Here is a 57,671-nt window from a genome sequence, read left to right as displayed (position 1 = left end):
TACGCCGTATTTATGCCGCCCATTTGAGCTGGGCGCCGATATAGTGGTTCACTCACTTACAAAGTATATAAACGGGCACGGTACTGCTATTGGCGGCATGATTGTCGACTCAGGAAAATTTGATTGGAAAGCGAATGCTACACGTTTTGCAATGATGAACGAGCCCGATCCGTCGTATCACAATGTGGTTTATACCGAAGCCTTTGCTGAAGCTGCATTTATTGGTCGCTGCAGAGTAGTGCCACTTAGAAATACTGGCGCAGCGCTTGCCCCTAAAAACGCATCTGACATTTTAATCGGCCTTGAAACCTTAGGCTTAAGAATGGATCGCCACTGCGAAAATGCACAGCAGTTGGCTGAGTATTTAGAAAATCATCCAAAAGTGCTTTGGGTTAATTACGCAGGGCTTAAATCAAGCCCGTATAACGAAATGAGCAAAAAAATTACCAGTGGTAAAGCATCCGGTATTTTAAGCTTTGGTATTGCGGGTGGTTTAGAAGCAGGTACTCGTTTTATTGATGCGCTAAACATGATTTTACGCTTAGTTAATATTGGCGATGCCAAGTCGCTTGCGTGTCATCCTGCGTCAACCACACACCGCCAATTAAACGATGAAGAATTAGCAAATGCAGGCGTAAGCCGCGATTTAATTAGGTTGTCAGTCGGTATTGAAAACATTGTAGATATAATGGCAGATGTAAGCCAAGCGCTCGATAAAGCTTAAAATTACATTAATTAGAAATGCTTGTTCAGCTTTACTGTAAATACAGTATCGTTTGCTAAAAAGGTTTAGGTTTTCTAAACCTTTTTAGCCATTCATTTAGCAACAGTTTAAATACAGGCGGTAGGCTAAATATTTATTACTTTAACCCAAATAAAAAGGGCTAAAAGTAGTGGTTTTTCACAATAGTTGGTATGTTACAAGTAACATTTTATTTAATTGTGTGTGATGAAAAAAAACAAACGTTCTTCTCTTCAAGATATTGCCGATGCGGTTGGTGTAACCAAAATGACGGTGAGTCGTTATTTACGTAATCCCGAAAAAGTATCAGGGTCTACTCGCACTAAAATTAGTGCAGCTATTGATACGCTAGGCTACATTGCAAATAAAGCCCCTGATTTACTCTCTAATGCTAAAAGCTACTCTATTGGTGTACTCGTTCCATCGTTAACGAACCACGTATTTTCTCAAGTTATAAAAGGCATTGAAGATGTGACTGGACCTGCAGGGTATCAAACAATGTTGGCCCATTATGGTTACAACCCTGAAATTGAAGAAAAACGGGTTGAGTATTTATTGTCGTACCACGTTGATGGTTTAATTTTATCAGAAACCACACACACAGACAGAACGCTAAAAATGATTGAGATGTCAGGCGTACCTGTGATTGAAATAATGGATACTCATCACTCTCCTATGCAGCAAGCGGTTGGTTTTGATAACGTTAAAGCAGCTTTTGATATGACGACAGCGCTTTTAAATAAAGGCTATCGCAATATTGTTTATATAGGTGCAAGGCTCGATGTACGAACACGCCTAAAATTTCAAGGTTATTCAGATGCTATGTTAGCTAAAGGCTTTATGCCTAAAAGTGTGATGACTGATCAAGCTTCATCTTACAGTTTAGGCGCTGAACTTTTACAAAAAGCGCGTACTGACTACCCAAATACTGACTGTTTGTTTTGTACTAATGATGATTTAGCAATTGGGGCTATTTTTGAGTGCCAGCGAAACAATATTTTAGTGCCTAGCCAAATGGGGGTTGTGGGTTTTCATGGTCATGATATTGGCCAAGCAATGGTGCCTCAATTAGCAAGTGTTATCACCCCTCGTTATCAGATAGGTAATGTTGCGGGAAGAGAGCTGCTGAGCCGGATTAATTCCGATTTGGATACTAGCATGAATTATAAGCAAGTAATTGATACTGGTTATATAGTTCATCTAGGTGAAAGTGTTTAAATACTCTAATTATATGAGCCTAATTACCTGAGCCTAAATAACAAAAGGCTCAGGTGATTTTTATGTGTGCGTTGATAACTCTACAGACTATAATTTTACAAAAACAGAGAAATAATCATAGCGACAAGTGCGCCAACAGACCCAATAATGGTTTCCATTACCGTCCACGTTTTAAGAGTTTGCATTTCGCTCAAACCGAGATAGCGACTCGCTAACCAAAATCCTGAGTCGTTTACATGAGAGAGCACAATAGAGCCCCCACCAATAGCGATGGTAACAGCTGCAAGCTGCGCTCCATCAAGGCCTAAAGGCTGAAGCATTGGAATAATTAAGCCACACGCTGTAAGCATAGCTACTGTCGCAGAGCCTTGAATGACCCGCACAGCGGCTGATAATACAAAAGCGAGTATTACAATCGGTAAGCCTGAGCCAGCTAAGTAATTACCCAGTGCCGTACCTACTCCTGAATCAACTAATACTTGTTTAAATACCCCACCGGCACCAGTGACAAGAATAATAATTCCCGCAGGTTGTAAGGCACTACCACAAATTTCCATGATTCTAGCATTAGGGACACCGCGCCTTGCGCCGAGCAAATAAAATGCCATTAGGCAGGCAACTAAAATTGCAGTAAATGGATGACCTATAAAGGCTAACCAATTATATAAATCAGAGTCTTTTTCAACAAAGCGACTACCAATAGTATTTAAACTAATCATAATTAATGGTAAAGCAATCAAACCTAATGCTAATCCAAAACTAGGCGTCCCTTTACCAACTCTTTGGTTATCGTCGATTTGTTCGTGCTGTGGGAGTTCTACATGAATAGATTTAGAAATAATAGAGCCCCAAATTGGACCTCCTATAATCATTGCCGGTATGGCAGCAATAAGGCCAAATAAAATCATATAACCATAGTCAGCGCCTAATTGAGAGGCAACCAAAATCGGCCCTGGCGCAGGAATAAGAAACGCCTGACAAGACGCTATTCCAGCAAGTAGCCCAATACCAATTTTAACAACGCTGCCACCGCCTTTTCTTACCACAGCAAAAACAATACCGATTAAAAGTACAACGGCTACATCAAAAAACAGGGGGAGGGCACAAATAAAGCCCGTAAAGGTAAGCGCCCAATTAGCGTTTTTTTCTCCAAAACGGTGTAAAAGTGTGTGGGCAATACGATCCAGCGCGCCGGTTTCTTCCATTACTTTGCCAAACATGGCGCCTAAAGCGACCACCACCGCTACAAAGCCTAGCGTTCCAGCCATTCCCTTTTGAATTGTACCGGCAATTATTTCAGGGCTCATTCCTGAGAGTAATCCTGCAATCATAGAAACAAGGATTAAAGAGACGACAGCATGTAGTCGTACTTTCATTACTAAGAAAAGCAATAAAAATATGGAGCCTGCCGCTGTTAGTATTAAAGATAGATCTGACATTTTTCCCTACTTATATTCAGTGTGAATTATGATGTTTAGTGTGTGTTTAACTTCACTTTCGTATTTGTTACGGGTAACATGTTACCCGTAACTCAATATAATATATACATTGAAAATAATTAATTATTAAATTAAGGCGAGGGTAAATACATGAGTAACACAAATATAGGTCGTGTTTATATTGTAATGGGGGTTTCAAGCACAGGAAAGTCAAGTGTGGGTGATGCATTAGCAAAGCGCATTGGCGCTAAATTTATCGACGGAGACGACTTACATCCCAAGGCTAATATATTAAAAATGTCATCTGGGCAGCCTTTAAACGATGCTGATCGTGTGCCTTGGCTAGAAAGAATACGTGATGCTGCATTTAGCATTGAAAAGAAAAATGAAGTCGCGGTAATAGTCTGCTCTGCATTAAAAAAGAAATACCGAGAACAAATATGTGACGGAAATATAGGTATTACCTTTTTACATCTTTATGGTGATTTTGAGCTGGTTAAAAGCCGTATGCAGGACAGAAAAGGGCATTTTATGCCTGTTGATTTACTCAAAAGCCAATTTGAAGCGCTAGAAGTACCAAAAGAAGATGAGCCCAATGTTATAAATATAGATATTAATAACTCATTCGAGCTAGTAGTCGAAAGCTGTATTAGCGCAACTAAAATGAATAGCCACAACAAGTAAAAAGCTTTTAGTTAATCAGTTAACTGTTACTTTTAACATTTAGGGGCTTTATTTGTTATGAGTTAGCATCTGCTCGTGGTGTTTCTAAAATCGCTTTTTTTTCATCTTCAGATAATATTATCCAATCAAAAATTTCTTCGTTGGTACGCCCACACCCGGTGCAGTAACCGCTGCGCCTTTCGCATATTCCTAGGCAATCAGTTTTAAATTTAGATGGTTTTTTGTTTTGATTTAATTGGCGCATTATTAAAGCCCTAACGGTGGTGCAATTTCAAAGCGAGTATTGAACCCATTACCTTCTTGATTGGTAGAGAGTGTAATGACAGGGGTTTTAGTATCAAGTACAAAGGTGCTGTAAATTGAACTTGCTGTTTCTTTTTGGCTTTCAAACCAACCTGTTGTGGTTAAGCATTGGCGTAATTGCTTAGCCAGTTTTTGATGAGACTTTACGGTTTGCGTTTGTGTATTAACGGGTGTTTGGCATTGGTAGCTTGCTTGCTCTGACTTATTTAAAGTAATCGTACAGCTTGCTCCAACAATATGAGTATTAGTACGCCATTGATTAGTAAACTGGTTATTTACTTTATCTGTTTTGATTGAATTAAAACCAGACTCATAACCATTTATTAGGTTATTTATGGTGCTGCATTCATCGGGTGTTACTGTGGTTTTTACAGACTGATTCGTTGTAGTAGTGGCTGCTGTAGTTGTAGTCTGATTAGTTTTGCTGGTACAGCCCGCTAAAATAAACGCGACAAATAAAATAAATGCGACGAAGGAAGGAATAATATAGTTTTTCATAGTTCACAGTAACCGATTAATTGAGCCTCGCACTATACCATACATAATTTACTCAATTAAAAGCGAAAAACAAAAAGGCCCATAAAATATGAGCCTTTTGTAATTTTCTGTAACAGGTGCTATTTATGGCGACCTTGCAAGCATTTAACTACATCTTCAAGGGCTAAGCCTTGGCGTTGTAGCAATACGGTAAGGTGATAAATTAAATCAGCAGACTCGTTAGTTAGCTCATCGTTATCGTGTTTCATAGCGGCAAGGGCAACTTCTACGCCTTCTTCACCTACTTTTTGACAACTACGGCTTAAGTCTTTTGCAAATAATGAGGCTGTGTAGCTTTTTTCAGGGTCGTCGTTTTTACGCGCAACAATCACATCTTCTAATTGTGCTAAAAAGCTTAAACTTGGTTTTGCATCATCACCAAAACAACTTTGTGTGCCTAAGTGGCACGTTGGGCCTTCTGGGTTGGCAAGTACTAAAATTGAATCGTAGTCACAATCTGTATGCACAGATACTACGTTTAAGTAGTTTTCTGATGACTCGCCTTTAGTCCACAAACGCGATTTTGAACGCGAGTAAAACGTTACTTTATTACTCTCAAGCGTCACTTTTAATGCTTCGCTGTTCATAAAGCCTTGCATTAAAATAACACCCGAGCGGGCATCTTGAATAATAGCAGGGATCATTTCACTTTTAGCGAAATCGACTTGATCTTGGTTTTGTTGTGTTACTTGCATAATCTTGCTGCCACTTGGTTATCTGTTAAAAATTGTTTAAGTTCGCCAATGTTAATCACATTTTTATGAAAAACGCTGGCGGCTAATGCACCATCTACTTTGCTTTGTTTAAATACATCAACAAAATCTTGCATAGAGCCCGCACCGCCTGAGGCGATTAAAGGAATGTGACATAGCTCGCGAATTTTACTGAGTTGCTCGTTGTCGTAACCGTTACGAACGCCATCTTGGTTCATGCAGTTTAATACAATTTCGCCTGCACCTAAGTCCTGTACGCGTTTAACCCATTCTTGAGTTTTATAACGCGTACGGCTTGATGCATTAGGGTCGCCAGTTAATTGATAAACTAAATACTCGCCAGTAGTCTCGTCAAAAAAGCTGTCTATGCCGACTACTACACATTGCTTACCAAACTCATCGTGTAATTCTTTAATAAGTTCAGGGCGCGCAATAGCAGGGCTGTTAATGCTTATTTTGTCTGCACCGCGCTCAAGTACACGCGCTGCATCAGCAACAGATTTAATACCGCCAGCTACACAAAATGGAATATCAATATTGCGTGCAATACTCTCTACCCAATTTACATCAAGAAGGCGTTTTTCAACGCTTGCACTGATCTCGTAAAAAACCAGTTCATCGGCGCCAGCTTCGCTGTAGGCTTTAGCCATTGTTAAAATATCTCCAACAACTTCATGACCTTTAAACTTAACGCCTTTAACTACTTGGCCGTCTTTAACGTCTAAACATGGAATTATGCGTTTTGATAACATGCCAGTGCCTCCTCAACGCTAAATGCGCCATCAAGCAGTGACTTACCTAATATAACGCCGCCCACACCTAGCTCTTTAAGCTTTTTAATATCATCCAGTGAGCTTACGCCACCTGAGGCTTGCACTTTAATTGTGCTGTTGTGGCGAGTTAGGTCTTCGTAAAGCTCAAACGATGGGCCCGTCATGGTGCCATCTTTACTGATGTCCGTGCATAAGAAGTCGATAACGCCTAAGCTCACATAAAAATCAACCAGCTCAAGTAAACCAAATTCAGATTCACTTAACCAACCGTGCGTAGCAGGTGCCCAGCCAGTGGCTGTTTTATTTACATCAAGGGCAATAACAAAGTGCTCTGCGCCAAATTGTTCAATCCAGGCTTTTACTTGTTCGCGTTTTTCTACTGCCATTGAACCAATAACAACTTGGTTTGCGCCGGCTTTTAGCCAATCACTTACATCTTGCTCTGAGCGAATACCGCCGCCCACTTGGTACGGTACGTTAAGCGCTTTGGTTGCAGCTTGAATATGTTTCCACTGTTTTTTACTTGGATCGCGTGCACCTTCTAAATCAACAAGGTGCAGTTTTCCTGCGCCGCTGTCGGCGTATTCTTTTAAGCGCGCGCCAAGTTCGAAAGGGTAAAACTGTGCTGTATCGTATTTACCTTGGTACAAGCGCACAATTTGATTTTGTAATACGTCTAATGCTGGAATAATCACAAATAATCTCTTTTTTGTTAGTTAATAGGCAGCTTATAACTGCCAATCAACAAAATTTTGTAATAAACGTGCGCCAACTTTTGCGCTGCGCTCTGGGTGAAATTGCATGCCCGCGTAATTGTCTTTAGCAACAATGGCTGAAAAGGTTTGACCGTATTCGCCGCTAACTAGTGTGGCGTCGTTTACGGTGTGCGCAAAGCTGTGAACAAAATACACTTGCTCATCGAGCGTTAGCCCTTTAGTTAACGCATGCTCTTTGTTAACGCTTAAGTTATTCCAACCCATATGCGGCGACGTCAAATTACCTACATCAAGCGCTTTTACTTGCCCTGGTATTTTACCTAGGCACTGTACGTTACCTTCTTCGGTGCTTTCGCACAGTAACTGCATACCTAAACAAATACCCATAAGCGGGCGCTGGTATTCATTTATAGCTTGTTGCCAGCCGTTATCTACTAGGCGTTTCATAGCAACTGACGCATGACCTACACCTGGCAATATAGCGCGCTCAAAACCCGTTAATTGCTCTGGTGAAGTAATTACTGTTGGTGTTTGCCCTAAGCGTTCAAATGCAAAACGTACTGAATTTATATTGGCACAACCGGTATTAATTATGGCAATCATAAACATCCCTTAGAGCTGGCTGTTTGTTGGGTTGTGTCTTGTGCTACTGCCATGCGAAGTGCACGTGAAAACGCTTTAAATAAGCCTTCTACTTGGTGATGACAGTTACCGTCGCTTACCGATAAAATAAGGCTAATGGCGGCGTTATCACTTAAGCTTTTGAAAAAGTGCTCAACCATTTGCACGTCTAAGTCGCCTGCTTTTTCGCGGCTAAAGTTAGCGTTTAATACAAATGATGCACGACCCGATAAATCAATTTGTGCTTCGGCTTTACATTCATCCATAGGAAGAGCAAAACCATAGCGCGCAATTTGCGATTTAGTACCGAGGGCTTGTTTAAGTGCGACACCTAAGGCAATACCAATGTCTTCAACAAGGTGGTGCTCGTCTATGTGTAAATCGCCTTTGGCTTTAATGTTTAAACCAATGTTTGCGTGCGTGCGAATTTGATCAAGCATGTGATCAAAAAAGCCAAGTCCGGTGTCTATGCTGCCATTTTTAGTTTGATCTAAGTTTATGGCTACATCAATTTGGGTTTCTTTAGTGTTGCGTGTAACACGACCTTCGCGGTTTGCAGTGGTCAATTTAGTTACTATTGCACTCCAATCGCCGTCGTATAAAATACCTTCACAACATAAGTTTTGAGCAAGGCCAATATCAGTTTCGCGGTCGCCAATAACAAAAGAGCGTGCTAAATCTACTTTGCCTGAGCGCATAAGCTCGGTAAGTAAGCCTGTTTTAGGTTTACGGCAATCGCAGTTTTGCTCGTTAAAGTGAGGGCAAATTAATACTTCGTCAAAGTTAATACCTTGGCTTTGCATTATGTCCATCATTTTGTCTTGTGCAATATCAAAGTCAGCAGTAGGGAAGCTGTCTGTGCCTAAACCATCTTGGTTTGAAACCATCACTAAACGGTAACCTGCGGCTTGTAATTGTAATAACGCAGGAATAACGCCAGGTAAAAATGCTAGCTTTTCAAGGCTATCTACCTGTTTGTCGGTAATTGGCTCTTCAATGATAGTGCCGTCGCGGTCGATAAATAAATAGGGGTTACTCATGATACTTCGTTTCCTGCTAAAGATGCTGCGGTAGCTGGCGTTTGTAGGCCATCTAACCAAATTTTTACTTGTTCAAGTTCTTGTTCACTGCCAATTGAAATTCGTAGCCAGTCGTCTTCACCGTATAGCGTAAAAGCGCGCATAACCAAACCTTGCTCAAGTGCAATTTTAAAGTAGTTTTTATCGGCTAATTTTAAAGTAACAAAGTTACCTTCACCAGTGAGAATTTTTAATGCAGCAGGGGAGGCGTTTAGCCAATCCACTAATTTAGCTTTTAAGCTATTTAAAATAGTGACCTGGCGGCGCATTGATGTAATTGCATCGGGTGCAATTGCTTGCGCTGCAATACTTGCTACTACGCCCGATACCGGATACGGCGCGATGACTTTACGAATTGGCGTAAGTACACTTGCTTGTGCAAGGGTAAAGCCGGTTCTAAGTCCTGCTAGCGCAAAGGCTTTAGATAACGTACGCAGAACCACTACATTACTAAACTCATTAATAAGCTTAGTCGCGCTTTGCTCTGGGCAAAACTCTATATAGGCTTCATCAACAATTACTAGTGCTTTACCCGCAAGTGCTGTAGCAATCGCTTTTACTTTATCAAGTGGTGTTAGGCTGCCCGTTGGATTATTTGGGTTACAAATAAATACTAGTTTTGAGCTGCCAACAGCTGCGACTATTTCGTCAGCACTGCCACTTAATAATAATTCTTGGGTAAGCGCGTTAATACCAACGTTGTGTGTATCGGCGGTAACTTTGTACATACCGTAGGTTGGTAAAAATAGCGCAATACTATCTTTAGCTGGCTCACAGTATGTGCGCACTAAAAGCTCAATGCCTTCATCTGCGCCGCGCGTCATTAATACATTTCCGCTTTCAAGCTCTGTATAAGCGGCGTAACGGTCAATAACCAGTTGCGGTTGTGGATCAGGATAGCGATTTAAATCTTCAATACTCAGTTCAAGGTTTTTAGCATAAGGGCTTTCGTTAGCATTTAGCCACGTAGTACCGGTTAGCTTTTCACTTTTTGCAGAGCTGTATGCAGCAAGGGCTGCAATATTTTTAGGTAATAAGCTAGACGCTTGTGCGCTCTCATTGCTCATTTTTAATTGCCTCTAAACGAATTGAAACCGCATTAGCGTGGGCATCAAGGCCTTCTGCATCTGCAAGTGGTAAAATAGCTTTCGAAAGCTGCGTTAAACCACTTTTGGTAATTGTTTGCACTGTGTATGTACGAAAAAAATCAAGTAAGTTTAAGCTAGAATATGTTGCACTGTAACCATATGTTGGTAACACGTGGTTAGTACCTGATGCGTAATCGCCTGCAGATTCTGGCGTGTAGTCACCTACAAATACTGAGCCTGCATTTTTAACCTTATCTAGGTATGGTGTTGCATCGCCTAGTTGTAAAATTAAGTGCTCTGGCCCGTATTGCGCCGATACATCAAATGCTTGCTCAATTGAATCAACTAAAATAAGCGATGAATTAGCGAGCGCTTGCTCGGCTGTTTCTTTGCGACTCAAATTAGCCAACTGGCGTGTAAGTGCCTGCTGAGTTTGTTCTATTATACTTTCGCTGTTACATAATAAAATAACTTGCGAGTCTGCACCGTGCTCTGCTTGTGAGAGTAAATCGGCGGCTATAAATTCTGGGTTTGCACGTTCATCTGCAATAACAAGTACTTCAGACGGACCTGCTGGCATATCAATTGCCATACCTGGAATAGTTTGCGCAACGAGCTGTTTAGCCATTGTTACAAAGCTATTACCTGGGCCAAATATTTTGTTCACTTTAGGAACCGATTCGGTGCCATAAGCCATTGCTGCAATTGCGCCTGCGCCACCACTTTCTATTAAAGTAGTAATGCCACATAACTTAGCTGCATATAAAATAGCAGGGTTAATCGCTTTATCACCTTGTACCGGTGTAGCAAGTACAACAGTTTTTGCGCCGCTTAACTGCGCTAATACACCTTGCATAATAACTGACGATGGCAGTGGAGCACTGCCACCGGGTACATAAATACCGACTGCTTCGATGGCTTGATATTTCAGTTCACATACAACGCCTGGTTGGGTCGATAATTTAATATCTTTTGGCAATTGCGCTTCGTGAAAACGTTTAACGTTTGCATAAGCGGTATCAATTGCGTATTTAAGCTCTGCACTTAGTGCTTGCTCTGATGCGTTAATTTCATCAAGCGGAACACATAAGCGAGGGTTAGATCTATTATCAAACTCTTTAGCCATGCTAAGTAAGGCTTCATCGCCTTGCTCTTTTACGTTAGCTAAAATAGTTTTGCATATAGCTTCAACCTTGGCGCTGGCAGAAACTGCAGGGCGCATTAGCGCCGCTGCTTGTACTTGTGAAGATTCCTCATTCCAACGAAGCATGGCACTTACTCCATCATTTTTTCAATTGGCATAACTAAAATAGAGTTAGCGCCTAGGGCTTTTAATTGCTCCATTGTTTCCCAAAATAATGTTTCGCTGCTTACCATGTGAAGTGCTACGTATTCATCGTTACCAGCAAGGGCAAGTAGAGTAGGTTGACCAGAACCAGGTAAAATTTCACAAATTTCATCAAGTTTGTTTTTTGGTGCGTGTAGCATGATGTATTTGCTTTCTTTAGCTTGTCTAACACCACGTAGGCGCGGCATAAGCTTATTGATTAGTGCTAGTTTGTCTGCATCTTGAAGATCTTTATTTTGAATTAAACACGCGTTTGATTCTAAAATTGTTTCGCCTTGAATTAAGCCGTTAGCTTCAAGTGTTGCGCCAGTAGATACTAAATCACAAATTGCATCAGATAAACCCGCACGCGGTGCTACTTCAACAGAACCCGTAAGCATTACTGTACTTGCGTTAATGCCTTCGCGCTTTAACCACTGAGTTAAAATTTCTGGGTAGGTAGTCGCAATACGTTTGCCTTCAAACCAGCTCTTATCGCGAGCGCCAAGCTCTTGTGGCCATGCAAGTGCAAGACGACAGTAACCAAAGTCTAGTTTTGAAAGTTTGGTTACTTCACTTGGAACACCTTGTCGTTCACGTTCTGCTTGAACTTCTACTAGTACGTTTTCGCCAACTATGCCTAAGTCACATACACCGTCCATTACTAAACCCGGAATATCGTCATCGCGCACACGTAGTACGTCAATTGGCATATTAGTTGAATGTGCAATTAAGCGTTGTTCACGAAGGTTAAGTTTAACACCTAACTGTTTTAGCAGATCTTGACAATCTTTAGATAGGCGGCCACCTTTTTGGATGGCGATACGTAGACGATTACTGTTGTTCATTATTCATTTTCCTTTAATTTAAAAACTAAAAACCCCGAGGGGAACCTCAGGGCGAAAATGAATCAATGTTATTTGAATCGCCAGAGGTTCCTTTTAGGAATAACCTCTCAGCGAAAGACCTGACAGGTTATTCCGGTGAATGGTGGTGATGATGTACTGTTGTCAGGTTTAAGCGCATTTTTTATCCTATGTAACTGCCCGTTGTTTTGTTAACGTGCAGTTGTTATCTGTTTAAATAAATTTCGCATTCATAAAAACATAAACAGCTATATTATGGCAAGTTTTTTTTAGCTTAATTAAAGCATATGTTATAACTGTCGATAATATTAAGATAATAAGCGCAATTTTAGCGAATAATTGTTTGTTTATTATTCAAATTAAGCATTTTGACAATCAAACAGTTAAAATAAGGAAGTACGTATGGATATTATGATTCCTTATTTAGGAAGAATAACTAGGCTAGAAGTTGAATCAAAAAGTGCTTTTCATATTGCGGGTGTGCAAAGTGGCGCTGCGGCTGAAAAAGTTGAACTAGAGAATAAAAAAAGGCGTGAGTTACAAAAAAAGAAAAAGCTCAATATGCTTGATGATCAAAATAATAAAAAAAAGTCTAACTTAGATGATGACGAAAACCCCCATTTAGATACATGGGCTTGATAATACCAACTTTACTAAATACATAAGCAATCAACTTAAAAAGGCCCTTGCGGGCCTTTTTACTATGTATTTTGCTTATGCCAATTAGCTTAAATACTTAAGCAGATTGGCATTACTCTTGGCTTTTACTTTTGAATATATAAAAGCTAAATATAGCGAATACACAAACTTGAGCCGCAATACCTTGCCATGTCGATTTTATACCAAGCCATGCAATATCAAAGCTCATTGGTAGTGACGCAATACCTATTATATCGGCCTCTTGTAGTGCAATAACGGCTTTGCCCATAAGCACAAATGAGAGTGCAAATAATAGGTAAGTGGTAATTGCAAAAAACTTAGCAACCGGTAATTTAATTGAGTATTTAATTAATACCCACGTAATAATAGCCAGTATTGCTACACCGATGGCAAAACCCGATGCAATAGATGAATATTGAGCCGGCGAGCTTTGTGTTAATAATGACTGGTAAAATAGTACGGTTTCGAATACTTCACGGTATACGGCAATAAAAGAAAGCCCTGCTAACCCCCATAATGTACCCGACTCAAGACGCTTATCTATATTGTCTTTTATGTATTTTTGCCATTGTTGCGCACTGGTTTTACTGTGCATCCATACGCCAACATACAGTAAAATAACAGCGGCAAATAATGCACCTGCACCTTCCATAACTTCGCGACTTGCACCACTTATTTCTATTAATGTTTGCGCAGCAGCCCATGTTAAGCCACCTGCAATAAGTGCGGTTATCCAGCCAACATGTACATATTTAAGCGCATCTTGACGTTTAGTTTTAATAAGTACGGTCATAAGGGCAATAATAACGAGGAGTGCTTCTAAGCCTTCGCGTAGCAATATAACTAAACTTGCTGAGAGGAGTGCACCATCAGTTAGTTTGGTTTCGTTTAGCATGCTATCTGCTTTCGCGAGTTGAGCTAGCGCCGCACTTACTTTTTCGCCAACGATGGCAGTATCTTTCTCGTTTTTGAAGGTTTGACGCAGGTTCATCAGTTGTACTTCGATGTTTTTACGCAAAGCTTCGTCGTAAGCATTTAAGTTATTTTCAACAAGTTCAAAGCCATCTAAGTATGCGCTAATTGCTAAGTCACTCGCTTGAGAGTAATTACCTTTAGCATGCGCGGCTTGCGCTGCAAGTAACTGCGTTCGAGTAACCGTTATCGGATTTTTTTTACCGGTAAATAATTGCTCTGGATTACCACGTAACCATTTAACGTAGTGTGCTTGCGCTTCACTTTGACCTGCCGATAATTGTGCAGGGTTTAGGTTTACAATTTGCGAAGCGGTAACATTTTGATCTACATTTTGCGGTTTTTTAACGTCTTTAAATGCCAAGCTACCTACATAAAAAGCTAAAGACCAACGTTGTTGTTCGTTAAATTGAGTAAACGCAACCATTGGCGTGTCGTTAATACCGTTACTTACAGCGTCAAACAAACCCATTAATGAGCGGTTAGTTGCGCGTTCTTCATCGGTAAAGTTGGTAGGCTCTGGTGATAAGTTTTTTGCAAGCGGGCCGTCGCCTTGACCACTTGGGCCGTGACACATTGAACAGTTAGCAGCAAAAAGCGCTTTGGTTTGCTCAACAGGTAGTAGTGACGTAGGTAACGATAGCTGCGGCATAAAGACAAGAAGTGACTCACGAAGCGCAGAGCTTGCTGCGCGTACATCGGCAACGCTTGCTTTATTGGCAATCGCTGAATGCAAGGCTTTAGCTTGTACCTTTACTGTGTCGAACTCATTTGTTTGGCTTGATAGCTGTCCAGCTTGCTCAATAATAACGTGCGCAAATTCAGTCATTTCTTGATATTCGTCGGGGTCGAGTATTTCACCATTCCCAACAGCTGCTACGTAATCAACACCTACGTACTCTGCAAGCTGTGCAATTTGCTTTATTTTTATTTGTTGATCGGGTGAGGCAGAAACGCTAAAGCTTGCCGTCATCATGATCAAAAGTGCAAAAATGAAATTAAGCTGACGCTTGCTTACAGACACAAAGTTAATAAACATGTGAGAATTATTTATGGACATTGAAAAGCCCTGCAGAGGAAAAGCCAAAATTATAATTGTTTTCATTTGCATTTCAAGCAGATTAATTTAAACAAAGCAGATAAATAAAAAGGATAACAATTTATATAACTTTAAAGTGTTTTTGTAACACGAGAGTAACAGTAACCAAGTGATTTTTATAATAACTTGGTTACTGAATGTGTTGCGGACAAAGTATTTATTACTTGGCTTGCTCAGCTGACTTAATGCTGCTTTGAATAAGCGGCGAAATAGTTAAGCCTTGTACAATAATAGAAAATATAACCACAACGTAAGTAACAATAACAATTAAGTTATGTAAGTCAGAGTCGCCTACAAAAACTTGCTCGCGTGGTATAGCTGCCGCCATTGCCAGAGCAAGGCCACCACGTAGTCCACCCCAGGTCAAAATTTTAACACTGTGTTTATCGTAAGTCCTAAAGCGTTTAAAAATTACAAATGGTGCGCCTACACTTATAAAGCGTGCAAGTAATACCGCAGGTACCATTAATAAGCCTAAACCTATTTCGCCAATAGTGATTGGCATAGTAACTATCAACATACCTATTATTAAAAACAGTAGGGCATTTAAAAAGCTGTCGGTTGCATGCCAAAAGTCTTTTACGTAGCGTGTATCTTCAGGGCCTGTGCGCTCAGTTGCTTTAGTGCGGGTGATATTACCCATTAATATGCCGCTCGTTACCATAGCAAGTGCGCCAGATATTTCCCAAATATTTGCAGCAGCAAAACCTGCTGTAGGAATCGTTAAGGTAATTAATAAGCGAATATTTACATCGCGGCTATTAATAATTAAAAAGTGGCCAACTAATGCAATGACTAAACCAAACGCAATACCCCCTATGGCATCAACAAAGAATAGCTCTGCTATGTCGCCAAATTGTGCATCGGTACCATAAAAAGCAACTGAGAATATAGTGGTAAATATAACTAAACCGATACCATCGTTAAATAGCGACTCACCTTCTACTTGAACTGAAATACCTTCTGGTGCTCTCATTTGTTTAATAATAGCAAGTACAGCGATAGGGTCGGTTGGGCTAATAAGCGCACCAAACAATAAACAGTAAATAAAAGGAACATCAAAACCAAAAACGGGGAATAAATAAAAGCTTAAATAGCCCACTATAAATGTGGAAGCAATGGTTGAAAATAATACCAGAGCAGTAATTTCCCATCGCTGCTTACGCAGGGCTAGTAGGTTTATTTCAAGCGCACCCGCATAAAGTAAAAACCCCAACATACCTTTGAGTAGTAACTCGTTAAAGTTAATACTGGAAACAATTTGGGTCATTGCTAATGCATTTTGATCGCCTAATAATTTAACTGCAATGATCAGCAATAAAGAAATAACCACAGAGCCCGTTGTAATGGCAATAGTAGTTTGCATTTTGAGGATGTACTGGTTTGCAAAGGCTATAAATATTGCAATTGCAGAGAGAAAACAAATGAGGTACCAAGCATTCATTGATTAACCTTAACTATTTTTTAAACGACACACAAAAAGGAGGATTATAAACCCGCGTATGGTACTCCTGTAATATTTGAGAGTCACAGTATTTATACCTTTATATCGCTTTTAATAAGGATTATTTTTAGTAAGAGTTAATAACAAATTAGACTTTGTAAATATTGTCATCAATAAATTAAATGTACGTTATAAATACAGAGTGTATTGTAAAATCGAATAATGAATCACTCCCTAAGCTCGGATAATAAAACGCGCGTTAACCCATAAAATAAAAGTGCGTTTTGTAATTACTTGCCCTAAATGCTTTGCTTACGTAAAATCCCGCTATTATTTATTTTAAAGTGATTGGTATTATCAAACAGCTGTTTAGTGCAACCGGACCTTTGGCGTTATCGTTAGATGGATATACGCCTCGTCAACCACAAATTGATATGGCTGTAGCCGTTGCTGATGCATTAAAAAACAGTTCGCAATTAGTTGTTGAAGCAGGCACGGGTACTGGTAAAACATTTGCCTATTTAGCGCCTGCACTCAAATCAAAAGGCCGAACGATAATATCGACTGGCTCTAAAGCCTTACAAGAACAGTTATACCACCGCGATTTACCGCAACTAGTTAAAGCGCTTAGTGCTTCTAAAAAAACAGCCTTATTAAAAGGGCGTGCTAATTACTTATGTACGTATCGACTAAACCAGCATGTTGCGCATGTACCTACTGACGACTCTGATGTAATGCACCAACTAGCCATGGTGGCTAAGTTTGCCAGTGAAACGCAGTCGGGCGATTTAGCCGATTGTATTGGTATAGAAGATGATGCCAAAGTGCTGCCTTATGTAAATTCAACAGCCGATAACTGCTTAGGCAAAGAATGCCCAGATTTTCAAAGCTGCTATATACGCAAAGCACGTTTAACAGCAGCAGATGCTGATGTGGTTGTTATTAACCACCATTTGTTTTTTGCCGACATGGCCGTAAAAGAAAGTGGCTTTGCTGAGCTTATGCCAAAAGCCGATGCGTATATATTTGATGAAGCCCACCAGTTAAGTGAAATTGCCAGTGATTATTTTGGTGAGAGTATTAGCACTAAAAAGCTGGTGGATTTAATTAATGATTTACGTGCTATTTATCGAGCCGAAATTCCCGATATGCTGCAGCTAGGTAAAAGCTTAAATAAGCTTGAAACAAGCGTTGCTGATTTACGATTACAGTTTGGTGTTGATGGCAGTAGGGGGGATTGGCGAGAAAAGCTAAGCGATAAACAAATATGTGCGGCACTTCATCGCGTCATTAGTGATTTAGATTTTGTTTATCAAGTTCTTAAACTTTGCCTAGATAGAAGCGATAAAATAGAGCACCCGTTTGAGCGTGCTCTTGCATTTAAAGGGCAGTTAGAACGCGTTTTTGATACTGCTCAAACCGGTTTTAGTTACTGGTATGAAACAACGCGCCGTTATTTAACAATAAATATAACGCCATTAAATGTTTCAGCTAAGTTTGCTCAAATGATGCAAGACACGGGCGCAGGCTTTGTATTTACATCAGCAACACTTTCGGTCGACAACAAACTAGAGCACTTTAATGCAAGCCTCGGTTTAAAACCAAAGCAAAGTATGATGGTAGATAGCCCGTTTGATTACCCTAATCAGGCGCTGCTGTGTTTGCCGCGTTACTTACCCGAATCGCACGCTGATAATATGCCGCATGCGATTGTAAAACTCACACTTGAGCTTATAAAGTCAGCGCAAGGGCGTTGTTTTGTCCTATTTACGAGCTATCGAATGATGCACTTAGTTGCCGAAGGGCTCACCACACAAATAGACTACCCAGTTTATATGCAGGGGCAAATGTCTAAGCGTATTATTTTAGAGAAATTTACGCGCCATGGAAATGCGGTATTACTCGGTACGGCTTCTTTTTGGGAAGGCGTTGATGTACGCGGCAGTACGTTAAGCTGTGTTATTATAGACAAATTGCCATTTGCAGCTCCTGACGATCCATTACTACAAGCTAAAATGCAAGATTGCCAAATGCAGGGTAAAGACCCTTTTTCACACATACAATTACCGCAGGCTGTTATTGCGCTAAAACAAGGTGTAGGGCGTTTAATTCGAGATAGTAAAGACAAAGGCGTACTTGTAATATGCGATAATCGCTTAGTTACACGCCAATATGGCCAAGTATTTTTAAAAAGCTTACCGCCGATGCGCCGCACGCGAAGCTTAGAAGATGCCAATACATTTTTAAAACAAATTAATTAGAGTAATAAAATGATCAAAAGTAATATTCTTGCCCTTGATGCTTCAACAGAAGCACTTTCAATTGTTTTACATTTTCAGGGCCAAACATTTCATCATTTTGAAGAATGTCCGCAGCAACATAGCCAAAAAATACTTCCACTTGTGGATGAGCTATTAACTAAAGCAAACTGTAAATTAAAAGACTTAGATGTCATTGGTTTTGGGCAAGGCCCTGGCAGTTTTACTGGTGTACGTATTAGTGTAGCGATAGCGCAAGGTTTAGCGTATTCAACTAACTTGCCGCTTGTAGGTGTATCTACTTTGGCTATTATGGCGCAACAAGCGTTTGAACAAAACGGCAGCCTGAGTGTTTACCCAAGTATAGATGCGCGTATGGGTGAGATATACTTTGCACATTACCAAGCTCAAAATAATCTAATGCTTTTAGTTAACCAAGAATGCGTTATAAAACCTGATTTACTAAACAATGATTATATAGCGACTACTGAGCCATCTGTAGCGGTGGGTACGGGCTTTAAAACCTATCCTGATGCGCTTAATGACTTTGAAAACGTGACAATTAATACTGATATTACATTGCCTGATGCGCGTTATATGTTAGCGCATGTTGAAGCCGCGTTTTTAGCGGGTGATGTTGTAAAAGCGAGTGACGCTCAACCTAAATATGTGCGCGATACGGTAACGTGGAAAAAGCTACCAGGTCGTGAGTAATTATATCTTGAATTCAAGTATTATTTGCAAATTGGTTGTTTTTAAATCATAATTTTATGCATTATTAAGGTTGGAGACGCGTAATGACGCTGCCTATTGGTTCAGGTTTTTTTACCGGAGATATTCCGGGTAGGGTTAGCTCTACCAAAGTTGTTACTAATAAACCACAGAGTTTATTAGACCAGCCGGCTGCTCAAAAAACGAATACCGATTATGTAAAAAGCAGTGTTGAGGGCGTCGAACTGGCTAATCAACTGTTTAAAAGCAGTGCTAAAAGCAATGAATACAGCCAAACAATTTACGACCAACCGACTGCTCAAGTAAGCAAAGCGATTTCTACTTATACTGAATTTGCTAATTTAGAACGCAGGGCAGAAGTACAAAATTTAATAGGCGTTGATATATACGCTTAAAGCTCATTCAAACGTTTTAGATAAATACAGCTATAAAATTTAATAAAAAGCCCGGACATGCGTTCGGGCTTTTTGTGTTCAAAACGAAGCAAAGATTACTGTTCAATAAAGCCGATTAGCTTATCTGCAATATCAGTATTATTTTGTGAACCAATAAATTGATCACTGCCTTTGCCATAAGCAAATACTTGAACGTCTACAGCGGTGTGTCCGCCGGTTGTCCAGCCAGTAAAGCTCGCATCACTAATAATACTTTTAACAGCTAAATTAAGCGCTTTTTCGCCCATTTTTTTAGCTTGCTCAAGTTTGATTTGGTTTTCAGTTGTAAATTCAATATTGGTGTTAGCAGTCCATACTGGTTTTAAGTCTTTAGACTCCATAAGTTTGTCTGTTAACTTACTAGCCGTTGCCTTAACACCTTTAATTACGTCTGTTTCCCATTTAAATTGGCCGTGCGAACCAATAGTTAGGCCGCCCGTTGAGTGATCGGCTGTAACAACAAGTATCGTGTCTTTGTTTTTATCAACGTATGCTTTTGCTTTTTCGATTGATTTAGCAAAGTCGTCCATTTCAGCCATCGCACAGGCTATATCGTTAGAGTGACCACACCAATCAATTTGGCTGCCCTCAATCATTACAAAAAAGCCTTCTTCGTTTTGGTTATCTAGTAAACCAAGTGCTTTAGATGTTAACTGAGTCAGGCGAGTTGGGTTTATATCAAGTGCAAATGGCAGGCCTTTGCTTGCATACAAACCTATGGCAGGTATTTGTGTAATTTGGCCCAGATTATTAATATCGTCGCCATATTGGTAACCTGCTGCTTTAAATTCTTCAACTAAATTACGGTCATCTCGAATAAAATATTTAGTACCGCCACCAAGCATTAAATCAACGGGTAATTTACCAGCAATCTTATTATCAATATAATCGTTGGCAATATCATCGTAGTTGTAACGAGATTCATTGTGAGCTGTAAAACTCGCTGGTGTTGCATGGTTTATTTGTGACGTTACAACAAGCGCTGTTGTCATACCGCGCTCTTTTGCTATTTCGAGCATGGTTTTAACTGGCTTTTTATCTGTATCTACAGCAACCGCGCCATTATAACTTTTATGACCGCTACTAAGCGCTGTAGCACCTGCTGCACTGTCAGTTACATAAGTATGGTCGTCAGGGTAGGTATGCGCCATGCCTTTTAAAATAGTGTCAAAAACCGTGCCTTCGACTTCTTTTGTTGCAGGGTCATCTTTAAAATAGCGATAAGCCGTGGTGTAAGCCGGACCCATACCGTCACCAATCATATAAATTACATTTTTAGGTGCTGATTCTGCGTAAGCACCAGAAGCGGTGCATAAAAGTGCCAATAAGCTGATCTGTTTTTTCATGGTTGTACCTTATGAGTGTACCTTATTTAATAGCCGCTGATATTGTATACAGATAGGATGATAAATAAATGAATATCTGAGATATTTATAATTTATACTTTGATTTTATATACATAGAATTGTAGTTAACGCTGTTAGTTCTATTTATTTAAATTATACTAGTTATAAGCTATCTATATATGGTGCTCTCACCTTTTATTTGTTTAAAAGGTACTCAATATTAATATGTTAAAAAACCTTTGCTTATCAAACTATTTCTAAACCATTGAAAATATTGAGTTTGTTTTTCTTCTCAGTGCTATATTTGATACCAAGACGATAATTAAATCGTGAATTTCGCACCATTTCCTAAGTTAGTGGTCTGACAACTTGTATGCTATAAATAATGATGCTCTAAATTAATAAAGGACTTACCATGCAGCCGTTTAATATTGAAACCAATAATTTAAATATTCATGGCTTAAAAGTAGGTTCAGGGAACGAAATAGTAATAGCGCTACATGGGTGGTTAGACAACTGCCATAGCTTTATGCCAATGTTAAACAACGTTAACCCAAAGCACACTTGGTACTGCATTGACTTTGTTGGGCACGGTTTATCGAGTTGGCGAAGTGATGACGCACACTATTATTTTATTGATTATATTGATGATGTGTACCAACTTATAAATGCGCTTGGTGTTAAAAAAGTACATTTAGTGGGTCATTCAATGGGGGCTATGGTTGCAGGACTTTTGGCTAGTTGTTTTGGCGATTATGTTAAGTCTGTTACCTTTATAGAGGGTATTGGTTGTGTTACAACGCCAAGTGAAGGTGTATGCGAACAGCTAAAAAGTGCGGTATTAAATAGAGCGCGTTTAAAAAATAAAAAGTCGAGAACTTATAAATCGAAAGAACTTATTTATGAAGCACGTGCTCAAACAACCGATTTAAATAGTGAGCTTATTACGCTCTTAATGCAGCGAAATATAAAACAGACTTCAGATGGTTTTACGTTAACAACAGATCCAAAGCTTAAAAATCACTCAGGTTTTAGGTTTGATGAAGCGCAATGTATTGGTGCAATAAAAGATTTAGCTGCACCATGTCAATTAATTTTAGGTAACGAAGGTTATTCGTTTGTAAAACAAAATTTGGCAAAGTATATTAGTTATTACAATAACTTGAAGGTAATTGAAGTAGAGGGTGGGCATCATTGCCATATGCAAAGTAGTGAGTTATGTTTTGAGCATATTCAAGACTTTATGCTGCAAAATGGTGCATGTTAATTGTAAGTTTACGTGAAATGTGGGATTATTCCTGCATTAGAGTATTTGCTCAATTGTTAAAGCGCCTTACTTAGATTAAGGTTAATAAAAATATAATTATAAACAGGGGCTAAGAGTGGAAAAAATCTGGCTTAAGCGCTACCCAGAGGGTATGCCTGAAACAATCGATCCTGAGCATTACAACTCGTTACTCGAAGTGTTCGAAAAAAGTTTTTCTGATTACAAAGATCTACCTGCATTTACTAATATGGGTAAAACGTTATCGTATGACGAAATTGACACCGCAACCAAAAAAGTTGCGTCCTATATTCAAAATGATTTGGGTCTTAAAAAAGGTGACAAAGTTGCCGTAATGATGCCTAACTTACTGCAAACACCAGTCACAATTTTAGGTGTTTTGCGTGCAGGTTGTGTGGTTGTAAATGTTAACCCACTTTATACTGTGCGCGAATTAGAGCATCAGTTAAAAGATTCCGACACTACCGCTATTTTCATTCTAGCAAACTTTGCTGACACGCTCGAAAAGTCACTTGCTCATACCGATGTTAAACACATTGTAGTAACGCAAGTAGGCGATATGGTTGGCGGGCTTAAAAAGCATATAGTTAACTTTGTTGTGAAGCACATTAAAAAAATGGTGCCAAAATTCAACTTACCGAACACAATTAACTTTTCAGACGTTTTAGCTGCGGATGAAGCTAAATACACGCGTCCTGAAATGAGCTTGTCTGATCTTGCTTTTTTACAGTACACCGGTGGCACAACAGGTGTATCTAAAGGTGCAATGCTTAGCCACGGTAATATGGTCGGTAACCTTGAGCAAGTTTCAGGTTGTTTAGATAAAGTGTTAAATCGTGGTACAGAAGTCGTTATTACTGCTTTACCGCTTTATCATATCTTTGCTTTAACAGCTAATTGCTTAACGTTTATGAAATACGGTGGCTTAAACGTACTTATTACTAATCCACGTGATATGCCTGGGTTTGTTAAAGAGCTTGGCCAACATAACTTCACCGCTATTACTGGCGTAAACACACTATTTAATGGTTTATTAAATACTCCAGGTTTTGCTGATCTAGATTTTAGCCACTTAAAAATGTCGTTAGGCGGTGGTATGGCGGTTCAACGTCCTGTTGCCGAAAAATGGCAAAAAGTGACTGGTTCAAAACTAATGGAAGGCTACGGACTTACTGAATGTGCTCCTTTAGTTACTATTAGTCCTTTTGATTTAAAAGCATACAATGGCTCTATTGGTTTACCTGCGCCTAATACCGATATTAAGTTAATGCTTGATAATGGTGAAGAAGCCGCAAAAGGCGAGCCAGGTGAGCTTTGGGTTAAAGGCCCGCAAGTAATGGTTGGTTATTACAAACGACCAGATGCAACCGCTGAATGTTTAAAAGACGGCTGGTTTGCTACAGGTGATATTGCGACTTATGATGATGAAGGTTTCTTCTTTATTGTAGATCGTAAAAAAGACATGATCATTGTATCTGGCTTTAATGTTTTTCCTAATGAGATTGAAGAAGTAGTGGCTATGCACGAAGGTGTACTAGAAGTAGCCGCTATTGGTATTCCTCATGATGTAAGTGGTGAACAAGTTAAAGTTTTTGTTGTGAAAAAAGACCCTTCTTTAACTGAAAAAGATATAATAAGTCACTGTCGTGAAAATTTAACTAATTACAAGGTCCCCAAACTGGTAGAGTTTAGGGATGAGTTACCTAAAACTAACGTAGGTAAGATACTCCGAAGAGCCTTGAAAGATTAGCAACCTATAAAAAAGCCGACATATGTCGGCTTTTTTATTGTAGGAGATTAAGTGCAATACCAATTGATCGAAACCCAAAATCAACTGAACACTTTTGTTGAACAAATAAAAAACAAACCTATTTTAGCTATCGATACTGAGTTTATGCGTCGTCGTACTTTGTATCCTGAAGTTGCACTTATCCAAGTTTTTGATGGTGAACACTTAGCACTTATAGATCCATTAGCTGAGCTTTCACTATTTGATTTTTGGGAAATACTAAAAGATCCCGCAGTTTTAAAAGTACTGCATTCTCCTTCAGAAGATATTGAAGTTTTTCAAAAGTACGCAGGCTTTGTTCCAGCCCCGTTATTTGATACACAATTTGCATTACAATTACTTGGTGAAGGCAACTGTATGGGTTTTGCCCTTATGGTAAAAGAGCTGCAAGGTATTGAAATAGATAAAAGTGAGTCACGTACTAATTGGCTACAACGCCCGTTAACTAAAAAACAACTAGATTACGCTGCCGCTGATACATTTCATTTATTACCATGTTTTGAGCTGATTATCGATCGCATTAATGCCGCTGGCTTTTTTGATATTGTAATAAACGAGAGTGAGCTGATTGCTAAAAAACGTGCATTTCAGACCCCAGACGAGCTTTTATATAAAGATATTAAAAATGCATGGCAACTTAAACCGCACGAATTAGCGGTGTTAAAAGAGCTTGCTGTATGGCGAAGAAACAAAGCCATTAAGAAAAATTTGGCACTTAATTTCGTGTTAAAAGAACATAACATGACTGAAATTGCTAAGCGCGGCCCTTCAAGTTTAAACGCTCTTAGGCAAATTCCAGGTGTTGAGGCTATTGAAGTTAATCGCTCTGGTGTAGATATAATAAAGTGTATTGAAGTTGCTAAAGAAGTCCCAGATGCTGAGCATCCAGATGTGCTTAAGCGCTTAATTGATTTTCCTACCTATAAAAAAGTAGCGAAAGATATAAAACAAAAAATCACTAAAGTAGCTAAAGAGCACAATATACCAGAAGACGTTATGGCCTCTAAAAAGCAAATCAATCAATTGATTAGTTGGAATTGGAAGTTAACGCCTGATCAAAAACAGAGTCATATAAAGCCTGACTTACTGAGCTCTTGGCGATATACCTACGTTAAAGATGCTTTAAAAGAGTGGGATACTTAACGCTAAATATATACCTTTAACTGTGTGATAAGGGTCTTTTGATTCATATTACATGGTTAAAAAGTTTTAGTTGAGCGTAGATATTCATAGTAATTATTAAAAAGTAAACACAAATAAAGAGGGCGCTAATAAAGCGCCCTTTCTTCGATTACTTCTTTTCTTCATCAGGTAGTGTAACGTTTAGCTCAAGTACGGCTAAATCGTCTTCGTTCTGATCGAACTGAACCTGAACTGCATCGCTACTTACGTTCACGTATTTACGGATCACATCTAAAATATCTTGTTTTAATTGTGGTAAGTAATCCGGCGTTCCTCGTTGAGAACGCTCGTGCGCGACAATGATCTGCAATCGCTCTTTTGCTAATGACGCACTGTTTTTCTTTTCTGAGCGGAAGTAGTCAAGTAAAGACACGTTAACCTCCAAAAATCCGTTTAAATAAGCCTTTTTTCTCAACGTCTAAGAAGCGAAAATCGACAGTTTCACCTAGTAGGCGATTAATTGCGTCAGAGTAAGCTTGGCCTGCATCAGATTCTGTATCTAATATAACAGGTTGGCCTGAGTTTGAAGCACTTAACACCGCTTGCGATTCAGGGATCACACCTAGCAGTGGAATTGATAGAATATCTTGTACGTCTTCTACCGATAGCATTTCACCTTTTTCAACACGACTAGGATTATAGCGTGTTAATAGTAAGTGTTCTTTAATGTTTTCTAGGCCTTCTTCAGCTCGTTTTGATTTGCTGTGTAGAATACCTAAAATACGATCAGAATCTCGAACTGACGACACTTCTGGGTTTGTTGTCACAATTGCTTCGTCAGCAAAGTACATTGCCATCATAGCGCCAGCTTCAATACCTGCTGGTGAATCACATACTATGTAATCAAAGTCTTCTTTTAATTCGTTTAGTACGCGCTCAACACCTTCACGGGTTAATGCATCTTTATCACGAGTTTGTGAAGCGGGTAGTAAAAATAATTTATCTACACGTTTATCTTTAATTAGCGCCTGGTTAAGTTTTGCCTCACCATTTATTACGTTTACAAAGTCATAAACAACACGGCGTTCACAACCCATAATTAAATCTAAGTTACGTAAACCAATATCAAAGTCGATAATAACTGTTTTATAGCCTTTTAACGCTAAGCCTGTGCCAATTGCAGCACTTGATGTTGTTTTGCCAACACCGCCTTTACCAGAGGTAACGACAATTACTTTTGCCATGAGATTTATCCTTTAACCAAAGCTGAAATTTCTAATGATTCGTCTTTTTGTTGTATTTGCACTGCATTTCCCCAATGTTCACCTTGTAGCGAATCACTGATCCAGTAGTTACCATCTATTGAAACTAGTTCGGCTTCAAGTTTTTGGCAAAAAATGTGTGCTTCTTTAAAACCTTTTGCGCCTGCAATAGCGCGGCCGCGTAATGTGCCATATATATGTACATTACCATCGGCAATAACTTCAGCGCCGTGACTTACTGCACCAAGCACGATTAAATCGCGGTCTTTAGCATAAACTTGCTGGCCAGAGCGAACGGTACCGCTAATAATTTGCGCCGGCAAATGCACTGTTTTTTCTACAATAGACGTATTAGCCTCTTGTTTAACAGGTTCGCTCTTAACGTCTTGTGAATAATTTAAAACAGATAAGCCAGCCGCTTTAGCTTGGGCATGTTGCTCATCAGAGCCATTACACACACCAACTGCATTAAAGCTCATGCGCTCAATCAACGATTTTAAGTGTACAAAATCGAGTGAACTGTTTTTAACTTCAAGTAAATTAACAACAATAGGGGCACCTTCAAAAAACCTAGGTGCTTGGGCTATTTTTATATACAACTGTTCTGCTAGAAGGGCTATATCAGTACTATAAAGATGCAAAACTGATAACGTAAAAAGATTCCCTTTTAACTCAAAAATTTGGTCCGACATACACGCTCAATTGAATTGTCTGATTAAAAATCAATATTAGATAAACGTAGGCTGAATAAGGCCTTTATTGAAATTTCTAATCTAAATTTTCTAACTTATTATTACTCTCATGTTATAGTGTGCAGCATTGTTAAGCAAGAATTTATAGGGTCATAATGCTCACTGCTGTATATAAAAGTAAGAAAAAAGCGGATACCTTCTTATTTGTTGAAAAAAGAGATGATTTTAGTAAAGTTCCGGAACCTTTAATGGTCATGTTTGGTCAACCTCATTACGTTATGATCATAAACTTAGCTAAACGTGAACATTTAGGTGGAGCCGATTTAGAAACTGTAAAAGCAGCATTATCAAACCCTGATAAAGGCTACTACTTACAAATTCCACCGCCAGAGGAAAACTTGCTAAGTCAATTACGAAAAGAAAATGGAGTTGATAGTGATTAAAAAACTGACCGTTTTATTATGTGGAGTTTGCTTAAGCGGCTCTGTAATGGCTAAAACACAAGCTGAGTTTCAAACATATTTAACTGATTTAAAGCAAGAAGCGATATCTAAAGGTTACGAAGCGAAGCTTATTGATGATGCTTTTGCAACAGCAACCTATAAAGAGAAAGTGGTGTCGGCTGATAAAAACCAGCCAGAAGTAAAAGAAACACTTGAAACGTATTTACCAAAACGTGTACCTCAATGGAAAATTGATCGTGCACGTAAGCTCTACGCAGAAAACAAAGAGGTACTTGAACAAGTAGCTAAAGAGTTTGGCGTACAAGCTCGTTTTATAGTGGCACTTTGGGGACTTGAAAGTAATTTTGGTACCATTCAAGGTGGCCATAATGTTATTTCATCTTTAGTGACGCTTGCTTTTGATGGACGCAGAGAAGCGCTTTATAAACGCCAGCTTTGGGCAGCACTGGATATTTTAAAATCGGGTCACATTACCTTAGATAAATTTAAAGGGTCGTGGGCTGGTGCTATGGGGCAAACACAATTTATGCCTACATCGTTCAACGCTTACGCGGTTGATTACAATAACGATGGTCGTAAAGACATTTGGACCACAAAAGAAGATGCTTTTGCTTCAATTGCTAATTATTTAAAGCAAGAAGGGTGGAACGATTCGCTTACTTGGGGACGCCAAGTTCAGTTACCTGAAAACTTTGATAGTAAATATGTTTTAGTACGTGGTACTAAAACACGTAAGCAGTGGTTAGAGTATTGGAATGACTCAGAGCGTTCATTAGCTGATTGGCAAGCACTGGGTGTTCGTAAAGCCGATGGTTCTGATTTACCTAATGTAGACGTACGTGCTGCACTGGTTATGCCTGATGACATAAATGGACGCATGTACTTAGCGTACGATAACTACAAAGTGTTTATGCACTGGAATCGCTCGTATTACTTTGCCACCAGCGTAGGTTATTTGTCAGATAGAATTGGATATCCAAAAATCTAATTATTAAAATATGTATATAAATAAAGCCGCAATTGCGGCTTTATTCTTTCTTAAAAATCTTATCTTTTAGGTCAATAACTTTTCCAATACCAGAGCCTAGCTTCATCAGCTTATTGAGTTGTTCTGGCGTTAAACGTTGTAGCTCTGATGACCATTTTGTTACGGTTTCAAGCAGGTTATGAATTTCACCCATTTGTTTTTGCGCGTATAGTTCGTCGTCGTTACTGGCTTCGTCTAATAAGTTATCGCGCAGCAATGTTAGGGTGGGCTCAATTTCGCGTTTTTTACGTTCTTCAAATACACGATTAGCCATATCCCAAATATCGCCAGCAGGGGCGTAGTACTCTTTTCGATCGCCTGGAATATGCTGTACTTTAATCAATTGCCACGATTGCAGTTCTTTAATACCCATACTTACATTACCGCGAGAAATACTAAGCGCATCTGCAATCTCGTTGGCTGTCATCGGGTTTTTAGTAATAATCAGCAAGCCACACATTTGCCCAATTGTACGATTAAATCCCCAGCGGCTGCCCATCTCACCACAATGCATTACGAAGGCAAAATTCTTTTCGGATAAACTCATTGCTTAATAACTTTCAGTAATTTCAGAAACTAAATGCTAGCACGCTCATTTTGGATAGCAAGTTCTTAGCCACTTTATAGAACAATTTAAACGACTAAAGTATGATTTAGATTAATATTTATACATCTATATTGGGATATGCTGTACACACAACAATACGTAAATAAATCCTTTTTTTATTTTTTCAAATACGATGGAATGACTATGAAAGCTGCAGTTAATAATGAATACAAAGGTAAATTACAAATAACAGACTTACCAATCCCTGAGGTTGGAATAAATGATGTTTTAGTTAAAATAGCGGCCTGTGGTGTTTGCCATACTGATTTACATGCCTGCCATGGTGATTGGCCAGTAAAACCAAAAATGCCATTAGTACCAGGGCATGAAGGTGTTGGTGTTATTGATAAAGTTGGCAGCAACATAAAGCATTTAAAAGTTGGCGACAGAGTGGGTGTTCCTTGGCTTTATAGTGCATGCGGACACTGTGAGTTTTGCTTAGATGGTAAAGAAACACTGTGTTTATCGCAGCATAATACCGGCTATTCTATTGATGGTAGCTATGCAGAGTATTGCTTAGCGCATGGCGATTACGTTGTAAAAATACCTGAGGGACTTGGATTTTCAGAAGCAGCTCCGTTATTTTGCGCAGGTGTTACAACGTATAAAGCATTAAAAGTATCCGGTGCTAAACCGGGGCAATGGGTTGCTATTGTTGGTGTAGGCGGGCTTGGCCATTTAGCGGTACAGTACGCCAAAGCTATGGGCTTTAATGTAATAGCTGTTGATACAGGTAAAGAAAAGCTCGCACTTGCTAAAAAGCTTGGCGCAGATATAACCCTCGACTTTAAAGAAGTTGTTCCTAGCGAAGCTATTTTTGAACAAGTTGGTGGCGCGCATGGCGTTGTGTGTACTGCGGTATCTAAAGCTGGGTTTGAACAAGCTTATAAAAGTGTACGCCGTGGTGGTAAATGTGTATTAGTGGGATTACCTCCAGAGGATATGCCACTGCCTATTTTTGATACCGTACTTAATGGCGTATCAGTAGTGGGATCTATTGTCGGTACACGTAAAGATTTACAAGAATGTTTAGAGTTTGCCGCTCAAGGTAAAGTAAAAGCGATTATTGAAGAAAAACGTTTAGAGGACATTAACGAAATTTTTGATGATATGCTTAAAGGTGAAATTAACGGTCGCATAGTCGTTACTATCTAATCTAAATTAAGCGTTTATAAAACACAAAAAAAGCACGGCTTCTAAATTAGAAAACCGTGCTTTTTAAATACTAAACCAATTAAAGAGTGTAACTAAAACTTAGTTTTGCATTACGCTCTTCGCCTGGCATACCACCTAAAAACATGGCTTTTGAGTAATATTTTTTGTTAAACAAATTATTTAAGTTTAACTGCATATGCCATTTATCAGTTGTATACGATACCGCTGTATCGTAAATCGTGTAACTTGGTACGTAACCATCAGGAATCGAGAATGAACTTGAATTAGTACTTCTGTTATCTACAAACGTAATACCACCACTTATATTTACAGCTTCAGGTAAGTTAAACATATCTGCGTAGTAAGTTACCCACGTGCTCGCTGTTACGTAAGGCACACCTTTTTGGCGTGTGTCGTAACTGCTGCTATTAGGATTACTTTTGTCACGTGCATCTTGATAAATACCGTTTATGTTTACTTTCCACTTATCATTTAGGTAAGCATTTAAATCAAGTTCTATACCTTTGGTTTCTTCTTTACCGTCATAAAAGCTCTCAACTACGTTGTCGGCAGAAACACCTGCTTCATATAATGGATTGCTATACTCTAAATTTGTACGCGAGCTTTCAAATACAACAATTGAGGCAAGTAGCTGATCGTCAAACGCTTTAAATCTAAAACCTAAATCGTTACTTAATGACTCAGAATCTTCTCTGTCGGCTTCGTTACCTGCAACAGAGCCTAAAACACTGTAAGCAGTACGACCTTTTGAATGATTTACAAATACAGATAAATCTTCAGTTGGCTGATACGTTGCACCTAAATTATACGTTAAACCGCTATCTGAAGTATTCGCTTCAGGTGTTGGGTCTGCATTGCTTGAACTATAGCGCTCATCTACACCAAAGTGCTCGTAAGTTTGCTCAATACGGTTATAAGCAACACCTACGCGCGTTGTAAGCTCTTCAGTTATATAACCTACGTGTTGAATGCCTAAGCCCCATGCTTGTACTTTTTTATTGTAGTCACTTGTTTTAAGTGGATCGTAATCTTCAAAGCTGCCAGATGGCCAATTTGGCTCTCTGATATCGTAAATGTATGGCAATGTGCCTTGGTAAAGTAAGTTACCATCACTGTCGTTAATTACTTTATCAGCGTCATAAATAGAGTATTGTTTAAAACGAATATCTCTATCTTCGTAGTTTGCGTTTACAAGTAATTCGTTATCTACGTCGCCTAACATAAAGTCATAACGTAAATCTAAAAAGTACTGCCACGACTTTTCATCTGCTTCTACTTGGCGATATTCTTGTCGGCGTGCTGCATACGGATAAAGAACACCGTCTTCAACTAAAGGCGCTCGAGGGTCGTTGTTTATAATGCCATCACGAGTAGAATACACGTAGTTATAAGCACCTGTTTGGCGCGCAAAGCTTGAAGTGTAATTACGGTACTGTAGTTGCTGGTTTAAAAACAAATCGTCAGTAATGTAATAGTTATGCGTTAATTTAAAACGCAGCTCTTCACCTTCGTTATCATCAGCCATTGGTGAAATAATACCGTTTGTGCCAAAGCTATAAGGTGTTAAACCATCAGATGCAGATAGCGAATTAGCTAGCTGGTCACGCTGTGCGTCACTTAACTGTACGCCACTTCCTGTCGGATCGTTTACTAAATCGGCACCGGTTACTTCACCCGCGCTTAAACCGTTTGCAGTTTCTGCGTTGTAAATACGAATAGGGTGACCAATAGAATCAACTGCTATTTCATCTTTAATGTATGCAGCAGAAAGCATGATGTTTTGTCTGTCGTTTAGTACGTATTTAAGCGAGGTATAAATTTCGTCGCGATCTTCTTTTAAATCACGAAAGCCGTCACTTGACGCTGTTTTAGCCATTACACGATATGCTAAATCATCTGTTATCGCGTTAGTGCTATCAAACGATAACGAGTAGCTATCCCACTGGCCAAGCTCAGCCGATACTTTGTGTTTTTCTTCAAACTCTGGCTTTTTCTCAATTAGGTTAATTACGCCACCTGCACTACCAATGCCATATAAACCGGTTGCAGGGCCTTTTAAAACCTCAACAGATTCAACATTTGTAAGCGAACGAGTTGGATTAAATGTATTGCCTAAACCAGCACCACCATACATACCATCGTAGGTATAGTTTGCGTCTAAGCCACGAATTACTAAGTTATCACCAATACCGTAGTTATTACCTGCTTGTGTTAAACCACTTACGTTTCTAACTAAATCTTGTAGGCTATCTACACCTTGAGATTCAATAAGTTCACGGTCAATAATAACAACCGGTGCAGGTGTTTCCATTAAAGACATGTCTGATTTAGTCGCAAGACCTGAGCTCATCACCACGCGATTTTGTTTTTCGTATACGCTGATACGTTCAATATCAGAGTCAGCTATAGTATTTTCGGCAAATGCCATATTTGCATTTAAACAAGCAAGAGTAATAAGAGAGTACTTAAACGTTTTCATAGAGTGATAACTATTCGCGTTATTGAATTTGCACGAATGATAATGGTTATTGTTTTTAAAGTGAATAAAAAGTTCATTTTTTTTGATTAAATAGAACTGTTTGGATGATTAACAATCAAAAAGAAGTTTTATAAGGTTATCTTGTTCCTTTTATGGGAATTAAGAGGGCTAGTAAGACTAAGTAATCTTAGCCTTACTAAATAAAATTTTAACCCCCAAAGGTCAACTTGTTTAGCATTTACTATTATTTTTTATAAACGACACCGGCTTTCATTACAAAGGGTACTGACTCTAAGGTTTTAATGTTTTTAAGCGGGTTTTCTTTTACAGCAATTATATCAGCAGCAAATCCGGTTTTAATTTGCCCTAACTGATCGTCCATTTTTAATAGCTTTGCACTATTAATAGTAGATGCTTGAATGGCTTGCAGCTCTGTCATACCAAATTCAACCATGCGGCTAAACTGTTTTGCATTATCGCCGTGCGGGTAAATTGCAGCATCAGTGCCAAACACCATTTTCACACCGGCTTTTACAGCACGGCTAAAGCTATCACGTTGCCTTTTAGATACTTGGCGCTCTTTATTTAGGTTTTCTTCGTCTACGCCATTTTGCTCGCCATAAGTTAGCGTGTATTCGGTGTTATAAATATCCATAGAAAGCCAAGTTCCATGCTCTTTTGCAAGAGCTATAGCCTCGTCATCTAAAAAGCTGGCGTGCTCTACGCTATCAACGGCTGCTTTAATGGCTGTTTTAATTCCGCTTGTACCGTGTGCATGGGCTGCAACTGGTAAATCGCGCATATGAGCTTCATCAACAATGGCTTTCATTTCTTCAAAAGAATACTGCTGTGCACCTACTTTAGTGCCTTTTGAAAATACGCCACCGGTGGCGCAAAACTTAATTGCGTTTGCCCCATATTTAATGTTTTCGCGCACCTTTATACGCGCAGCCCATGGGCCGTCTGCCACACCACTTGAGGTATATTTAAGTTCAGGCGGTAGGCGGTTGTTGTCACAGTGCCCGCCAGTAATTCCGAGTGATGAACCCGCAGCCCAAATACGAGGACCAACAATATCACCTGCGTTAATTCCATCACGCACCGCTATAACGCTGTAACCTTCAGCGCCAACATTACGTACTGTAGTAAATCCGGCTTCTAAGGTTTTTTTAGCAAAATAAGCCGCTTTAATTGCCATACGCGGAACAGATTGTCCTAAACGCTCACTACGAGAAACAGTTGGGTCACTTGTTAAATGCACATGCATATCCATTAAACCAGGCATAAGTGTTAGCTCCGGCAACGCGATATGCTCATCATTTTTAGAAAGCCTAGGTTTTTTGTTTTGTTCAATGTTAGTAATTACGCCATCATCAATAGTAATCAAGGGCGATTTAATGAGCGTGCCATTTTCAACATTAACCATGGCTTTAGCCGATAGGTATGTAACGGCATGGGCATTAAAAGTAGTTAAACAAAGTAAGGCTATAGAGGTGCTGAGTAGTTGTTTTTTCATTTTATTTTTCTTTTAAATCATATTTGAATTAATAGAAATGTAACAAGCTCAGATAAAAGTGCAAATTTAATACGATGAACGCAATCTATCGTAATTACTTTATTAAGTAAGGCTTAATGCGCATAATCAAAAAACGATATTAAAAAGGATTATCATGAAATCAATTAAATTAGCATTAGTTGCCAGTGGCGTTATGTTTGCTTTAAGTGGCTGTATGAATACTGGGCTTAATACAAGCACTAACACCAGTGCGCAGCTAAACACAGTTAACGCATCGGCAGGTATTGTTTCAGAGCTTTCGGCAGAGCAACAGCTTGATGTACTTGTTGCACAGTATTACGATGAATCGCTTACATATAGCCCTATAAGCGCAACGTATAGTGGCCGTAACGAGTTTAACGATCAATTTACGCCAGCTATCTCAAAAGAAAATAGAGCAAAAAAAGCGGCTTTTTATAAAAAATTTCAACAGCGATTAAACTTTATAGATAAAGCACAGTTAACAGGGCAGTCGCTTTTAAGTTTTGAAATATTAGAGCGCGACCTTGCACTAAAATTAGAGGGCATGCAGTTTCCTGATTATTTATTACCAATTAACCAAATGGCGGGTGCGCATAACACGTTTGCAGGTTTTGGCTCAGGTCAAAGCGCTCAGCCGTTTAATTCAGTTGAAGATTACACTGCTTTTATGTCGCGCAGCGAAGGTTTTGTAAAGTGGCTTACTAGTGTAGAGCGCTCAATGGCTCAAGGTATTAAACTAGGTATTACCTTGCCAAAGCCTTTGGCTGAAAAACTGCAACCACAATTTGCGGCTCATGTAGTTAAAAATGCTGAAGACTCACTATTTTGGGGACCAATTAAAAAATTACCAGAATCGTTTAGCGCACAGCAAAAGCAAAAAATTACAGCGCAGTATCGCGAACTGATTATGCAGCACTTAGTACCAGCTTATAAAAGCATGAGTGACTTTTTAGCTAATCAGTATATTCCTAATAGCCGAGAAAGCGTTGGTTATAGTGACTTACCAAACGGTAAAGCGTGGTACGAATACCAAATTAAGAAAAACACGACGCTTAGCTTATCTGCAGACGAAATTCATGAGATAGGTTTAAGTGAAGTGTCGCGCATTTTAAGTGAAATGAAAAAAGTAAAAGAAACAGTAGGCTTTAAAGGCGAGTTATCTGAATTTTTTGACCACTTACGTAATTCAGATGAGTTTTACTATAATACGCCACAGGAGCTAATTGCAGCATATGAAAACGTTAAGAAAAAAATAGATGCACGTTTGCCTCTGCTTTTTAACATAGCACCAAAAGCACCTTACGTTGTAAAAGCGGTTGAAGCTTACAGAGCGCAGTCGGCTGCAGGTGCGTCGTATGCATCTCCTGCACCTGATGGCTCTCGCCCAGGCATTTTTTATATCAATACGTATAACTTAAAAGCACAGCCGAAATTTTTACTCGAAACCTTATCGATTCACGAAGCTGCGCCAGGACATCACTTTCAAATAGCTCTGCAACAAGAAATAGACGGCTTACCTGACTTTCGCAAATTTGGTGGTTACACCGTATTTGCAGAAGGTTGGGCACTTTACGCAGAAAGCTTAGGCAAAGAGCTAGGCTTATTTACCGACCCATACATGTGGTACGGGCGTTTATCAGACGAGCAATTACGTGCAATGCGTTTAGTGCTTGATACTGGTTTTCATGCAAAAGGGTGGACGCGTCAGCAGGGTATTGATTACATGCTTGCTAACTCATCTATGGCTAAAAGTGACGTAATAGCTGAAGTTGAGCGTTATATTGCATGGCCGGGGCAGGCGCTTTCTTACAAGTTAGGGCAGTTTAAAATCCAAGAACTACGTGATTATTCTAAAAAAGAACTCGGCGATAAATTTGATATTAAAGCGTTCCACACGCAAATATTAATTGATGGTGCATTACCAACGCCAATTTTAGAGGAAAAAATTAAGCGTTGGGTTAAATCTCAAAGCTAATTTTTAGCGCAAAGCCAGTACTTTGAAAGGGTATTGGCTTTGCGCCATTTGCAGCAATACGGTAGAATGCGCGCTCTTTAGGGGGCACGAGTAAACTATGTTTGATCAACAATTAGCAAATACACAATTTTGGCTTAAAAAAAGCTTAAGCGACATGAGTCAAAACGAATGGGAAGCCATTTGTGATGGATGCGGAAAATGTTGTTTAAATACGTTTATTGATAGCGAAGATGAAGACGAATTTACCGCCACCGATCAGTTACGTGAAGGTGAGCAGTTAATATTTACTAATATTGTGTGTCAGTATCTTGATAACAACACCTGTGGTTGTAGCGAGTACGAAAACCGCCAAACGCTTGTTCCTTCTTGTGTAAAACTCACAAAAGAAAACCTCAAAGACATCTTTTTTATGCCGCAAAGTTGCAGTTACCGCCGTTTACACGAAGGGCGTGGCTTGGCTTCTTGGCATCCGTTATTAAATAATGGCGATAAAACAAAAATGCACGAGTTAGGGATTTCTGTAAAAGATAAAACAGTAAAAGATTGTGATGTGAAACTAGACGACTTTGATTTATACATTGCAGAGTGGCCAACAAAGGACGCTGATTAATGAGCAAACAACAAGCGGTAATTGGTTTAATTAATCCTAAAAGCCCGACTAATGTTGGTAGTGTATTGCGTGCTGCAGGGTGTTACGACGCTAAACAGGTTTTTTTTACTGGTAATCGTTATTTAAACGCCAAGAAATTTCATACCGACACAAAAAATGTACTTGAGCGTATCCCGCTTATCGAAACTGATAGTTTAGAAGTAGTAAAGCCAGAGGGTGCAACCGTTGTTGTTATTGAACTTATTGAAGGTGCAACGCCTTTACCTGAGTTTAAACACCCTGAAAATGCATTTTATATATTTGGTCCTGAAGACGGCTCAATCCCAAAAGATGTTTTAAAGTGGTGCGATGAGGTTGTTTATATTCCCACTATTGGCTGCATGAACTTAGCGGCTACTTGTAATGTGGTTTTGTACGACCGATTAGCTAAATTAGGCGGCGTTGAGAGCAGCGATACAACAATTATAAGCTCGCGCGATACAAATAATAAAATGAAATGGGAAAAAGCATCTGATTAAGGTTTATCAGTGCAAAAAGTTTAGTTGTAACTAAACTTAAAAACATGATTAATCATAAATAGATTTTTACATGCGCTGGTTTTATTTTATATTATTACTGACAAGTAGTAATTGTTTTGCAGAAACGTCAGTTGAATATTATCAAAATGGTATTCAACATGTTTTAAATGGGCATCATCACAAATCAGGAGTGCTCTATGAAACGAAAACTCCCAAACAAACACTCCATTTAGCCACTCTCGACTGGCCTCCTTATATTGGTAGTAATTTATGTAATAAAGGATGGGTTTATCAGTTTTCTATTGCCTTATTAAATAGTAAGGGCTACAGCGTATATATTGAATTTTTGCCTTGGGCAAGAGCTGTACGAAATGTAGAACTAGGCAAAGCTGATATATTAATGCCTGAATACTTTATAGAAGATACAGCCCCCTCTGATTATGTTAATGGTAAAACACGTCGAGAATTACTTGGTTTATCTAATTCGTTTAAAGGTGGAGAAATTGCATTTTTAAAAAGGAAAGGCGATACAGACCGTTTCACTGGAAACTTAAAATCGCTTAAAGGGCAAAAAATTGGGGTTGTTCGTGGGTATCAAAACACACCTGAGTTTGATGCCATGATGGATAATAATGAGTTTGAAATTATTACCTCTGTTGATGATTTACAGCTTGTTCAGCTACTGGTTGCTAAGCGTGTTGATTTGATTATAGGCGATCCCGACGTTTTAAAGTTCTCAGTTTCTTACTCCTCTTTGAGTAAATCTGAAAAAAACACCTTGCTTTCATCCATTGAAAATGAAAACACCCCTTTGCAATACAACCCTTTATATTTTGCTATTAGTAAGCTGACACCTAACTGGCTTTTAGTATTAGAGGATATAAACGAAGGGCTTTATCAGTTTCATAATAGTGGCGAGATAGACCGTATTATCAATACGACAAATACTCAATGCAAACCATATAATTGGAACGTTCCTTTGTTGCGCTGACTAATTTATATATAAACATGTAGAATCGTTTTCAACTTGTTAATGGAGTGAAAACGACGTGAGTGAAATAAATACAAATCAATCATTCGCGGTCAACGAACAGCCAAATAAAAATTATCTGTTTCCACTGACTGCAATGACGACCCTATTTTTTTTATGGGGTTTTATTACTGTTTTAAACGATGTACTAATACCACGATTAAAAGGCGTATTTGATTTAAGCTTTTTTGAAGCGATGCTAGTACAGTTTTGCTTTTTTGGTGCTTATTTTATTGTTTCTATCCCTGCGGGGATTTTAGTTAAGCAGTTTGGTTACAAAAAAGGGATTTTAACTGGTTTAATTGTGGCTTCAATTGGCTGTATGTTGTTTTATCCTGCTGTTGTAGTACATGAATATTGGCTATTTTTAGGCGCTTTATTTGTTCTTGCATCAGGTGTAACAGTACTTCAGGTTTCTGCTAATCCTTATGTTGCAGCTCTTGGGCCTGAAAAAACGGCTTCGTCTCGGTTAAATTTAGCACAAGCTCTTAATGCACTCGGCACTACAGTTGGACCATACGTTGGTGGTTTATTATTTTTTGGAACCGCAGGTAGTTTAGCTGCCTCTGCAGCAACTGCTGAATCGGTAAAAGTGCCTTACTTAATGCTTGCCGGCGCCTTATTGCTTATCGCTATTATATTTGCCTTTATAAAGCTTCCAGAAATCGAAGCCCATAAAGAAGAAAACAATACCGCAATAGAGTCTCGTTCATTAACTCAAGCACCTCACTTAACTATGGGTGTACTTGCTATATTTTGTTATGTAGGCGGGGAGGTAGCCATTGGTAGCTTTTTAGTTAATTACTTTGGTGAGGCACACATAGCAGGACTTGAAGAGCACACTGCAGCAGCGCTTATTAGTTATTACTGGGGCGGGGCAATGGTAGGGCGTTTTATTGGTTCTGTATTATTACAAAAAATAGCACCTTCAAAAGCCATCGCGTTTAATGCCTTTAGTATTATTGCACTCTTAATGATCACTATTTTTACTCAAGGTGACGTCGCTTTATATTCAGTATTGGCAATTGGTTTATTTAACTCAATTATGTTCCCGACTATATTTTCAGTTGCTATTGAGCGACTAGGATCGTTGACCAGTAAAGGCTCTGGTTGGTTATGCTTAGCTATTGTAGGTGGTGCACTTGTGCCATTACTCCAAGGTTTTATAGCTGACACAGTAAATATACAACAAAGCTTTTTTGTACCAATGGTGTGTTACGTATTTATAGCATGGTACGGTTTAAACGTTGTACGATTAGCAAATAAGTGGCAATAACCGCTTAATATTAAGTGACTGAATACGTATTCAGTCACTTATAAAGCTATATTTTACAGGAACGTTCCAAAAATAATTGATACTAGTCATAATCTATTTCACTATTAGTCAGTTACCCACAAAAACCTTTTGTTTTACAATCCTTTATTCTTATTTTTCATCAATAACCTACTATAAGTCTCTTTTACTAGGACATTTAGCTAAATTTTTGCTAAAACTGTATGGATAATAACGAAAAAATAATAAAAGGGCTTATATGCTTAACTCGTTAAAATTTACTTCCAAAGTGACTATTGCAGCCTCTTTAATTTTAGTTTTGGTACTAGGGTTATTTACTTTTAATAACTATATTGCGATGCGCAAGCAAACCGAGCAGCAGTTAAGCCTAGTATTACAACAAAATTCTGAATCTGTGTCGCAAAATATAGCGAGTTGGTTAAATGCAAAGCTGGCAATTGTTATATCAATTGCTAAAACGCATAAAGCTAATGATTCTAAAGCACTCACCCTTTCACAATTAAATACTGCAGAGCTTGCCGGAAGCTTTAAAAATACTTACATAGGTAAATCCAGCGGCACGTTTATATTAAACGATCAATCAGCCGTTTTACCTGCTGACTTTGATGCGACTTCTCGTCCTTGGTACAAATTAGTCGAAAACAAATCAAATACCGCTTTTACAACTCCCTATATTGATGTAACAACTAACGAGCTTACAATTTCAGCGGTAGTACCCATGCTACAAAATGGCCAGTTTAGCGGCGTTGCAGGTGCCGATATTGATATGCAAACTGTGACTAAAATTATTAACGATATTGATTTTTTAGGTCTTGGCTATGGTTTTTTACTCGATAACAAAGGTCAAGTATTAAGCCATCCTAATGCTAAGTTAAATTTAAAAAATACATCAGATATTTTTGGTACTAATACGCCCTTGCAAAGTGAGTTTACCCAATACGAGATAAACGGAGAGTCTAAGCTTATCTCGTTTACAAAAATTAGTGGTATTGAAAACGTAGATTGGTACTTAGGTGTTGTTATAGATAAAGATAAAGCATATGTCAGCGTTTCTAACTTTGGCCAAACTGCGGCTGTTTTTATGGTGATAGGGATCATTGCTATCATTATTATGATGCAGCTTTTACTACGCTATTTAATGCAGCCTATGAACCGTTTAAATGATGCCATTAAAGATATAGCACAAGGCGAAGGCGATTTAACAAGGCGCTTAACCGTTGAAAATGATGATGAATTTGGCGACTTAAGCCATTCATTTAATATTTTCATCGAAAAAATTCAGCATTCAATAGAACAAGTTAAAGAGTCCACAGAGCAATTAGATACAGCTATTGAGAGCTTGGTATCACAAACACATTCATCATTGTCTATGTATGATGACCAAAGCAAGCGTACCGATAGCGTGGCAGCGGCTATTAATCAGTTTTCAGCTACATCTATGGATATTTCAAATAATGCAGAGAGTGCATCGCAGCTTGCTAAAAATGCAGATGAGCACTCAACACAAAATCAAGAAGCATTAAGCCACAGCGTTGCAACCATCCATCAGCTTTCGGCTAATATGGAGAAAGCTCAGCAAACTATAAACAGTTTAAATACGCACACAGCCAGTATTGGGCAAGTGCTTGAAGTTATTAAAGGTGTAAGCGAGCAAACTAATCTATTGGCATTAAATGCAGCAATAGAAGCCGCTAGAGCAGGAGAGGCAGGACGCGGTTTTGCTGTTGTAGCAGATGAAGTACGCCAATTAGCACACCGCACTCAACAATCAACGCAAGAAATTGAAGACACGGTGAGCCAGTTACAAAAAGGCTCAAACCTTGCTGTAGAGCTTATGAAAACAAGCCTTCAAGACAGTGAAAAAAGCGTACAACAAGCAGATGCCGTCGGCAATTTAATGAGTCATGTTATACAAGCTATTAAGCAAATTAACGATGCAAATCATTCTGTGGCCAGTGCAACCGATGAGCAAAACCAAGTTGTTAAGTTATTAGATACCGATATTCAAACAATTAGCGCGCTTTCTATACAAGGCAAGGCTAACTTAAATGACACGCTTAACGAATGTACCAAACTAAAACAGCAGTTTAGTGCCTTAGAAAATATGGTTCAAAAGTTTAAAGTATAAAATTAATGACTAAAAAAAATGTAAATAAACCAAACTGGCTCAGTCTAATAAATATCGACAGTGTTTATAGCTCAGACAAACAGCGCAAAGCGTTTTCTTTATTTACCATGATTGGGATATCAATTGTGGTGATTGCAGTATTAGTGTTTTTGAATTATAAGCTTTACTCACCGATACTCACTGTTTCATTAATTATCGTTAACATTACAAATATAAGCTGTTCTATCTACTTTATAAGAACGGGTAATCTTCAAGTAGTGGCATTAATAAGTATGAGCATTGTGTGCATGATGTTTGTTGCACTTGTTTATACCGGTGGTAAAGATAACACCGCGCTATATTGGCTTATGTTTTATCCTGTAGTGACGTTTGCATCTTTAGGGGTCAGATTAGGTGCTTGGTTAGGTTTTACTTTACTGTTTTCTTGTATTGTTATTTTATACGGCCCTGACTTTGGTCAAGTTACTTATGGCAATGTAGAAAAAACACGATTTATAGCGTCCTTTTCTATGGTGTTTTTATTCTCATTTATTGGTGAGTATTTTAGGCATAAAAGCCATATGGCAATTGCCGATATTACGCTAGAGCAAAAACAACATGCGTACACAGATCCCCTTACTGGCATGGCAAACAGACGTTTTATTACCTCTCATTTTTTAAAGCTTGCACAAACACGCCCAGATCAGTACTTACCTTTTTCAATTTTGTTAATAGATTTAGATAACTTCAAATCTTTAAACGATACGCATGGTCACGATTTTGGTGATACGGTATTGATTGAATTTACCAAGCTTTTGGAATCTCAGTTTTTGGCAACGTCCCTAAAGGCGCGTTATGGTGGCGAAGAATTTGTTGTTATCTTGCCACAAATGCTCATCGCTCAAGCAACAGTATTAGCTAATAAATTTCGTGAAGCTGTTGCAGGGCATGTTATGTTGACTGATGATAAACAACGCATTTCAATCACTTGTAGTATTGGTATTTCCCAAGTAAATAAAGTAACTGATTATGATGATTCGTTAAAACAAGCTGATGAAGCTCTTTATAGTGCAAAGGCTGCTGGTCGTAATAGTGTCGTTTCAAGCCCAATTTCTAGCTGAAGGATTAATATGTCTCAAAGTAAATTAATTTATGTTCATGACCCAATGTGTAGCTGGTGTTGGGGTTACTCACCAACATGGCTTAAGCTAAAATCAGAGCTTGCTGGTAAAGTAGCAATTGAATATAAAGTGGGTGGATTAGCACCTGATAGCCAAGACCCAATGCCGCAAAATATGAAAGAGATGCTTGAGGGTACTTGGCATAAAATTTCAGCGCAGTTAGGTACGCAATTTAATTATGACTTTTGGCGTAATTGCCAGCCAAGGCGTTCAACGTATCCCGCCTGTAGAGCTGCACTTATAGCACGTAAAGCGGATAAAGAAGCCGACATGGTTGCTGCTATTCAACATGCTTATTACCTAAACGCGCAGAACCCGTCAGATGAAAGTACATTAATTAGTTTGGCTGAAAAGATTGGCTTAGATAAAAATGAGTTTACCGCGCAGCTAACGTCAAGCGAGCTTAATGAGGAACTCAAAGCAGAGTTATCATTTGTTCGTACATTACCTATTCAAGGTTTTCCCTCACTCTTGCTAATAAAAGATAATAAAGCATACCCAATTGAAATAAATTACACCGATTGGCACTATTCCCTTAATCAAATTAATTCAATTTTAAAATAACCCAGCCTGTTTATAGGGCATTTGGTTAACAAATGCTCTTATCATCTTAAAAATCCCCTCGTAAGTCTTAATTATTACCACTGTCATAAAAGCGACTTTTTTGCGCAACATCCTTGTCATGTTTCATCTATAAACTCCTGCTCATTGAAATTCTAAAGTCATAAATTATTTATAGAACTTAATTTATTGCTTTAAAAAACAAACTAGCAAATCCGCTAACTAACGAGTAAAGGTGTATGCGATGAAAGGCGTTAAACCATTAATCTTAGCTGGTATTGTGGCCGCAAGTGCAGCAGTACACGCAAATGATTTAGATAAGGTTATTGATAAAAGCAGTGAAATTAATAAATCAGCTGCGCAATCACAAACAAAAATAGACAAGATTGCAGATTCAATGCAAGGACGTTTACAGCAATTTAAAACCCTCAATAAAGAAATTGATGGTTTAGCTGTTTACAACGCTCAGCTAACTAAACAGTTAAATAATCAAGTAGAAGAGATGGAATCTTTAAACCTGTCTATGGATCAGGTTTCTATTATTGAACGTCAAATTACGCCGCTAATGCTTAGAATGATTGAAGGCCTTGAGCAGTTTGTATCTTTAGATATTCCATTTTTAGCTGATGAGCGCACTAAGCGCGTTACGTCTTTAAATGAAATGATGAATCGTGCAGATATCAACTCAAGCGAAAAATTTCGCCGTGTGCTTGAAGCCTACCAAGTTGAAGTTGACTACGGACGTACTATCGAAGCTTATACCGCACTTTTAAATGTGGATGATAAAGAGCGTGAAGTCGACTTTTTACGCATTGGCCGTTTAGAGCTTATTTATTTAACACGTGATGGTAAAAAAGCCGGTAGTTGGAATGCAGATACAAAATCATTCGAAGCATTACCAGATTCTACAATAAGCCAAATAAATAAAGGCTTACGTATTGCGCGTAAGCAACTAGCCCCAGATATGTTAACTCTGCCAGTACATGCAGCAGAATAAGAGGTTGAAAATGAAATTGTTTACTCAAATGACAAAAATAGCTCTTTTTGCTGCAAGCCTAAGCATTACTGGCGCAAGTGTAGCGGCAGAGCCAATGAACCTAGATTCATTACTTAAAACGCTCGAAAATGGTAAATCAGCACAAAGCGAGCAAAACAAGCAACGTGAACAAGAGTTTGCTGCTCGTCAAAACGAACAAGTACAAATGCTTAAAAATACCCAAGCTAAGCGTAATCAAATGCTGGTGGAATCTGAGCGTTTAGAAACACAGTTTGAAGAAAACGAAGTAAAACTAGCTAACCTAACAGACACGCTTTCTAAACGTATGGGCTCGCTAAAAGAGTTATTTGGTGTGTTACAGCAAGTAGCGGGTGATTCTAGTAATAAATTTGCGACATCGATTGTGTCGGCTCAAATAGACGGCCGCAGTACGTTTATGGATGAACTTGCTCAAAAAATGGGTTCAACGTCAAAACTTGCTTCAATAGAAGATATTGAAAAAGTATGGTTTGAACTACAACGTGAAATGACCGAGCAAGGCAAGGTAAGCCGCTTTAACGCAAGCGTTATTGTTGAAGGTGGCACTAAAGCACAGCAAGAAGTGGTTCGAGTGGGTGCATTCAACCTTATATCAAACGGCAAATACTTAGAATTTAATCCATCGACTAATTCTTTGAGTGAGTTAACACGCCAACCTGTATCGCGCTTTACAGCAACAGCAGAAGAGCTACAAAACACTAAAAGCGGTGTAGTGCAATTTGCACTTGACCCAACAGGCGGCTCAATACTTGGTTTATTAGTTCAAGCACCTGATACACAAGAGCGTGTTCATCAAGGTGGGACTGTTGGTTATGTAATTTTAGGCGTGGGTGTTATTGCACTTCTTATATCACTTGAGCGTTTTTTCTCATTATTGATTATGGGCGGTAAAATTCGTCGTCAACTTAAAGATAGTGTTGCACGTGATGACAATCCGCTTGGACGTGTGATGAAAGTAAAAGATCAATTCCCAAGTGTTTCACACGACACACTTGAGCTTAAACTAAGTGAAGCTATTTTACGTGAAATGCCAAAAGTGACGCGTAATTTAACACTTATTAAAATCATCTCTGTTGTTGCACCGCTGTTAGGTTTATTAGGTACGGTAACCGGCATGATCAATACATTTCAAGCAATCACCTTATTTGGTACTGGGGATCCTAAGCTTATGGCTGGCGGTATTTCTCAAGCACTAGTAACAACGGTACTCGGCTTAGTGGTCGCAATACCAACGGTATTTTTATACACCTTACTTAATACGCGCGCTAAAAATATTTTGTTAACTATTCAAGAGCAGAGCGCCGGTATTATCGCAGAGCGTAGCGAGAAGGGAGCATAAACCATGGTGCTATTGATTGATTCAATCAATGCTATCCGTGATTTTCTCGACACTGGTGGCCAGGTTCTCTTGGTCATCGGGGTGTTAATCTTCGCGATGTGGTTATTGATACTCGAGCGATTTATTTACTTTTTCAACGGTTTTAGAAGCTATAAACAGGGTGTGAAAACCGATTGGATTAACCGTGCAGAACGTAATAGTTGGAACGCAGAGCAAATACGCGAAGCGATGATATCGCGAGCAGGTATGCGCTTAAACACCAATCTTTCTTTGATTAATGTGATGGTTGCCTTGTGCCCACTACTTGGTTTGTTAGGCACTGTAACGGGCATGATAGAAGTGTTTGATGTAATGGCAATTACCGGCACAGGGAGTGCCCGTTCAATGGCATCAGGGGTATCTAAAGCAACTATCCCGACAATGGCAGGCATGGTAGGTGCGTTATCTGGGGTATTTGCCTCAACGTATTTACAACGAAAAGCTAAGCGCGAAGTAGAACTACTACAAGACAGCATGGTTTTAGACCATTAAGCAAAATTTTGATAAGCGGCTTCTATAAAGCCGCTTATCCTAGGAGAATAAAAATGAGAGCACCGTTAGGAAACCTATTTCAAGAAGACGAAGCTGAAGAAATAAACATGACTCCAATGCTAGACGTTGTATTTATTATGCTTATTTTCTTTATTGTCACTGCCTCTTTTGTTAAAGAAGCGGGTATTGATGTAAATCGCCCAGAAGCCGCAACAGCGGTTAAAAAAGAGCGTGCAAATATTTTAGTGGCTATTTCTGATACAGGCGAGATTTGGATTAATAAACGCCAAATTGATGTACGTGCAGTACAAGCGAATATCGAGCGTTTAAAAGCAGAAAATCCACAAGGTAGCGTTGTTATTCAAGCGGATAAAAAAGCGACTACCGAAATGTTAATAAAGGTGATGGATGCCTCGCGCGCGGCAGGCGCATTTGATGTATCAATTGCCGCACAAGATGCGTCGTAAGGGCTAGTTATGTTGCGATATTTAGTTGCATTAGTGATAGCCAGTGTAGTGACCTTTATGTTGTTTTTAGGCATGCAGGCACTTATTACTGGCGGTGAAGGGGCTATGACGGATCCGGTAAAGGGTAATGTACTTGATTTTGTTCGTTTGAAAAAAGAAGAAACCGTACAAAAAAAAGAGCGTAAACCTCAAAAACCACCAACACCAAAAGAGCCGCCACCGCCTATGGAGTCGCCGCAAATGCAAAGTAACGATGCGACAGCAAATGCTAATAACTTTGATTTTGCTGCCAATGTAGATGCAGATGTAAATTTAGCCGGAGGGTTAGCACTTGAAACAAGTGACGGTGAATATTTACCGATAGTAAAAGTGGCCCCTGTTTATCCGCGCCGTGCGTTATCTCGTGGCATAGAAGGCTACGTTATTGTTGAATTCATAGTAACTAAACAAGGCACTGTACGCGACCCGCAAGTGATTAAAGCAGAGCCTGAGTCACTCTTTGACAGAGCGGCCATGGATGCAGCACTTAAATTTAAATATAAACCACGTGTAGTAAGCGGTGAAGCCGTTGAAGTAGCGGGTGTTCAGAACAAAATATCTTTCCAAATTAGCGGTTAATTTAGTAATTAACCACGAGTAAACGGACAGAAATGCGAGGCGATTATGAAACCATTTATTAAATCAGTTATGAAATTAAACCCAACAACTAAAATTTTGAAAGTTACACTATTTTGTACTGCTGCAGTAAGTACAAGCATTGTAACTCCAAGTGCTCTAAATATGTTACCTGGCGTTAATTTGGCAAGTGTATATGCAGAGCCAGAACAAAAAACTAAACGTGTGCCAGCGCTTCGCGAAAAGGTTTACAGCCAGCTTGCTCGTGCACAAAAACTGGCTGACGATGGCGATGTTAAAGCAGGCCTTGAAGCGCTTGATTCTATACAAGAGCGAGCTTCAAGCATGAACTCATATGAAGTTGCGATGATGCATAACTTTTATGGCTTTATTTATTACAACGAAAACGATTTACCAAAAGCGATAGCTTCGTTTGAAAAGGTGGTCGCAGAGGAAGCCATTCCGGAGTCGCTACGTTTAAGTACTACTTTTAGTTTGGCGCAACTGGCTATGGCTAATAGTGATTACACTAAAGTTATCGCATTTTTAGATGACTGGGACACTATTAACACTAAGCCTAAAACAGAAGCTTATTACTTGTTAAGAGCCCAAACTTATTATCAGTTAAAAGATTATGAGAAAGGGCTTGAGTATATATCTCAGGTTATTGCACTGAGCGATAATGAAGGCAAAGCGCCTAAAGAGAATTGGTTAGTGCTACAACGTGCCATGTACTACTCACTTAATAAAACAGCTAAAGTAGTTGCTGTACTGGAGCGCATGGTAAAGCTTTATAACAAGCCTGAGTATTGGGTACAGTTATCGGGTATGTATGGCGAAACAGGACAAGAAAAGCAACAACTTGCCGTAATAGAAGCCGCTTATCAGCAAGGATTTTTAACCTCTAAATCTGATTTACGCCAATTAGCACAAGTGTATTTATATAACGGCTTAGCGTTTAAAGCTGCAGACGTTATGAGCGATGCGATTGAAAAAGGGATTGCAGAGCAAAATGCTAAAAATTATGCCTTTGTAGCAGAGGCGATGATCCAAGCAAAAGAAGACGAAAAATCAATAAAATACTTTGTAAAAGCTGCCGATTTATCACCCAGTGGTAAGTATGACCAACGCCTAGCTGAAGTGTATGTTAACACCGAGCAATACGAGGAAGCGGCCGATGCAGCGCGTAAAGCACTTAATAAAGGTTCACTTGATTTTGAATCAAATGCATTTGTTGCACTGGGTATGGCGCAGTACAATTTACAAAATTTTGATGCCTCTATTTTAGCGTTCGAACAAGCCGAAAAACATAAAAAATCACAGCGTTTAGCGCAGCAATGGATTAAATATGTAAAGCGCGAAAAAGTGCATGCCGAAACACTTAGAACAGCCTTGCTGTAAATTTTACTAATTCCTGCCACGTATAAGTAGGAATTATAAAGCCATTTCATAATCGCAATACCAAACCGCCTCATGGCGGTTTTTTTGTTGTTTTTAAAAGTAACTAATTGATTTTATGAAAGTTAACATTGTCATCTTACGGTTATTAAACTGTAACTACTTTGTCATATCACTACAGTATCTTAGCTGCATTCGATAACTCAAGTCACCTTAATGCATGAGTATCGTGCTTTAAAGCGACTTAAGTTTTTACTTAATACGCTAACAAAATAATTAAATACTTTAACGGAGTGAACAATGAAATTATCTGATTTATTCAAGGTCAGCCTAGTAGCAACTGCAATGACTCTAGCTGGCTGTGGCGGCGATATCGAAATTACACCTACTGTAAACGATAACAGCTCTACAACAGATAACAGTGTTAATAATTCAAATAATACAGCGGGTTCAACGGCTGATGAAGACGCTGAATGTGCAAGCTATGAATCAGATGCAGGTATGGTTACGGGTGTCGTTAGCGGAATTGACTGTTTATATAACGACTCATTTGCTAGCAAAACAATTTCTATTACAAATAACATTACGTTTAAAGAATTGCCAGGCGGCGGTGTTCACGTTTTTGATGATGCCCTACAAATTGGCGAAGACGGCAGCACGGTTGATGGTTTTGAAATTCCAGCGAATGGTCCAACGATGACCGTTGAGCCGGGTGCGGTGTTAGCTTTTGGTTCAGGTGAAGCTATCTTACGCGTTGCACGCGGTGCAAAAATTCAAGCAGTAGGTACGCAAGATAAACCCGTTGTATTTACATCAGCGAATGCGTTTGACCGTTTTGATACCGCTGGCGAAGGTGCACGTTACGCTGACTGGGGCGGTATTATTATTAATGGTAACGGCATTACTGACCAATGTACCGATGCAGAGCGCGGTGGCGCAACATGTAACGTCGCTTCAGAAGGTATTACAAGTTACTTTGGTGGTAACAATAATGCAGATTCTAGTGGCAATATTAAATGGGCTAAAATTTGGTACGCGGGTTCGGGTCCACGCGTTGGTGGTGAAGGCGATGATTTAAACTCTTTAACACTTAATGCTGTAGGTTCTGGTTCTGAGTTTGATTATTTACATATTCACCAAGGTTTTGATGATGGTATCGAAATTTTTGGTGGTGCTACAACGCTTAAACATGTTGCAGTAACAGATACGCAAGATGATTCATTTGACTTTGATGCTGGTTGGCAGGGTAAAGCTCAATACCTATTTATCCAGCACGGTACTGTAACGTTAAACGACGGCACAGTTGTAAACATGGGTAACAATGGCTTTGAATCTGATGGCGTTAAAGGTGCATCTTCTGAGCAAGTTTCTCCTTCTAACCCAACTGTTGCAAACGTCACTGTAATTACGACTGATGGCAACTCTGTGCGCGATGATGACCCTTCACAAGCATACAAGTTTGATGATCAGTTCAATTCAAGTATTTACAACGCCGTTATTATTAAGAAAAACGCGACAAATACACAGTGTATTCAATTCTCTGGTGACGGCGAAAAGCAAGCTGACAAAATTTCATTTACAAGTTCTGTAATGGCGTGCTCTGCAAACTTTACTGATACAGATACCTTTGCAAGTGGACCATTAGAAGGTCAAACCAAAACAGCATGGTTCGAAAATAGCGGTGCTAATCAAATTCTAACGGATGACGTAGTGCTTCTTGCTGATAATGGTTTTGCAACTAACACAGCAGCTAGCGAAGTAACGGTTACGGCCACTGATTTAAGTGCAACAGATTCATTCTTTGAAAACGTTAACTACATTGGTGCAGTATCGGATCAGGATACAGATTCTAGCTGGTATAAATGGGTTCAAGCAGCTGTTACAGCAGCCAATGCTGACTAACTAAGTACTGCATTTATAACCTCTAATTAAAGGCGCCTTGTGGCTTGTATATTAAGCGTAAGGCGCCTCTTTTGTATAACCTGATTAGGATTTTCTCATGTCTAAAAAACATAGACTCAATCAAATTACTTGGGCAATTGGCTTAGGCTTAGCTGCACAGTCTACAAGCCTTATTGCCGCCCAATCGGATGAACAGTTTACTAATTCACAAGAAATAGAAGAAGTTGTTGCTGTAGGTACGCGCTTACAAGGCAGCGCAGCCGCTGTTGTTGAAGAGCGTAAAAACCAAGCGTTTGTTGCCGATATTTTAGGTTCTGAACAATTAGCGCGTACTGGTGATAGTGATGCTGCATCTGCACTTAGGCGAGTAACAGGCTTGACGTTAGTAGATGGTAAGTTTATTTACGTACGCGGTTTAGGCGAGCGTTATTCAAGTGCTCGATTAAATGGGGCTTATATTCCAAGCCCTGATTTAACACGTAATGTAATCCCACTAGATATATTTCCTGCCAGTATTATTGAGAGTATGGCTGTTCAAAAAGCGTATTCGCCAGATATGCCCGCTGCGTTTGGTGGCGGTAATATTGATATAAGAACTAAAACAGCGCCAAGTGAATTTACAGCAGGATTTGAAGTAGGCGTAGGATACGATACAGCATCAGGCGATGGATTTACGTATAATCGTAATGAAGAGGGCATTCCAGAGGCTTTAAACAATGCGATATCACAATACCGTGGTAACTTTGGTATTGGCAATATAGTAAGTCGTGAAGGTTTTGTTGATGGTGAGCAAACCCGCGCTGAGCAAGCAACAGCGATTAACAATACATTGTTAAAGTCACTGCCACGTGGGTATGAGCTAAAAGATGAGTCGTTAGACCCTCGTTATAATGTTAAAGCGCATTATGGCGATAGCTTTGAAGAGTCTTACTTTGGCGGGAAATTTGGCTTTTTACTGGCTGGTGCATATAAAAATGAGTGGGATTTTGAAGAGCGTTTTAGCTCTGTAATCACTCAAGATCTTAAAAACCAGGATGGTTCAATTGATTGTACAACATCGCTTGCCACCGCAGATGATGTATCTAACTCGTGCTACAACACAGTCAAAAATTCACAGGTAACCACTGAGACGCAAAGTTATAACGGATCGCTTAGCCTTTCTTATAGGCTTGGTACACATAGTATTTCAGCTCAACAGCTTTATATTATCGATAATGAAGACGAATCAGAAATTGCTATTTCGCAAAGCCCTGCAGGTAGCTCTACGTTTAGTATTGCAGGCGATGGCGTTGCAAATCGTAACCATGCGTTTAATTACGAAGAGCGCCAGTTAAATATTACTCAATTTATTGGTCAACATACCTTTTTAGATTACATGGGAATAGGCGCTGATTGGCAATACACTGAAGCTAAAGCAACGACAGATATTCCTACCAGTGCGGATTTTGAATTTCGTGATAGTTATAATAACGATGGCAGCTATGCCGGTTCTACTATAACCGGCGATGATAACCGCGTAATTATGTCGTACACAAATATGCAAGAGCGCGTTAAGTCCTACGGCGGTAACTTTACATTACCACTGTCTTTTGACGCGATGGAAGTTGAGTTTAAGTTTGGTTACGATTTTTCTGATAGGGCGCGACTATTTAATACCTCAAGTTTTGCTATTAATAACAGTGGTGGCTCGGGTATTTCAATTAATGATGGAAGTGCTGATCCACTTAATAACAGTGGCTTTTTAACTGACGACTTCATTAATAATAACGCCATTTTAGTTGATTTTAATGAGCCTACAGCGCCTGATGCCGACGATTACATTGCCGCTCAAAAAGTTGATGCCGGTTATGCGTCATTTGATGTTTTTTACGATCAATGGATAAGAGTCAGTGGTGGTATTCGTTATGAAGAATTTAAGCAAACATCCATTGGTACATCGAGCCTTATTTTTGATCAGCAAGATTTAAATACTTTTTACGATCCTGAAAGAATTGAAGCGGGTTCTATTGTCACAGATGATTGGTATCCTGCATTGTCAGTTACTTACGTAGGCAGTGACGATTATCAAATTCGTTTAGGTTATGGCGAAACGGTTGTTCGACCTGACTTTCGTGAAGTTGTACCGGTAACTTATTATGACCCGTTAACTGATATCAGAACATTTGGCCGTACAGGTATAAAAAGTAGTCCCATTAAAAACTATGACTTACGTTATGAGTATTACGGGCAAGCGGGTAATTCATTTAGTGTAGCTGCCTTTTATAAAGACATAACAGCGCCTATCGAAACTGTACTAAATATTGGTGATGAAGATTACTCTGCGTCATTTATTAATGGTGAAACTGCCGAGGTTTACGGTATTGAGGCTGAATGGCTTCAGGACCTAACGTTTGCTGCAGAAGGTTTATTTACCAGTGGTAACATTACAATAAGTGATTCTGAGGCGTCTATCGATCCTGCACTTGCTGGCACGTTAACCAATCCTAAAAAGCGTATGACAGGTCACTCTCAATACGTAGTTAACTTACAACTTAATTACGATTCACTTGATGGTATGCACAGTAGCTCACTTGTTTATAACGTATTTGGTGAGCGTATATTAGCAGCTGGTGTGGCTAATCGTGATGATGCCTACGAGCAGCCATTTCATTCACTTGATTTAGTTTATACTTTTTATCCTGACTTTAACTCTAAGGTTAAATTTAAAGTTAAAAACTTATTAGATGAAGACCAAGAAGTCACACAATCAGATATTATTGTTCGATCTAAAGAGCAGGGTGTTACCTTTGACTTAAGTTACAGCTACGAGTTTTAAGCGTTTACTTTAATGTAATACTTCCTCGTAAGAGGTGAATAAATCCACCGCTAACCCTGTATTTAATACAGGGTTTTTTTATGACTATGAAAAAAATTTGAGTTCTACTTTATTCACTAGTTTTAGGGTGCTGGTGGTGTTATTTTGACGTTAATGAAAATTAAATCTCACGCAATGAATTTAATTTTTAATGTATTAAGGCATCTTTTATGAATCAAACAGTGGAACAAACAATGAAAAAAGTAGGATTAGTCGGTTGGCGAGGCATGGTTGGCTCTGTGTTATTAGAACGTATGCAGCAGCAAAGTGATTTTGCACTTATCGACACCACCTTTTTCACCACCTCACAAGCGGGTCAACTAGGCCCAGATATAGCAGGCGACGCAAAACCATTACTAGATGCAAGTGACGTTAGCGAACTTGCTAAAATGGATATTATTGTTACTTGCCAAGGCGGTGATTACACCAATGCGGTTTACCCTAAGCTTCGAGAGTCGGGTTGGGATGGTTACTGGATTGATGCAGCTTCAGCACTGCGTATGAGTGAGGACAGCATAATAGTGCTTGATCCTGTAAACAAAGATGTAATTGAACAAGGCTTAGCGCAAGGCGTTAAAACATTTGTGGGCGGTAACTGTACAGTATCGCTAATGCTACTTGCATTAGGCGGTTTATTTGAGCAAGACCTAATTGAATGGGTAAGCCCAATGACTTACCAAGCAGCGTCGGGCGCCGGTGCACGAAATATGAAAGAGCTTATTGCACAAATGGGCGCTATTCATGCAAGTGTTGCAGATAAACTAGATAACCCAAGCTCTGCTATTTTAGAAATTGATAAAATAGTAAGCGAAACAATGGCGTCGAGTGATTTACCACAAGATCAATTTGGTGTGCCACTAGCGGGTAGCTTAATTCCGTGGATTGACGTGCCTATGGCAAGCGGCCAATCTAAAGAAGAATGGAAAGCGCAAGTAGAAGCCAATAAAATTTTAGGTTCTTCAAAGCAACCAGTACCTATTGACGGTTTATGTGTGCGTATTGGCGCTATGCGTTGCCATTCACAAGCGATGACCATTAAATTACGTGAAGATATAAGCGTAGAAAAAATTGAAGAAATTTTAGCGTCTCACAACGAGTGGGTTAAGGTTATTCCAAACGAGCGCGAAATTAGCTCAACAGACTTAACACCCGTTAAAGTAACAGGCACTTTAAGCATTCCTGTTGGGCGTATTCGTAAATTAGCGATGGGTCCAAAATACATTAGCGCATTTACAGTAGGCGATCAGCTTTTATGGGGAGCGGCAGAGCCACTTCGTCGTATGTTACGCATAATTGTTGATGGTGAGTAATACCAATTCGCAATAATACTTGATCAATTTGAGGGGTTAAATCTGACGCTAACTACGTTAAAAATTTCTGATATAGAACAACTAAATAATGAAATTTTTGCCTTGTTATCGACACGATTTTCTTCCCTCAAAATAGATCACTTAATTAAGCGAGTTGGTATAATATATAATCAGTATTAACAAAAAGGGTTGGCAAATTGCTAACCCTTTTTGGTTTTATGAGTAATGAAGACTTAAACAATACTTATTTATGAATGTTTACTGTTGTTTATTATTGAACTTAAGTAAACTGTTTACACTGTGCAACAGCCTGTTCAAGTAACATTAATGACTTCTCACATAAATAATTTTGCCAATAAGCGGTTAGCATTTGTTAGCTCTTATTTTATCTCTGCAATCGCTATAAATACGGTTGTTTCTTGTTTTCTTATTTTTAGCAGTATTAATCACAGTGCCTCTCAAGAAAAACTTTACTGGTTTTTTACGCTAACGCTTATTTCGTTACTTCGAATAGTTAGTCATGTATTTGTTAACAAAGCTCACCCTTTTAAATATCATCTGTATTTTATAGGTTTATTATTAACAGCTTTAACGTGGGCTGCTTTTCCTATTTTGTTTTATGAAAACATGGGAATACAAGAGAAATTTGTCTCTCTGGTTGTTTTTAGCTCCCTAGCTGGTGGCGGTGTTAATGTTTTAGCCTCTGATATTCGCTCATCACTGTCGTACATAACCTGCTTGTTGGTTCCATTTAGTATTTTATTACTTTTGCAGCCAATAGAAGATGAAAATGTATTGGGTGTTTTAGGACTCGTTTTATGGTTTATATTATGTTTTGTAACGGCTATACGCAGTGCAAAAGATGTAAAGTCATCTATTAATAATGAACTTAAGTTAGATCAATTCATTGAAAACTTAGAAAATGAAGTGCAAGTTCGTACTGAACAAATAATCCTTTTAGAGCAAAAAGACAATCTAACTAAATTGTTTAACAGGGGAAGTTTTGTTTCTAATGTTGAACTTGATTTAGCCAATCAAAGTGATGATATTAAAGCTGTTTTATTTTTAGATATGGATGATTTTAAAATCATCAACGATAAATATGGTCATGATTTTGGTGACTTTGTATTAGCCCAAACAGGTAAACGATTAGTTGAAACACAAACCCAAGGCGACTTTATTGCGTGTAGGTGGGGAGGGGATGAGTTTATTTTTTATTCTCGTAGTAACACCGAAGACGAGCTTTTTGACTGTGTTTTTAGATTAGTTAAAACTTTAACGAAAACAGTGAGTATGGATAGCTATCAAGTAAATCCCTCTTTTAAGGTTGGGCTGTATTTTACGCGCGAAAATTTTGTTCTTGAAGACGCGATTAAATATGCTGATGTGGCTATGTATGAAGGTAAGAAAAGCCGTAACGAAATATCGGTATTTGACGAGCGGATGCACGAATCGCTTAAAAGAGAAGAAGTACTTCGTAGCTCTATTAAAGAATGCGTAGATAAAGGTGACTTTCATCTGTGTTATCAACCTATTGTTGATATAACTACAAATGAAATAACAACGTTTGAAGTACTACTTCGTTGGCAATTTAATGATGAATTTATTCCGCCTTCAGAATTTATAGATATTGCTGAGCGATATGGAAAAATTAATATATTAGGTGAGTTTGTACTTGAGCAAGCTATTGCGAGCCTAAGTAAGTTAAATGCGGTAAATAGTAATATTGGACTGTCTATTAATGTGTCGGTGTTGCAACTAGAAAACCATAACTTTTTAGAATTTTTGGTTGGGCTTTTAAATAGATACGCAGTTAAACCATACAATGTCCATTTAGAAATAACAGAAACAGTGATGATTAAAAATTTACCGTATTTGTCAAAAGTGATTACGGCCATAAAAAATACCGGTGTACGTATTTCAATAGATGACTTTGGTACTGGTTTTTCTTCTATATCAGTTTTAAAAGAGCTATCAGTTGATTATATTAAAATAGATAAATCTTACATTGATAATATTTGTGAATGCTCAAAAGATAAAAGTATTGTATCTGCGGTAACTAACATGTCGCACATGATTGGTTGCCAAGTAATAGCGGAGGGCGTAGAAAACACAGCTCAGTTAACGTTATTACAAAGTTTACAAATTGATAAATACCAAGGCTTTATATTCAGTAAACCGGTTAGGTTTGATAAAGCATTAGCACTGATAAACTAAAGATACGTATCCACTATATATTCAATTAAGCATTGCTGCATAAATTAAGATTGTGCAGTAATGTTCTATTTGAAATACCAGATTTAAGCTAGTTTTAGATAAATTGTAAGCCATAACGGTAGTGTTTAGAAATCTGTGTCATTTCAGTATTATTAAGAAAACAGGAGTGACACATGACTCAATCTTTCGATTTCAACAAAGCATTAGCTGAACTTCAAGCTGGTAAAGGTCTTAC

51 protein-coding genes (1 of these 51 running past the window's edge) are annotated in these 57,671 nt (G+C 38.9%); 31 read left to right on the top strand and 20 right to left on the bottom strand.

The window, feature by feature from the left end; genetic code table 11:
* Together I6F49_RS11895 and gntR are read left to right on the top strand one after the other, a co-directional pair.
* On the top strand, positions 1-724 hold the 3' portion of the coding sequence (locus I6F49_RS11895; protein ID WP_197180646.1) for an O-acetylhomoserine aminocarboxypropyltransferase/cysteine synthase family protein. 548 nt of this gene lie to the left of the window's left edge; 724 of the gene's 1,272 nt are visible here — the last part of the coding sequence; its start codon lies off the left edge, out of view; the stop codon is at positions 722-724.
* Positions 725-949: 225 nt separating this feature from the next.
* On the top strand, positions 950-1,960 hold the full coding sequence (gene gntR, locus I6F49_RS11890; protein ID WP_197180643.1) for a gluconate operon transcriptional repressor GntR: 1,011 nt from the start codon (positions 950-952) through the stop codon (positions 1,958-1,960).
* A gap of 95 nt (positions 1,961-2,055) precedes the next feature.
* Here gntR and gntU read toward each other — a convergent pair whose 3' ends face one another.
* A complete protein-coding gene (gene gntU / locus I6F49_RS11885) occupies positions 2,056-3,399 on the bottom strand; it encodes a gluconate transporter (protein ID WP_197180640.1) in 1,344 nt (447 codons plus the stop codon).
* Positions 3,400-3,549: 150 nt separating this feature from the next.
* Between gntU and I6F49_RS11880 the strand changes: the two genes are divergently transcribed.
* Positions 3,550-4,083, top strand: a complete 534-nt coding sequence (locus tag I6F49_RS11880; protein ID WP_197180637.1) for a gluconokinase — start codon at positions 3,550-3,552, stop codon at positions 4,081-4,083.
* 55 nt (positions 4,084-4,138) lie between these two features.
* On the opposite strand, the gene I6F49_RS11875 is transcribed toward I6F49_RS11880, so the two are convergent.
* The 10 genes from I6F49_RS11875 to hisG all read right to left on the bottom strand — a co-directional run bounded on the left by I6F49_RS11875 (position 4,139) and on the right by hisG (position 12,088).
* Complete coding sequence (locus I6F49_RS11875) at positions 4,139-4,327, bottom strand: DUF1289 domain-containing protein (protein WP_002960277.1); 189 nt, start codon at positions 4,325-4,327, stop codon at positions 4,139-4,141.
* A 2-nt stretch (positions 4,328-4,329) separates the two neighbouring features.
* Positions 4,330-4,884, bottom strand: a complete 555-nt coding sequence (locus I6F49_RS11870; protein WP_197180634.1) for a hypothetical protein — start codon at positions 4,882-4,884, stop codon at positions 4,330-4,332.
* Positions 4,885-5,003: 119 nt separating this feature from the next.
* On the bottom strand, positions 5,004-5,618 hold the full coding sequence (hisIE, locus tag I6F49_RS11865) for a bifunctional phosphoribosyl-AMP cyclohydrolase/phosphoribosyl-ATP diphosphatase HisIE (RefSeq protein WP_197180631.1): 615 nt from the start codon (positions 5,616-5,618) through the stop codon (positions 5,004-5,006).
* Positions 5,609-6,388, bottom strand: coding sequence for an imidazole glycerol phosphate synthase subunit HisF (hisF, locus tag I6F49_RS11860; RefSeq protein ID WP_169043991.1), 780 nt, complete (start codon positions 6,386-6,388; stop codon positions 5,609-5,611). The genes hisIE and hisF overlap by 10 nt, the downstream gene beginning before the upstream one ends.
* Complete coding sequence (locus I6F49_RS11855) at positions 6,370-7,104, bottom strand: 1-(5-phosphoribosyl)-5-[(5-phosphoribosylamino)methylideneamino] imidazole-4-carboxamide isomerase (protein ID WP_002960267.1); 735 nt, start codon at positions 7,102-7,104, stop codon at positions 6,370-6,372. Before I6F49_RS11855 ends, hisF begins: the two co-directional genes overlap by 19 nt.
* 33 nt (positions 7,105-7,137) lie before the next feature.
* A complete protein-coding gene (hisH, locus tag I6F49_RS11850; RefSeq protein WP_197159882.1) occupies positions 7,138-7,728 on the bottom strand; it encodes an imidazole glycerol phosphate synthase subunit HisH in 591 nt (196 codons plus the stop codon).
* Positions 7,725-8,786 (bottom strand): bifunctional histidinol-phosphatase/imidazoleglycerol-phosphate dehydratase HisB, encoded by a 1,062-nt coding sequence (gene hisB, locus I6F49_RS11845; protein WP_033038394.1) that lies wholly within the window; start codon positions 8,784-8,786, stop codon positions 7,725-7,727. The genes hisH and hisB overlap by 4 nt, the downstream gene beginning before the upstream one ends.
* Complete coding sequence (gene hisC, locus I6F49_RS11840) at positions 8,783-9,892, bottom strand: histidinol-phosphate transaminase (protein ID WP_197118967.1); 1,110 nt, start codon at positions 9,890-9,892, stop codon at positions 8,783-8,785. The genes hisB and hisC overlap by 4 nt, the downstream gene beginning before the upstream one ends.
* The gene (gene hisD / locus I6F49_RS11835) at positions 9,882-11,183 is read right to left on the bottom strand and encodes a histidinol dehydrogenase (RefSeq protein WP_007580646.1); all 1,302 of its coding nucleotides are present in this window, start codon (positions 11,181-11,183) and stop codon (positions 9,882-9,884) included. The genes hisC and hisD overlap by 11 nt, the downstream gene beginning before the upstream one ends.
* 5 nt (positions 11,184-11,188) lie before the next feature.
* The gene (hisG, locus tag I6F49_RS11830; RefSeq protein WP_007580644.1) at positions 11,189-12,088 is read right to left on the bottom strand and encodes an ATP phosphoribosyltransferase; all 900 of its coding nucleotides are present in this window, start codon (positions 12,086-12,088) and stop codon (positions 11,189-11,191) included.
* A 420-nt stretch (positions 12,089-12,508) separates the two neighbouring features.
* Here hisG and I6F49_RS11825 point away from each other — a divergent pair, with 420 nt between their 5' ends.
* Positions 12,509-12,745, top strand: coding sequence for a hypothetical protein (locus tag I6F49_RS11825; protein ID WP_024604831.1), 237 nt, complete (start codon positions 12,509-12,511; stop codon positions 12,743-12,745).
* 112 nt (positions 12,746-12,857) lie between these two features.
* Here I6F49_RS11825 and I6F49_RS11820 read toward each other — a convergent pair whose 3' ends face one another.
* On the bottom strand, positions 12,858-14,714 hold the full coding sequence (locus I6F49_RS11820; protein ID WP_197180676.1) for a cytochrome c/FTR1 family iron permease: 1,857 nt from the start codon (positions 14,712-14,714) through the stop codon (positions 12,858-12,860).
* A 283-nt stretch (positions 14,715-14,997) separates the two neighbouring features.
* Positions 14,998-16,281 carry a cation:proton antiporter gene (locus tag I6F49_RS11815; protein WP_197180629.1) on the bottom strand — a complete coding sequence of 428 codons (1,284 nt, stop codon included), beginning with the start codon at positions 16,279-16,281 and terminating at the stop codon, positions 14,998-15,000.
* A 344-nt stretch (positions 16,282-16,625) separates the two neighbouring features.
* Here I6F49_RS11815 and I6F49_RS11810 point away from each other — a divergent pair, with 344 nt between their 5' ends.
* The 3 genes from I6F49_RS11810 (at position 16,626) to I6F49_RS11800 (ending at position 19,666) form a co-directional block, all read left to right on the top strand.
* On the top strand, positions 16,626-18,542 hold the full coding sequence (locus I6F49_RS11810; RefSeq protein ID WP_197180626.1) for an ATP-dependent DNA helicase: 1,917 nt from the start codon (positions 16,626-16,628) through the stop codon (positions 18,540-18,542).
* Between the two features lie 9 nt (positions 18,543-18,551).
* Positions 18,552-19,253 carry a tRNA (adenosine(37)-N6)-threonylcarbamoyltransferase complex dimerization subunit type 1 TsaB gene (gene tsaB / locus I6F49_RS11805; protein WP_166420524.1) on the top strand — a complete coding sequence of 234 codons (702 nt, stop codon included), beginning with the start codon at positions 18,552-18,554 and terminating at the stop codon, positions 19,251-19,253.
* Between the two features lie 83 nt (positions 19,254-19,336).
* The gene (locus I6F49_RS11800; RefSeq protein ID WP_138490076.1) at positions 19,337-19,666 is read left to right on the top strand and encodes a hypothetical protein; all 330 of its coding nucleotides are present in this window, start codon (positions 19,337-19,339) and stop codon (positions 19,664-19,666) included.
* Between the two features lie 95 nt (positions 19,667-19,761).
* Here I6F49_RS11800 and I6F49_RS11795 read toward each other — a convergent pair whose 3' ends face one another.
* On the bottom strand, positions 19,762-21,051 hold the full coding sequence (locus I6F49_RS11795) for an alkaline phosphatase (protein ID WP_166420523.1): 1,290 nt from the start codon (positions 21,049-21,051) through the stop codon (positions 19,762-19,764).
* Between the two features lie 415 nt (positions 21,052-21,466).
* Here I6F49_RS11795 and I6F49_RS11790 point away from each other — a divergent pair, with 415 nt between their 5' ends.
* The 3 genes from I6F49_RS11790 to rnd all read left to right on the top strand — a co-directional run bounded on the left by I6F49_RS11790 (position 21,467) and on the right by rnd (position 25,268).
* Complete coding sequence (locus I6F49_RS11790) at positions 21,467-22,318, top strand: alpha/beta hydrolase (RefSeq protein WP_165727985.1); 852 nt, start codon at positions 21,467-21,469, stop codon at positions 22,316-22,318.
* A gap of 115 nt (positions 22,319-22,433) precedes the next feature.
* Positions 22,434-24,086 (top strand): long-chain-fatty-acid--CoA ligase FadD, encoded by a 1,653-nt coding sequence (gene fadD / locus I6F49_RS11785; protein ID WP_165727984.1) that lies wholly within the window; start codon positions 22,434-22,436, stop codon positions 24,084-24,086.
* A gap of 51 nt (positions 24,087-24,137) precedes the next feature.
* Positions 24,138-25,268 (top strand): ribonuclease D, encoded by a 1,131-nt coding sequence (gene rnd / locus I6F49_RS11780; RefSeq protein ID WP_165727983.1) that lies wholly within the window; start codon positions 24,138-24,140, stop codon positions 25,266-25,268.
* 148 nt (positions 25,269-25,416) lie between these two features.
* Here rnd and minE read toward each other — a convergent pair whose 3' ends face one another.
* From minE to minC, 3 genes are read right to left on the bottom strand one after another with little or no spacing between them, the layout of a single operon-like run.
* Positions 25,417-25,680, bottom strand: coding sequence for a cell division topological specificity factor MinE (gene minE, locus I6F49_RS11775; protein WP_007377619.1), 264 nt, complete (start codon positions 25,678-25,680; stop codon positions 25,417-25,419).
* 1 nt (position 25,681) lies between these two features.
* Complete coding sequence (minD, locus tag I6F49_RS11770) at positions 25,682-26,491, bottom strand: septum site-determining protein MinD (protein ID WP_165727982.1); 810 nt, start codon at positions 26,489-26,491, stop codon at positions 25,682-25,684.
* A 5-nt stretch (positions 26,492-26,496) separates the two neighbouring features.
* Positions 26,497-27,201, bottom strand: a complete 705-nt coding sequence (minC, locus tag I6F49_RS11765) for a septum site-determining protein MinC (protein WP_165727981.1) — start codon at positions 27,199-27,201, stop codon at positions 26,497-26,499.
* Positions 27,202-27,356: 155 nt separating this feature from the next.
* On the opposite strand from minC, the gene I6F49_RS11760 reads away from it, so the two are divergent.
* Entirely contained in the window at positions 27,357-27,644 is a 288-nt protein-coding gene (locus I6F49_RS11760; RefSeq protein ID WP_165727980.1) for a YcgL domain-containing protein, read from the top strand.
* Positions 27,637-28,653, top strand: coding sequence for a lytic murein transglycosylase (locus I6F49_RS11755; protein ID WP_165727979.1), 1,017 nt, complete (start codon positions 27,637-27,639; stop codon positions 28,651-28,653). The genes I6F49_RS11760 and I6F49_RS11755 overlap by 8 nt, the downstream gene beginning before the upstream one ends.
* A 40-nt stretch (positions 28,654-28,693) precedes the next feature.
* On the opposite strand, the gene I6F49_RS11750 is transcribed toward I6F49_RS11755, so the two are convergent.
* Complete coding sequence (locus tag I6F49_RS11750) at positions 28,694-29,239, bottom strand: GbsR/MarR family transcriptional regulator (protein WP_010552940.1); 546 nt, start codon at positions 29,237-29,239, stop codon at positions 28,694-28,696.
* Positions 29,240-29,443: 204 nt separating this feature from the next.
* Between I6F49_RS11750 and adhP the strand changes: the two genes are divergently transcribed.
* On the top strand, positions 29,444-30,454 hold the full coding sequence (adhP, locus tag I6F49_RS11745; RefSeq protein ID WP_197180623.1) for an alcohol dehydrogenase AdhP: 1,011 nt from the start codon (positions 29,444-29,446) through the stop codon (positions 30,452-30,454).
* A gap of 79 nt (positions 30,455-30,533) precedes the next feature.
* Here the strand turns inward: adhP and I6F49_RS11740 are convergent, their stop codons facing one another.
* Positions 30,534-32,954 (bottom strand): TonB-dependent receptor, encoded by a 2,421-nt coding sequence (locus I6F49_RS11740; RefSeq protein WP_197180619.1) that lies wholly within the window; start codon positions 32,952-32,954, stop codon positions 30,534-30,536.
* Between the two features lie 244 nt (positions 32,955-33,198).
* Positions 33,199-34,470 (bottom strand): Xaa-Pro dipeptidase, encoded by a 1,272-nt coding sequence (locus I6F49_RS11735; protein ID WP_197180616.1) that lies wholly within the window; start codon positions 34,468-34,470, stop codon positions 33,199-33,201.
* Between the two features lie 154 nt (positions 34,471-34,624).
* Here I6F49_RS11735 and I6F49_RS11730 point away from each other — a divergent pair, with 154 nt between their 5' ends.
* From I6F49_RS11730 to I6F49_RS11645, 18 genes are all read left to right on the top strand, one after another.
* Positions 34,625-36,466, top strand: coding sequence for a DUF885 domain-containing protein (locus I6F49_RS11730; protein ID WP_197180613.1), 1,842 nt, complete (start codon positions 34,625-34,627; stop codon positions 36,464-36,466).
* 97 nt (positions 36,467-36,563) lie between these two features.
* A complete protein-coding gene (locus I6F49_RS11725) occupies positions 36,564-37,076 on the top strand; it encodes a YcgN family cysteine cluster protein (RefSeq protein WP_165727974.1) in 513 nt (170 codons plus the stop codon).
* A complete protein-coding gene (locus tag I6F49_RS11720) occupies positions 37,076-37,594 on the top strand; it encodes an RNA methyltransferase (RefSeq protein WP_197180610.1) in 519 nt (172 codons plus the stop codon). Before I6F49_RS11725 ends, I6F49_RS11720 begins: the two co-directional genes overlap by 1 nt.
* A 70-nt stretch (positions 37,595-37,664) precedes the next feature.
* On the top strand, positions 37,665-38,585 hold the full coding sequence (locus I6F49_RS11715) for a substrate-binding periplasmic protein (RefSeq protein WP_197180608.1): 921 nt from the start codon (positions 37,665-37,667) through the stop codon (positions 38,583-38,585).
* 58 nt (positions 38,586-38,643) lie between these two features.
* Positions 38,644-39,900, top strand: coding sequence for a sugar MFS transporter (locus I6F49_RS11710; RefSeq protein WP_197118981.1), 1,257 nt, complete (start codon positions 38,644-38,646; stop codon positions 39,898-39,900).
* A 256-nt stretch (positions 39,901-40,156) separates the two neighbouring features.
* A complete protein-coding gene (locus I6F49_RS11705; RefSeq protein ID WP_197180606.1) occupies positions 40,157-42,046 on the top strand; it encodes a methyl-accepting chemotaxis protein in 1,890 nt (629 codons plus the stop codon).
* 5 nt (positions 42,047-42,051) lie between these two features.
* Entirely contained in the window at positions 42,052-43,146 is a 1,095-nt protein-coding gene (locus tag I6F49_RS11700; protein ID WP_197180604.1) for a GGDEF domain-containing protein, read from the top strand.
* A 9-nt stretch (positions 43,147-43,155) separates the two neighbouring features.
* On the top strand, positions 43,156-43,770 hold the full coding sequence (locus I6F49_RS11695) for a DsbA family protein (RefSeq protein WP_197180602.1): 615 nt from the start codon (positions 43,156-43,158) through the stop codon (positions 43,768-43,770).
* A 241-nt stretch (positions 43,771-44,011) separates the two neighbouring features.
* The gene (locus I6F49_RS11690; RefSeq protein WP_008169959.1) at positions 44,012-44,764 is read left to right on the top strand and encodes a DUF3450 domain-containing protein; all 753 of its coding nucleotides are present in this window, start codon (positions 44,012-44,014) and stop codon (positions 44,762-44,764) included.
* Between the two features lie 10 nt (positions 44,765-44,774).
* Positions 44,775-46,142 (top strand): MotA/TolQ/ExbB proton channel family protein, encoded by a 1,368-nt coding sequence (locus tag I6F49_RS11685; RefSeq protein WP_197180600.1) that lies wholly within the window; start codon positions 44,775-44,777, stop codon positions 46,140-46,142.
* 3 nt (positions 46,143-46,145) lie between these two features.
* Positions 46,146-46,673, top strand: coding sequence for a MotA/TolQ/ExbB proton channel family protein (locus I6F49_RS11680; protein WP_024593980.1), 528 nt, complete (start codon positions 46,146-46,148; stop codon positions 46,671-46,673).
* 53 nt (positions 46,674-46,726) lie between these two features.
* The gene (locus tag I6F49_RS11675) at positions 46,727-47,140 is read left to right on the top strand and encodes an ExbD/TolR family protein (RefSeq protein WP_004334764.1); all 414 of its coding nucleotides are present in this window, start codon (positions 46,727-46,729) and stop codon (positions 47,138-47,140) included.
* Positions 47,141-47,152: 12 nt separating this feature from the next.
* Entirely contained in the window at positions 47,153-47,758 is a 606-nt protein-coding gene (locus tag I6F49_RS11670; RefSeq protein ID WP_197180674.1) for an energy transducer TonB, read from the top strand.
* 69 nt (positions 47,759-47,827) lie between these two features.
* Complete coding sequence (locus tag I6F49_RS11665) at positions 47,828-49,156, top strand: tetratricopeptide repeat protein (protein ID WP_197180672.1); 1,329 nt, start codon at positions 47,828-47,830, stop codon at positions 49,154-49,156.
* A 297-nt stretch (positions 49,157-49,453) separates the two neighbouring features.
* Positions 49,454-51,055: a hypothetical protein gene (locus tag I6F49_RS11660; protein WP_197180598.1), complete on the top strand. Its 1,602-nt coding sequence runs from the start codon at positions 49,454-49,456 to the stop codon at positions 51,053-51,055.
* A gap of 97 nt (positions 51,056-51,152) precedes the next feature.
* Positions 51,153-53,870: a TonB-dependent receptor plug domain-containing protein gene (locus tag I6F49_RS11655; protein ID WP_197180596.1), complete on the top strand. Its 2,718-nt coding sequence runs from the start codon at positions 51,153-51,155 to the stop codon at positions 53,868-53,870.
* Positions 53,871-54,079: 209 nt separating this feature from the next.
* Positions 54,080-55,219, top strand: a complete 1,140-nt coding sequence (asd, locus tag I6F49_RS11650; RefSeq protein ID WP_197180594.1) for an aspartate-semialdehyde dehydrogenase — start codon at positions 54,080-54,082, stop codon at positions 55,217-55,219.
* A gap of 327 nt (positions 55,220-55,546) precedes the next feature.
* Positions 55,547-57,436: a putative bifunctional diguanylate cyclase/phosphodiesterase gene (locus I6F49_RS11645; RefSeq protein ID WP_231615086.1), complete on the top strand. Its 1,890-nt coding sequence runs from the start codon at positions 55,547-55,549 to the stop codon at positions 57,434-57,436.
* Positions 57,437-57,671 lie beyond the last annotated feature (235 nt).

This window comes from Pseudoalteromonas sp. SWN166 (assembly GCF_015864485.1).
Lineage (GTDB): Bacteria > Pseudomonadota > Gammaproteobacteria > Enterobacterales > Alteromonadaceae > Pseudoalteromonas.
This window is presented reverse-complemented; position numbering and strand designations above follow the sequence as displayed.

Excerpts from the sequence above, each read along its gene's own strand:
- gntR (WP_197180643.1), top strand. The coding sequence starts at position 950 with ATGAAAAAAAACAAACGTTCTTCTCTTCAAGATATTGCCGATGCGGTT.
- gntU (WP_197180640.1), bottom strand. The coding sequence starts at position 3,399 with ATGTCAGATCTATCTTTAATACTAACAGCGGCAGGCTCCATATTTTTA.
- I6F49_RS11880 (WP_197180637.1), top strand. The coding sequence starts at position 3,550 with ATGAGTAACACAAATATAGGTCGTGTTTATATTGTAATGGGGGTTTCA.
- I6F49_RS11875 (WP_002960277.1), bottom strand. The coding sequence starts at position 4,327 with ATGCGCCAATTAAATCAAAACAAAAAACCATCTAAATTTAAAACTGAT.
- I6F49_RS11870 (WP_197180634.1), bottom strand. The coding sequence starts at position 4,884 with ATGAAAAACTATATTATTCCTTCCTTCGTCGCATTTATTTTATTTGTC.
- hisIE (WP_197180631.1), bottom strand. The coding sequence starts at position 5,618 with ATGCAAGTAACACAACAAAACCAAGATCAAGTCGATTTCGCTAAAAGT.
- hisF (WP_169043991.1), bottom strand. The coding sequence starts at position 6,388 with ATGTTATCAAAACGCATAATTCCATGTTTAGACGTTAAAGACGGCCAA.
- hisH (WP_197159882.1), bottom strand. The coding sequence starts at position 7,728 with ATGATTGCCATAATTAATACCGGTTGTGCCAATATAAATTCAGTACGT.
- hisB (WP_033038394.1), bottom strand. The coding sequence starts at position 8,786 with ATGAGTAACCCCTATTTATTTATCGACCGCGACGGCACTATCATTGAA.
- hisC (WP_197118967.1), bottom strand. The coding sequence starts at position 9,892 with ATGAGCAATGAGAGCGCACAAGCGTCTAGCTTATTACCTAAAAATATT.
- hisD (WP_007580646.1), bottom strand. The coding sequence starts at position 11,183 with ATGCTTCGTTGGAATGAGGAATCTTCACAAGTACAAGCAGCGGCGCTA.
- hisG (WP_007580644.1), bottom strand. The coding sequence starts at position 12,088 with ATGAACAACAGTAATCGTCTACGTATCGCCATCCAAAAAGGTGGCCGC.
- I6F49_RS11825 (WP_024604831.1), top strand. The coding sequence starts at position 12,509 with ATGGATATTATGATTCCTTATTTAGGAAGAATAACTAGGCTAGAAGTT.
- I6F49_RS11820 (WP_197180676.1), bottom strand. The coding sequence starts at position 14,714 with ATGATGACGGCAAGCTTTAGCGTTTCTGCCTCACCCGATCAACAAATA.
- I6F49_RS11815 (WP_197180629.1), bottom strand. The coding sequence starts at position 16,281 with ATGAATGCTTGGTACCTCATTTGTTTTCTCTCTGCAATTGCAATATTT.
- tsaB (WP_166420524.1), top strand. The coding sequence starts at position 18,552 with ATGATCAAAAGTAATATTCTTGCCCTTGATGCTTCAACAGAAGCACTT.
- I6F49_RS11800 (WP_138490076.1), top strand. The coding sequence starts at position 19,337 with ATGACGCTGCCTATTGGTTCAGGTTTTTTTACCGGAGATATTCCGGGT.
- I6F49_RS11795 (WP_166420523.1), bottom strand. The coding sequence starts at position 21,051 with ATGAAAAAACAGATCAGCTTATTGGCACTTTTATGCACCGCTTCTGGT.
- I6F49_RS11790 (WP_165727985.1), top strand. The coding sequence starts at position 21,467 with ATGCAGCCGTTTAATATTGAAACCAATAATTTAAATATTCATGGCTTA.
- minD (WP_165727982.1), bottom strand. The coding sequence starts at position 26,491 with ATGGCAAAAGTAATTGTCGTTACCTCTGGTAAAGGCGGTGTTGGCAAA.
- minC (WP_165727981.1), bottom strand. The coding sequence starts at position 27,201 with ATGTCGGACCAAATTTTTGAGTTAAAAGGGAATCTTTTTACGTTATCA.
- I6F49_RS11760 (WP_165727980.1), top strand. The coding sequence starts at position 27,357 with ATGCTCACTGCTGTATATAAAAGTAAGAAAAAAGCGGATACCTTCTTA.
- I6F49_RS11750 (WP_010552940.1), bottom strand. The coding sequence starts at position 29,239 with ATGAGTTTATCCGAAAAGAATTTTGCCTTCGTAATGCATTGTGGTGAG.
- adhP (WP_197180623.1), top strand. The coding sequence starts at position 29,444 with ATGAAAGCTGCAGTTAATAATGAATACAAAGGTAAATTACAAATAACA.
- I6F49_RS11740 (WP_197180619.1), bottom strand. The coding sequence starts at position 32,954 with ATGAAAACGTTTAAGTACTCTCTTATTACTCTTGCTTGTTTAAATGCA.
- I6F49_RS11735 (WP_197180616.1), bottom strand. The coding sequence starts at position 34,470 with ATGAAAAAACAACTACTCAGCACCTCTATAGCCTTACTTTGTTTAACT.
- I6F49_RS11730 (WP_197180613.1), top strand. The coding sequence starts at position 34,625 with ATGAAATCAATTAAATTAGCATTAGTTGCCAGTGGCGTTATGTTTGCT.
- I6F49_RS11725 (WP_165727974.1), top strand. The coding sequence starts at position 36,564 with ATGTTTGATCAACAATTAGCAAATACACAATTTTGGCTTAAAAAAAGC.
- I6F49_RS11720 (WP_197180610.1), top strand. The coding sequence starts at position 37,076 with ATGAGCAAACAACAAGCGGTAATTGGTTTAATTAATCCTAAAAGCCCG.
- I6F49_RS11715 (WP_197180608.1), top strand. The coding sequence starts at position 37,665 with ATGCGCTGGTTTTATTTTATATTATTACTGACAAGTAGTAATTGTTTT.
- I6F49_RS11705 (WP_197180606.1), top strand. The coding sequence starts at position 40,157 with ATGCTTAACTCGTTAAAATTTACTTCCAAAGTGACTATTGCAGCCTCT.
- I6F49_RS11700 (WP_197180604.1), top strand. The coding sequence starts at position 42,052 with ATGACTAAAAAAAATGTAAATAAACCAAACTGGCTCAGTCTAATAAAT.
- I6F49_RS11695 (WP_197180602.1), top strand. The coding sequence starts at position 43,156 with ATGTCTCAAAGTAAATTAATTTATGTTCATGACCCAATGTGTAGCTGG.
- I6F49_RS11690 (WP_008169959.1), top strand. The coding sequence starts at position 44,012 with ATGAAAGGCGTTAAACCATTAATCTTAGCTGGTATTGTGGCCGCAAGT.
- I6F49_RS11685 (WP_197180600.1), top strand. The coding sequence starts at position 44,775 with ATGAAATTGTTTACTCAAATGACAAAAATAGCTCTTTTTGCTGCAAGC.
- I6F49_RS11680 (WP_024593980.1), top strand. The coding sequence starts at position 46,146 with ATGGTGCTATTGATTGATTCAATCAATGCTATCCGTGATTTTCTCGAC.
- I6F49_RS11675 (WP_004334764.1), top strand. The coding sequence starts at position 46,727 with ATGAGAGCACCGTTAGGAAACCTATTTCAAGAAGACGAAGCTGAAGAA.
- I6F49_RS11665 (WP_197180672.1), top strand. The coding sequence starts at position 47,828 with ATGAAATTAAACCCAACAACTAAAATTTTGAAAGTTACACTATTTTGT.
- I6F49_RS11660 (WP_197180598.1), top strand. The coding sequence starts at position 49,454 with ATGAAATTATCTGATTTATTCAAGGTCAGCCTAGTAGCAACTGCAATG.
- I6F49_RS11655 (WP_197180596.1), top strand. The coding sequence starts at position 51,153 with ATGTCTAAAAAACATAGACTCAATCAAATTACTTGGGCAATTGGCTTA.
- asd (WP_197180594.1), top strand. The coding sequence starts at position 54,080 with ATGAATCAAACAGTGGAACAAACAATGAAAAAAGTAGGATTAGTCGGT.
- I6F49_RS11645 (WP_231615086.1), top strand. The coding sequence starts at position 55,547 with ATGACTTCTCACATAAATAATTTTGCCAATAAGCGGTTAGCATTTGTT.